This window comes from Streptomyces aurantiogriseus (assembly GCF_014649375.1).
Lineage (GTDB): Bacteria > Actinomycetota > Actinomycetes > Streptomycetales > Streptomycetaceae > Streptomyces > Streptomyces aurantiogriseus.
This window is the reverse complement of the sequence record NZ_BMSX01000002.1, coordinates 168,586-224,491: the sequence shown is the minus strand read 5'-3', so window position 1 is coordinate 224,491 and position 55,906 is coordinate 168,586. Positions and strand designations below refer to the sequence as shown.

Annotated in this window: 54 protein-coding genes and 1 pseudogene (2 of these 55 running past the window's edge); 21 read left to right on the top strand and 34 right to left on the bottom strand. The window is 72.4% G+C overall.

Annotation, left to right across the window (positions count from 1 at the left end; all coding sequences use genetic code 11):
* The 3 genes from IE263_RS04515 to IE263_RS04505 form a co-directional block, all read left to right on the top strand.
* A protein-coding gene (locus IE263_RS04515) for a glycoside hydrolase family 48 protein (RefSeq protein WP_189932424.1) crosses the window boundary here: on the top strand, positions 1-2,089 show its 3' portion. Its footprint begins 827 nt before the window's first position; 2,089 of the gene's 2,916 nt are visible here — the last part of the coding sequence; the start codon falls outside the window, past its left edge; its stop codon occupies positions 2,087-2,089.
* A 150-nt stretch (positions 2,090-2,239) separates the two neighbouring features.
* Complete coding sequence (locus IE263_RS04510) at positions 2,240-4,888, top strand: cellulose binding domain-containing protein (RefSeq protein WP_189932422.1); 2,649 nt, start codon at positions 2,240-2,242, stop codon at positions 4,886-4,888.
* Between the two features lie 198 nt (positions 4,889-5,086).
* Positions 5,087-5,362 carry a hypothetical protein gene (locus tag IE263_RS04505; protein ID WP_189932420.1) on the top strand — a complete coding sequence of 92 codons (276 nt, stop codon included), beginning with the start codon at positions 5,087-5,089 and terminating at the stop codon, positions 5,360-5,362.
* A 198-nt stretch (positions 5,363-5,560) separates the two neighbouring features.
* Here IE263_RS04505 and IE263_RS04500 read toward each other — a convergent pair whose 3' ends face one another.
* Positions 5,561-7,468 carry a rhamnogalacturonan lyase gene (locus IE263_RS04500; RefSeq protein ID WP_189932418.1) on the bottom strand — a complete coding sequence of 636 codons (1,908 nt, stop codon included), beginning with the start codon at positions 7,466-7,468 and terminating at the stop codon, positions 5,561-5,563.
* Between the two features lie 40 nt (positions 7,469-7,508).
* Complete coding sequence (locus IE263_RS04495; protein WP_189932416.1) at positions 7,509-8,567, bottom strand: helix-turn-helix transcriptional regulator; 1,059 nt, start codon at positions 8,565-8,567, stop codon at positions 7,509-7,511.
* Between the two features lie 39 nt (positions 8,568-8,606).
* On the opposite strand from IE263_RS04495, the gene IE263_RS04490 reads away from it, so the two are divergent.
* Positions 8,607-9,086 (top strand): hypothetical protein, encoded by a 480-nt coding sequence (locus tag IE263_RS04490; RefSeq protein ID WP_189932413.1) that lies wholly within the window; start codon positions 8,607-8,609, stop codon positions 9,084-9,086.
* Positions 9,083-9,589 carry a hypothetical protein gene (locus IE263_RS04485; protein ID WP_189932411.1) on the top strand — a complete coding sequence of 169 codons (507 nt, stop codon included), beginning with the start codon at positions 9,083-9,085 and terminating at the stop codon, positions 9,587-9,589. Before IE263_RS04490 ends, IE263_RS04485 begins: the two co-directional genes overlap by 4 nt.
* Here IE263_RS04485 and IE263_RS04480 read toward each other — a convergent pair.
* Positions 9,531-10,301, bottom strand: a complete 771-nt coding sequence (locus IE263_RS04480) for a class I SAM-dependent methyltransferase (protein ID WP_189932409.1) — start codon at positions 10,299-10,301, stop codon at positions 9,531-9,533. The genes IE263_RS04485 and IE263_RS04480 overlap by 59 nt on opposite strands.
* Positions 10,302-10,340: 39 nt before the next feature.
* Positions 10,341-10,646 carry a 4a-hydroxytetrahydrobiopterin dehydratase gene (locus tag IE263_RS04475; protein ID WP_189932407.1) on the bottom strand — a complete coding sequence of 102 codons (306 nt, stop codon included), beginning with the start codon at positions 10,644-10,646 and terminating at the stop codon, positions 10,341-10,343.
* 249 nt (positions 10,647-10,895) lie between these two features.
* Here IE263_RS04475 and IE263_RS04470 point away from each other — a divergent pair, with 249 nt between their 5' ends.
* On the top strand, positions 10,896-11,726 hold the full coding sequence (locus tag IE263_RS04470; protein ID WP_189932406.1) for a helix-turn-helix domain-containing protein: 831 nt from the start codon (positions 10,896-10,898) through the stop codon (positions 11,724-11,726).
* A gap of 28 nt (positions 11,727-11,754) precedes the next feature.
* Here IE263_RS04470 and IE263_RS04465 read toward each other — a convergent pair whose 3' ends face one another.
* Positions 11,755-12,180, bottom strand: coding sequence for a hypothetical protein (locus IE263_RS04465; protein WP_189932405.1), 426 nt, complete (start codon positions 12,178-12,180; stop codon positions 11,755-11,757).
* Positions 12,181-12,447: 267 nt separating this feature from the next.
* On the opposite strand from IE263_RS04465, the gene IE263_RS04460 reads away from it, so the two are divergent.
* Together IE263_RS04460 and IE263_RS04455 are read left to right on the top strand one after the other, a co-directional pair.
* On the top strand, positions 12,448-13,311 hold the full coding sequence (locus IE263_RS04460) for a Sco1979 family transcriptional regulator (RefSeq protein ID WP_189932404.1): 864 nt from the start codon (positions 12,448-12,450) through the stop codon (positions 13,309-13,311).
* Between the two features lie 59 nt (positions 13,312-13,370).
* Entirely contained in the window at positions 13,371-14,189 is an 819-nt protein-coding gene (locus IE263_RS04455; protein WP_189932403.1) for an SAM-dependent methyltransferase, read from the top strand.
* A 145-nt stretch (positions 14,190-14,334) separates the two neighbouring features.
* Here the strand turns inward: IE263_RS04455 and dnaK are convergent, their stop codons facing one another.
* The 7 genes from dnaK to IE263_RS04420 form a co-directional block, all read right to left on the bottom strand.
* On the bottom strand, positions 14,335-16,224 hold the full coding sequence (dnaK, locus tag IE263_RS04450; RefSeq protein WP_189932402.1) for a molecular chaperone DnaK: 1,890 nt from the start codon (positions 16,222-16,224) through the stop codon (positions 14,335-14,337).
* A gap of 121 nt (positions 16,225-16,345) precedes the next feature.
* The gene (locus IE263_RS04445) at positions 16,346-17,104 is read right to left on the bottom strand and encodes a glycerophosphodiester phosphodiesterase family protein (protein ID WP_189932401.1); all 759 of its coding nucleotides are present in this window, start codon (positions 17,102-17,104) and stop codon (positions 16,346-16,348) included.
* Between the two features lie 163 nt (positions 17,105-17,267).
* Positions 17,268-17,693 (bottom strand): OsmC family protein, encoded by a 426-nt coding sequence (locus IE263_RS04440; protein ID WP_189932399.1) that lies wholly within the window; start codon positions 17,691-17,693, stop codon positions 17,268-17,270.
* A gap of 182 nt (positions 17,694-17,875) precedes the next feature.
* The gene (locus IE263_RS04435) at positions 17,876-19,612 is read right to left on the bottom strand and encodes a vWA domain-containing protein (RefSeq protein ID WP_189933156.1); all 1,737 of its coding nucleotides are present in this window, start codon (positions 19,610-19,612) and stop codon (positions 17,876-17,878) included.
* A 59-nt stretch (positions 19,613-19,671) separates the two neighbouring features.
* A complete protein-coding gene (locus tag IE263_RS04430) occupies positions 19,672-20,733 on the bottom strand; it encodes an ATP-binding protein (RefSeq protein WP_189932397.1) in 1,062 nt (353 codons plus the stop codon).
* Positions 20,734-20,829: 96 nt separating this feature from the next.
* Positions 20,830-22,944, bottom strand: a complete 2,115-nt coding sequence (locus tag IE263_RS04425) for a phage holin family protein (RefSeq protein WP_189932394.1) — start codon at positions 22,942-22,944, stop codon at positions 20,830-20,832.
* A 245-nt stretch (positions 22,945-23,189) separates the two neighbouring features.
* Positions 23,190-23,591: a hypothetical protein gene (locus IE263_RS04420; protein ID WP_189932392.1), complete on the bottom strand. Its 402-nt coding sequence runs from the start codon at positions 23,589-23,591 to the stop codon at positions 23,190-23,192.
* 84 nt (positions 23,592-23,675) lie between these two features.
* Here IE263_RS04420 and IE263_RS04415 point away from each other — a divergent pair, with 84 nt between their 5' ends.
* The gene (locus tag IE263_RS04415; protein ID WP_189932389.1) at positions 23,676-24,449 is read left to right on the top strand and encodes an MBL fold metallo-hydrolase; all 774 of its coding nucleotides are present in this window, start codon (positions 23,676-23,678) and stop codon (positions 24,447-24,449) included.
* The gene (locus IE263_RS04410; protein WP_189932387.1) at positions 24,446-25,075 is read left to right on the top strand and encodes a DedA family protein; all 630 of its coding nucleotides are present in this window, start codon (positions 24,446-24,448) and stop codon (positions 25,073-25,075) included. Before IE263_RS04415 ends, IE263_RS04410 begins: the two co-directional genes overlap by 4 nt.
* A gap of 267 nt (positions 25,076-25,342) precedes the next feature.
* Here the strand turns inward: IE263_RS04410 and IE263_RS04405 are convergent, their stop codons facing one another.
* From IE263_RS04405 to IE263_RS04390, 4 genes are all read right to left on the bottom strand, one after another.
* Positions 25,343-26,407 carry an MBL fold metallo-hydrolase gene (locus tag IE263_RS04405; RefSeq protein ID WP_189932385.1) on the bottom strand — a complete coding sequence of 355 codons (1,065 nt, stop codon included), beginning with the start codon at positions 26,405-26,407 and terminating at the stop codon, positions 25,343-25,345.
* Positions 26,404-27,651 carry an aminotransferase class I/II-fold pyridoxal phosphate-dependent enzyme gene (locus IE263_RS04400; RefSeq protein WP_189932383.1) on the bottom strand — a complete coding sequence of 416 codons (1,248 nt, stop codon included), beginning with the start codon at positions 27,649-27,651 and terminating at the stop codon, positions 26,404-26,406. The genes IE263_RS04405 and IE263_RS04400 overlap by 4 nt, the downstream gene beginning before the upstream one ends.
* 229 nt (positions 27,652-27,880) lie before the next feature.
* A complete protein-coding gene (locus IE263_RS04395) occupies positions 27,881-29,026 on the bottom strand; it encodes a hypothetical protein (protein WP_189933234.1) in 1,146 nt (381 codons plus the stop codon).
* Positions 29,027-29,203: 177 nt separating this feature from the next.
* Positions 29,204-29,998, bottom strand: a complete 795-nt coding sequence (locus IE263_RS04390) for an RNA polymerase sigma factor SigF (protein ID WP_189932381.1) — start codon at positions 29,996-29,998, stop codon at positions 29,204-29,206.
* Between the two features lie 266 nt (positions 29,999-30,264).
* Between IE263_RS04390 and IE263_RS04385 the strand changes: the two genes are divergently transcribed.
* The 5 genes from IE263_RS04385 to IE263_RS04365 all read left to right on the top strand — a co-directional run bounded on the left by IE263_RS04385 (position 30,265) and on the right by IE263_RS04365 (position 35,867).
* The gene (locus IE263_RS04385; RefSeq protein ID WP_189932379.1) at positions 30,265-32,064 is read left to right on the top strand and encodes a thiamine pyrophosphate-requiring protein; all 1,800 of its coding nucleotides are present in this window, start codon (positions 30,265-30,267) and stop codon (positions 32,062-32,064) included.
* Positions 32,065-32,162: 98 nt separating this feature from the next.
* A complete protein-coding gene (locus tag IE263_RS04380; protein WP_189932377.1) occupies positions 32,163-32,540 on the top strand; it encodes a DUF2795 domain-containing protein in 378 nt (125 codons plus the stop codon).
* 8 nt (positions 32,541-32,548) lie between these two features.
* Positions 32,549-33,205: a diguanylate cyclase gene (locus IE263_RS04375; protein ID WP_189933154.1), complete on the top strand. Its 657-nt coding sequence runs from the start codon at positions 32,549-32,551 to the stop codon at positions 33,203-33,205.
* Positions 33,206-33,222: 17 nt separating this feature from the next.
* Positions 33,223-33,765 carry a type 1 glutamine amidotransferase domain-containing protein gene (locus IE263_RS04370; RefSeq protein ID WP_189932360.1) on the top strand — a complete coding sequence of 181 codons (543 nt, stop codon included), beginning with the start codon at positions 33,223-33,225 and terminating at the stop codon, positions 33,763-33,765.
* Positions 33,765-35,867 (top strand): catalase, encoded by a 2,103-nt coding sequence (locus IE263_RS04365; RefSeq protein ID WP_189932358.1) that lies wholly within the window; start codon positions 33,765-33,767, stop codon positions 35,865-35,867. The genes IE263_RS04370 and IE263_RS04365 overlap by 1 nt, the downstream gene beginning before the upstream one ends.
* A 62-nt stretch (positions 35,868-35,929) precedes the next feature.
* Here the strand turns inward: IE263_RS04365 and IE263_RS04360 are convergent, their stop codons facing one another.
* Positions 35,930-36,268 (bottom strand): DUF6158 family protein, encoded by a 339-nt coding sequence (locus tag IE263_RS04360; RefSeq protein WP_189932356.1) that lies wholly within the window; start codon positions 36,266-36,268, stop codon positions 35,930-35,932.
* A gap of 55 nt (positions 36,269-36,323) precedes the next feature.
* On the opposite strand from IE263_RS04360, the gene IE263_RS04355 reads away from it, so the two are divergent.
* Positions 36,324-37,427: a baeRF2 domain-containing protein gene (locus tag IE263_RS04355; RefSeq protein ID WP_189932354.1), complete on the top strand. Its 1,104-nt coding sequence runs from the start codon at positions 36,324-36,326 to the stop codon at positions 37,425-37,427.
* Positions 37,428-37,492: 65 nt separating this feature from the next.
* On the opposite strand, the gene IE263_RS04350 is transcribed toward IE263_RS04355, so the two are convergent.
* Positions 37,493-39,112 (bottom strand): ABC-F family ATP-binding cassette domain-containing protein, encoded by a 1,620-nt coding sequence (locus IE263_RS04350; protein ID WP_189932352.1) that lies wholly within the window; start codon positions 39,110-39,112, stop codon positions 37,493-37,495.
* 333 nt (positions 39,113-39,445) lie between these two features.
* The gene (locus IE263_RS04345; protein WP_189932350.1) at positions 39,446-40,102 is read right to left on the bottom strand and encodes a histidine phosphatase family protein; all 657 of its coding nucleotides are present in this window, start codon (positions 40,100-40,102) and stop codon (positions 39,446-39,448) included.
* A 66-nt stretch (positions 40,103-40,168) separates the two neighbouring features.
* Here IE263_RS04345 and IE263_RS04340 point away from each other — a divergent pair, with 66 nt between their 5' ends.
* From IE263_RS04340 to IE263_RS04330, 3 genes are all read left to right on the top strand, one after another.
* Complete coding sequence (locus IE263_RS04340; protein WP_189932348.1) at positions 40,169-41,656, top strand: bifunctional phosphatase PAP2/diacylglycerol kinase family protein; 1,488 nt, start codon at positions 40,169-40,171, stop codon at positions 41,654-41,656.
* 142 nt (positions 41,657-41,798) lie between these two features.
* Entirely contained in the window at positions 41,799-42,620 is an 822-nt protein-coding gene (locus tag IE263_RS04335) for a class I SAM-dependent methyltransferase (protein WP_189932346.1), read from the top strand.
* Positions 42,621-42,663: 43 nt separating this feature from the next.
* Positions 42,664-42,834: a hydrophobic protein gene (locus tag IE263_RS04330; protein WP_189932343.1), complete on the top strand. Its 171-nt coding sequence runs from the start codon at positions 42,664-42,666 to the stop codon at positions 42,832-42,834.
* A 72-nt stretch (positions 42,835-42,906) separates the two neighbouring features.
* On the opposite strand, the gene IE263_RS04325 is transcribed toward IE263_RS04330, so the two are convergent.
* The 13 genes from IE263_RS04325 to IE263_RS04265 form a co-directional block, all read right to left on the bottom strand.
* Positions 42,907-43,191 (bottom strand): gas vesicle protein K, encoded by a 285-nt coding sequence (locus tag IE263_RS04325; protein WP_189932341.1) that lies wholly within the window; start codon positions 43,189-43,191, stop codon positions 42,907-42,909.
* Positions 43,188-43,376: a gas vesicle protein gene (locus IE263_RS04320; RefSeq protein WP_189932338.1), complete on the bottom strand. Its 189-nt coding sequence runs from the start codon at positions 43,374-43,376 to the stop codon at positions 43,188-43,190. The genes IE263_RS04325 and IE263_RS04320 overlap by 4 nt, the downstream gene beginning before the upstream one ends.
* Entirely contained in the window at positions 43,373-44,182 is an 810-nt protein-coding gene (locus tag IE263_RS04315; RefSeq protein ID WP_189932336.1) for a GvpL/GvpF family gas vesicle protein, read from the bottom strand. The genes IE263_RS04320 and IE263_RS04315 overlap by 4 nt, the downstream gene beginning before the upstream one ends.
* On the bottom strand, positions 44,179-44,520 hold the full coding sequence (locus IE263_RS04310; RefSeq protein ID WP_189932334.1) for a gas vesicle protein: 342 nt from the start codon (positions 44,518-44,520) through the stop codon (positions 44,179-44,181). The genes IE263_RS04315 and IE263_RS04310 overlap by 4 nt, the downstream gene beginning before the upstream one ends.
* A complete protein-coding gene (locus IE263_RS04305; RefSeq protein WP_189932333.1) occupies positions 44,517-45,629 on the bottom strand; it encodes an SRPBCC family protein in 1,113 nt (370 codons plus the stop codon). The genes IE263_RS04310 and IE263_RS04305 overlap by 4 nt, the downstream gene beginning before the upstream one ends.
* Positions 45,626-46,315: a DNA primase gene (locus IE263_RS04300; protein ID WP_189932332.1), complete on the bottom strand. Its 690-nt coding sequence runs from the start codon at positions 46,313-46,315 to the stop codon at positions 45,626-45,628. Before IE263_RS04300 ends, IE263_RS04305 begins: the two co-directional genes overlap by 4 nt.
* Entirely contained in the window at positions 46,312-46,572 is a 261-nt protein-coding gene (locus IE263_RS04295; protein ID WP_189932331.1) for a gas vesicle protein GvpG, read from the bottom strand. The genes IE263_RS04300 and IE263_RS04295 overlap by 4 nt, the downstream gene beginning before the upstream one ends.
* Before the next feature lie 26 nt (positions 46,573-46,598).
* On the bottom strand, positions 46,599-47,351 hold the full coding sequence (locus IE263_RS04290) for a GvpL/GvpF family gas vesicle protein (protein ID WP_189932330.1): 753 nt from the start codon (positions 47,349-47,351) through the stop codon (positions 46,599-46,601).
* Positions 47,348-47,773 (bottom strand): gas vesicle structural protein GvpA, encoded by a 426-nt coding sequence (locus IE263_RS04285; RefSeq protein WP_189932329.1) that lies wholly within the window; start codon positions 47,771-47,773, stop codon positions 47,348-47,350. Before IE263_RS04285 ends, IE263_RS04290 begins: the two co-directional genes overlap by 4 nt.
* A 58-nt stretch (positions 47,774-47,831) precedes the next feature.
* Positions 47,832-48,239: a gas vesicle protein GvpO gene (locus IE263_RS04280; protein WP_189932328.1), complete on the bottom strand. Its 408-nt coding sequence runs from the start codon at positions 48,237-48,239 to the stop codon at positions 47,832-47,834.
* A 101-nt stretch (positions 48,240-48,340) separates the two neighbouring features.
* Positions 48,341-49,270 carry a non-homologous end-joining DNA ligase gene (ligD, locus tag IE263_RS04275; RefSeq protein ID WP_189932326.1) on the bottom strand — a complete coding sequence of 310 codons (930 nt, stop codon included), beginning with the start codon at positions 49,268-49,270 and terminating at the stop codon, positions 48,341-48,343.
* Positions 49,267-51,123 (bottom strand): transketolase, encoded by a 1,857-nt coding sequence (locus tag IE263_RS04270; RefSeq protein ID WP_189932325.1) that lies wholly within the window; start codon positions 51,121-51,123, stop codon positions 49,267-49,269. The genes ligD and IE263_RS04270 overlap by 4 nt, the downstream gene beginning before the upstream one ends.
* Before the next feature lie 4 nt (positions 51,124-51,127).
* Entirely contained in the window at positions 51,128-52,876 is a 1,749-nt protein-coding gene (locus IE263_RS04265; RefSeq protein WP_189932324.1) for an FAD-dependent oxidoreductase, read from the bottom strand.
* Between the two features lie 320 nt (positions 52,877-53,196).
* On the opposite strand from IE263_RS04265, the gene IE263_RS04260 reads away from it, so the two are divergent.
* Positions 53,197-54,150 carry an LLM class F420-dependent oxidoreductase gene (locus tag IE263_RS04260; protein WP_189932323.1) on the top strand — a complete coding sequence of 318 codons (954 nt, stop codon included), beginning with the start codon at positions 53,197-53,199 and terminating at the stop codon, positions 54,148-54,150.
* Between the two features lie 74 nt (positions 54,151-54,224).
* Positions 54,225-54,349: pseudogene (locus tag IE263_RS50310) on the top strand (enolase C-terminal domain-like protein); the annotation flags it as partial.
* A 190-nt stretch (positions 54,350-54,539) separates the two neighbouring features.
* Here IE263_RS50310 and IE263_RS04250 read toward each other — a convergent pair.
* Positions 54,540-55,589 (bottom strand): SDR family oxidoreductase, encoded by a 1,050-nt coding sequence (locus tag IE263_RS04250; protein ID WP_268256001.1) that lies wholly within the window; start codon positions 55,587-55,589, stop codon positions 54,540-54,542.
* A gap of 6 nt (positions 55,590-55,595) precedes the next feature.
* On the bottom strand, positions 55,596-55,906 hold the 3' portion of the coding sequence (locus tag IE263_RS04245) for a phage holin family protein (protein ID WP_189932321.1). The gene runs 166 nt beyond the window's last position; only the last 311 of its 477 coding nucleotides appear in the window; its start codon lies off the right edge, out of view; it ends in the stop codon at positions 55,596-55,598.

Sequence of the window (55,906 nt, the reverse complement as noted above, 5' to 3'; positions counted from 1 at the left end):
CCGGACGAGCGGGAACACGGGCCTGACGGTGACCGGTGGCGCGAGCCTCACGTTCACGCCGTCGAACTGGAACACCGCCCAGAAGGTGACCATCACGGGCAACGCCACGGGCACGGGCGCGGCGACCTTCGAGTCGGCGGCCACCGGCCACGCGAAGGCCTCGGTCACGGTCACCCAGATCGCCGCGTCGAAGGAGTACGACGCCCGCTTCCTGGAGCTCTACGGCAAGATCACCAACCCGGCGAACGGCTACTTCTCCCCCGAGGGCATCCCCTACCACTCGGTGGAGACGCTGATCGTCGAGGCCCCGGACCACGGCCACGAGACCACGTCGGAGGCCTACAGCTACCTTCTCTGGCTGCAGGCGATGTACGGCAAGGTCACGGGCGACTGGACCAGGTTCAACGGCGCCTGGGAGATCATGGAGAAGTACATGATCCCGACCCACGCCGACCAGCCGACGAACTCCTTCTACAACGCGTCGAAGCCGGCGACGTACGCGCCCGAGCTGGACACGCCGAACGAGTACCCGGCGAAGCTGGACACCGGGGTGTCGGTGGGCTCGGATCCGATCGCCGGTGAACTGAAGACCGCATACGGTACGGACGATGTCTACGGTATGCACTGGCTGCAGGACGTCGACAACGTCTACGGCTACGGCAACTCGCCCGGCAAGTGCGAGGCCGGCCCGTCGGACACCGGCCCGTCGTACATCAACACCTTCCAGCGCGGTGCGCAGGAGTCGGTGTGGGAGACGGTGCCGCAGCCGACCTGCGACGCCTTCAAGTACGGCGGCAGGAACGGGTACCTGGACCTGTTCACGGGTGACGCCTCCTACGCCAAGCAGTGGAAGTACACCAACGCCCCGGACGCCGACGCGCGGGCCGTGCAGGCCGCGTACTGGGCGGACATCTGGGCCAAGCAGCAGGGCAAGGGCTCGGACATCACCGCGACCGTGGGCAAGGCCGCGAAGATGGGCGACTACCTGCGGTATGCGATGTACGACAAGTACTTCAAGAAGATCGGCAACTGTGCCGGGCCGTCCTCCTGCCCGGCCGGCACCGGCAAGGACGCCTCGCACTACCTGCTCTCCTGGTACTACGCCTGGGGTGGTGCCACCGACACCTCGGCCGGCTGGGCCTGGCGCATCGGCTCCAGCCACGCCCACGGCGGCTACCAGAACCCGCTGGCCGCGTACGCGCTCAGCGCCTACGCCCCGCTGAAGCCGAAGTCGACGACCGGACAGGCCGACTGGGCCAAGTCACTCGAACGGCAACTGGAGTTCTACCGCTGGCTGCAGTCCAGCGAGGGCGCCATCGCGGGCGGTGCGACCAACAGCTGGGCGGGCCGGTACGCGACACCGCCGGCCGGGAAGTCGACGTTCTACGGCATGTACTACGACCAGCAGCCCGTCTACCACGACCCGCCGTCCAACCAGTGGTTCGGCTTCCAGGCGTGGTCGATGGAGCGGGTGGCCGAGTACTACCAGCAGACGGGGAACGCGGCCGCGAAGGCTGTCCTCGACAAGTGGGTCGACTGGGCGCTGTCCGAGACCACGATCAACCCGGACGGCACCTTCCGGTTCCCCTCGACGCTCCAGTGGTCGGGCCAGCCCGACACCTGGAACCCGTCAAGTCCCGGCGCCAACACGGGACTTCACGTCACCGTCGCCGACTACACCAACGACGTCGGTGTGGCGGCCGCGTACGCCAAGACCCTGACGTACTACGCGGACCGCTCCGGTGACACCGCCGCCGCGACGACGGCCAAGGCGCTCCTCGACGGCATGTGGACCCACCACCAGGACGCCCTGGGCATCGCCGTCCCGGAGACCCGCGCCGACTACAACCGTTTCGACGACGCGATCTACGTCCCGAGCGGCTGGACCGGCACCATGCCGAACGGCGACGCGATCAACTCCTCGTCGACGTTCGACTCGATCCGCTCCTTCTACGAGGACGACCCGGCCTGGTCGAAGATCGAGGCCTACCTCGCGGGCGGGGCCGCGCCGTCCTTCACGTACCACCGGTTCTGGGCCCAGGCGGACATCGCCCTGGCCATGGGCTCGTACGCGGAGCTCCTCGAATAAGTCCCCGCTGACTCCGCGTACCGCGCCGGGCGGTCCCCACCCGCACAGGGGACCGCCCGGTCGTCGCACGCCTCGCCGCTCTCTCCCCCCGCTCCCCCGGCATCTCCCCGCACATTCCTTCACATGGCTTCGCGAGGAAGGACCCCCACCGTGCGAAGAACACGCATCCTCACGGCCGTCCTGGCGCTCGCCGCCGGCCTGCTCGCGGGCACCCCGCCCGCGCTGGCGGCCGACAGCGGCCCGAAAGCGGCCCTGGCGGCAGAGTCGTACACCTGGAAGAACGCCCGGATCGACGGCGGCGGCTTCGTCCCCGGCATCGTCTTCAACCGCAAGGAGAAGAACCTCGCCTACGCGCGCACCGACATCGGCGGCGCGTACCGCTGGGTGGAGTCGTCGAAGACGTGGACCCCGCTGCTGGACTCGGTGGGCTGGGCGAACTGGGGGCACACGGGCGTGGTGAGCCTGGCCTCCGACCCGGTCGACCCGAACAAGGTGTACGCGGCCGCCGGCACCTACACCAACAGCTGGGATCCGGGGAACGGGGCCGTGCTGCGCTCCTCGGACCGGGGTGCGAGCTGGCAGAAGACCGATCTGCCCTTCAAGTTGGGCGGCAACATGCCCGGCCGGGGCATGGGCGAGCGGCTCGCGGTGGACCCGCACCGCAACAGCGTGCTGTACCTGGGCGCCCCCAGTGGCAAGGGCCTGTGGCGGTCGACGGACTCGGGCGTCACCTGGTCGCAGGTGACGAACTTCCCCAACGTCGGCAACTACGTCGCGGACCCGAGCGACACCTCCGGCTACAACAGCGACAACCAGGGCATCGTCTGGGTCACCTTCGACGAGTCCACGGGCACGTCGGGCAGCGCGACACGGACGATCTACGTCGGGGTCGCGGACAAGGACAACGCGGTGTACCGGTCGACGGACGCGGGCGCGACCTGGACGCGGCTGGCCGGGCAGCCGACGGGATACCTGGCGCACAAGGGTGTACTGGACACCGTCAACGGCCATCTGTACATCGCATACAGCGACAAGGGCGGCCCGTACGACGGCGGCAAGGGCCGGCTGTGGCGGTACGCGACGGCGACCGGGACCTGGACGGACATCAGCCCGGTGGCGGAGGCCGACACGTACTACGGCTTCAGCGGGCTGACGGTCGACCGGCAGAAGCCGGGCACCGTCATGGCCACCGCATACAGTTCCTGGTGGCCCGACACCCAGATCTTCCGTTCCACGGACAGCGGCGGCACCTGGACCAAGGCGTGGGACTACACGTCCTACCCCAACCGTGCGAACCGCTACACGATGGATGTCTCGTCCTCGCCGTGGCTGACCTGGGGCGCGAACCCGACGCCGCCCGAGCAGACGCCGAAGCTGGGGTGGATGACGGAGGCGCTGGAGATCGACCCGTTCAACTCCAACCGGATGATGTACGGGACGGGCGCGACGATCTACGGCACGGAGAATCTCACGAACTGGGACAGCAACACCCGGTTCACGATCAGGCCGATGGTGCAGGGCCTGGAGGAGACGGCGGTCAACGACCTCGCCTCTCCCCCGTCCGGCGCCCCGCTGCTGAGCGCCCTCGGTGACGTCGGCGGCTTCCGGCACACCGACCTGACCAAGGTCCCGTCGATGATGTTCACCTCGCCGAACTTCACGACGACGACCAGCCTGGACCACGCCGAGACCAACCCGAACACGGTGGTCCGGGTCGGCAACCTGGACTCGGGCCCGCATGTGGCGTTCTCGACGGACAACGGCGCCAACTGGTTCGCCGGGACCGATCCTTCGGGCGTGAGCGGCGGCGGGACGGTGGCCGCGGCCGCGGACGGCAGCCGTTTCGTGTGGAGTCCGGCCGGCACCGGCGTGCACCACACGACCGGCTTCGGCTCGTCCTGGTCGGCGTCGAGCGGGATCCCGGCGGGCGCGATCGTCGAATCCGACCGGGTCGACCCGAAGACCTTCTACGGCTTCAAGTCCGGGAAGTTCTACGTCAGTTCGGATGGCGGCGCCACCTTCACCGCGTCCGCCGCGACCGGTCTGCCCAGCGGTGACAGCGTGCGTTTCAAGGCGCTGCCGGGCGCGAAGGGCGACGTCTGGCTGGCGGGCGGCGCGAGCGACGGGGCGTACGGGCTGTGGCACTCGACGGACGGCGGCGTGACCTTCACCAAGCTGTCGAACGTCGAGCAGGCCGACACGATCGGCTTCGGCAAGGCGGCCGCGGGCGCCTCGTACCAGACGCTCTACACCAGCGCGAAGATCGCCGGCGTGCGCGGCATCTTCCGTTCCACGGACAAGGGAGCGACGTGGACCCGGATCAACGACGACGCCCACCAGTGGGGTTGGACGGGCGCGGCGATCACCGGTGACCCGAGGGTGTACGGGCGGGTGTACGTGGCGACGAACGGTCGCGGGGTCATCTACGGCGACAGCTCCGGCACCGGCGGCGGTACGGATCCGACCCCGACGCCGACCGGCGGCTGCACGGTGACCTACAAGATCACCAACCAGTGGTCGGGCGGCTTCCAGGCGGACGTGCAGCTCACCAACACCGGCACGAGTACCTGGAGCGGCTGGTCGCTCGGCTGGTCCTTCGCGGACGGGCAGAAGGTCACGCAGGTGTGGAACGCCGAAGCCTCGCAGTCGGGGTCGTCGGTCACGGCGAAGAACGTGAACTGGAACGGAAACGTGGCCGCGGGCTCGTCGGTCGGCTTCGGGTTCACGGGGAGCTGGTCGGGCTCGAACGGGAAACCGACGGCCTTCAAGCTCGGTGACCAGTCCTGCGCGGTGACCTGACACGCCGGGCGGGACGGACGGGAGGGCGCGGGGCCACAGGCACGCGCCCTCCTCGCCTGCCGGCCCTTCGGCATGCCCTCACGGAAGGCGCGGGAGCGCCGAACGTACGACGGTAAATCATTCCTGATTTCACGCTATCGCATGAATGCTCCCGATATGGGCACTTAAGTCCGAGTACGCCACAGACGGGAGCACACCATGGTCATCAAGAAACTTCACGACATGGGCATACGCAGCGAGCACGCCTACATGGCCGCCCTCGGCAGCATCGGCGCGTCCGTCGCCACCTGGATGGGCAGCCTCAAGGCCGAGCCCGGCGCCGGACTCGCCCGCGCCGACCGGTGGGGGATCTTCGTCGGCGAATGGGCGCCCACCTTCTTCGGCCTGGGCCTCGCGCTCTCCCACTACGAACAGCAAGAGGGCACCCTCACGGCCAGCGTCCGCGAACTCCGCGAGAAGAAGGCGGCCGGCTGACAGTGCGCGCCCGCCCGGGGACAGGGCGGGCGCATCCGCATGGGTGAGCAGCCACCGCGCGGGGCCGTGACGGCCTGCGCAGGAGTGCACGCTGCTACGACCTGAGCACGGGTGGTGGCGCAGTCGCCGAGAGAGCGGCCGTCCGCTGTTCGCTGACGGCCGCCCGACGTCGGCGTGCAGATGACCGTTGGCCGCGGCTTACGGGGTGTAGACGGTCGGCCTGGGTGCCGTCGCCATCCCGTTGCCGAGGAAGAAGCTCGGGTGCGGCGGTTGGTTGTATGCAGTATTTTGCCAGGCGAGTGCCGTGCGGTACTGGGTGTCGTGCAGCAGGGTCGTGATCTTCGTGCCGGTTTCGATCGGCGTGGAGTAGATGCGCAGGGCCGTGTTGTTCGAGGTCGGCCAGACGACCTCCTCGCGCCAGTCGCCGAGGATGTCCCCGGAGAGGGACGGGGTGGACTTGGTGCCGTTGTTGGAGTGGACACCGGAGGCCGTCAGCAGGCGGGTGTCGCCGGAGGTTCCGTACTTGTCGATGCGGGTGCCGTCGAGGAGTTCGCGGACGGTGTCGCCGTCCCACCAGTTCACGAAGTTGATGCTGGACGGCTCCCGGCCGAGGGAGGCGCCGGTCGCCGAGCGCAGGGTGGTGTCGGAGGCCGACCACGCCTCGGCGCCCGCGCTGCCGGCGTAGATGTCGGCGGCGACGCCCCGGCCGTTGTCGGCGCCGGACGCGGTCTGCCAGAGGATCTGGCCGGTGCGTGCGTCGGCCAGCCATGAGCCGGGCTTGCTGGTGTCCTCGGAGACCTTGAAGTACTCCAGGCCGGCCCGGGACGGGTTGAGGTCCCCGACGTGGCCCGCGTCGCCGTGGCCGAGCTTGGTCGTCCACAGGCCGCCGCCGTTGTCGTCGACGGTCATCGCGCCGTACACGATCTCGTCCTTGCCGTCGGCGTCGACGTCGGCGATCGACAGGCTGTGGTTGCCCTGACCGTCGTATCCCTTGCCGGAGTTGGTGGAGGAGTTCGTGTCGAAGGTCCAGCGGCGGGTGAAGGCACCGCCCCGCCAGTCCCAGGCCGCGATCACCGTGCGGGTGTAGTAGCCGCGGGCCATGATGAGCGACGGGCGGGAGCCGTCCAGGTACGCCGTGCCCGCGAGGAAGCGGTCGACGCGGTTGCCGTAGGAGTCGCCCCAGGACGACACCGTGCCGCGGGCCGGGACGTAGTCGACCGTCCCCATCGCCTTGCCGGTCTGGCCGTTGAACATGGTCAGGAACTCGGGGCCGGACAGGACGTAGCCGCTGGAGTTGCGGTAGTCCGCGGAGGAGCTGCCGATGACCGCGCCGGTGCCGTCCTTCGTGCCGTCGGCCGTCTTCATGGCGACCTCGGCCTTGCCGTCACCGTCGTAGTCGTACACCTGGAACTGTGTGTAGTGCGCGCCGGAACGGATGTTGCGGCCCAGGTCGATGCGCCACATCCGGGTGCCGTCGAGCTTGACGGCGTCGATGATCGTGTTGCCGGTGTAGCCGGACTGGGAGTTGTCCTTGGCGTTGGTGGGATACCACTTCAGGACGAACTCCAGGGCGCCGTCGCCGTCGAGGTCGCCGACGGAGGCGTCGTTCGCCTCGTAGGTGTACGCCACGCCGTCGGGGGTGGTGCCGCCGGCCGGCGGGGTGATCGGAACGTCCTTGTATCCGGTGCGGAGTTGGACCGCGTGGACGGAGTCGGCCTGCTCCACGCCGCCCACGATCGCGCGGACCGTGTAGTCGGCCTGGGCGGGGGCGCCGGAATGGAAGAAGTTGGTGGAGCCGGTGATCGGGGTCGGGTTGACCTTAGTCCCGGCCCGGTAGACGTTGAAGGACACGTCGTTCGGATCGGTGCCGAGCCAGCGCCAGCTGACCAGGTTGCCGCTGTCGGTGTGCACGCTGACCACACCCCGGTCGAGCTTCTCGACCTGACGGGCGGTGGCCGCCTCGGCGGTGTCCGTGGACAGCGTGGTGAGGCCGGCGCCGACCAGCGCGGTCACGGCGGTCGCCGCAGCGAGGACGGCGGTCCTGCGGCGTCTGCGGTGCGTGGGCGGGTGCGGGTGCGGTTCCGTGGGCGGGTGCGGGTGCTGCACGAGGCGTACCTCCCGTGAAGGACGGACGGGTTCCGCTCTGTCAGTTGCCGCCGGGAGGTGAGGAGTTGCCGGGGTGCGGGGCGTTGTCGGAATGCGGGGAGTCGCCAGGACGCGGGGGTTCGGCGGAAGGGGGGCGGTCGGCGGAACGGTGGCGGCCGGCGGGGGCGCGGCGGTACCGCTCCGCCAGTTCGGCCACGGTTCGCGCGATCCGTGCCCGCAGCTCCGGCGGCCCGAGCACCTCGACGTCCGCTCCGAGCCGCAGGAACTCGCCGTGGGCGTGCTCGACCGACTCGATGGGGACCGTGGCGGTGGTCCAGCCGTCCTCGTCCGTGCCGCCGTCCCACGGCGTCGCCCTGGAGAGCGTCACGCCCGGGGCCAGCCGTACCACCGCCTCCGCCGTGTACAGCCGCGCGTGGAAGTCACGCTGGTACGCCGTCCAGTACGCGGCGAGGTCGAAGTCGTCCGGGCGGGTGAACTCCTCGCCCGAGGTGGCGAGTTGGAGGATCTGGTCGACGCGGAACGTACGGGGCCCCGGGCCGGCGACGACGTACCAGCGACCGGCTTTGAGGACCAGGCCGTAGGGCTCGAGGCGGCGTTCGACGTCGGTGGGCGTACGCCAGCGACGGTATACAATATCCAGTACACGGTTGTTCCATACCGCATCGGCGACCGCCGGCAGATACGGCGCCTCCTCCGCCTCCGCGTACCAGCCCGGCGCGTCCAGATGGAAGCGTCCGCTGATCCGGTCGGCGTGCGCCCGCAGCTCGGCCGGCAGAGCCGCCCGCACCTTCAGCTGGGCGGCGGCCAGCACCGAGCCGAGCCCGAGCTGGGCGGCGGGGCCGGGAACCCCCGCCAGGAAGAGGGCCTCGGCCTCGTCGGCGGTGAGGCCGGTCAGCCGGGTGCGGTAGCCGTCCAGGAGCCGGTAGCCACCGGCGTGACCGGCGTCGCCGTACAGGGGGACGCCCGCCGCGCTCAGCGCCTCGACGTCCCGGTAGACCGTCCGCACCGACACCTCCAGCTCCTCGGCGAGCTGGGCGGCGGTCATCCGGCCCCGGGTCTGGAGCAGCAGCAGGATCGAGACCAGTCGACTGGACTTCACTGCCACAGGATGTCAGCGAAGCGGCCCTAACGTCCCGCCATGAGCTTCACCGAGAAACTCCTGACCGTGCCGCCGCCGATCGAGGTGGCGGGTCGGCACATCAAGCGCTACCACGTCACCGCCGACCCCGCGGGCATCGCGCCCGAGGTGGAGAAGGCGGCGTACGCGATCCTGCCGGAGCTGCTGCCGGAGCCGGACGGGACGCCACCGGCCACGTTCGTCGTGCTGCACCGGGGCGACGACGACGGCGCCTACCTGAACGCGTACAGCTGGGTCTGGGACAACGTCCTGCACTTCCGGGGCGCGGCGGCGGGCCAGCCGGTGCTGGGCTGCCCGGACCGCGACCCGACGCACTTCGTCACCCCGGACAGGCCGTGGATCGGCTGCGTCTGGGAGCTGCCGCCGATCCTGCACGAGCGGGACGCCTGGGTGCGCCACCTTCTGGCCCCCCAAGTCCCCGATCTTGCCGCCTACTTGACTGACTCGCTGCCCGAAGGAACCACAGGAGACCGCGCATGAGCACCCCGCACGACTTCGACTTCTTCCACGGCGACTGGCACGGCGTCCACCGCCGCCGCGCCGACTTCCTCGACCCGGACAGCCCCTGGGGTGCCGAGTTCACGAGCACGAGCCGCTGTTGGCCGCTGTTCGACGGCGCCGCGAACGTCGACGAGGTCGACATGCCGCACCTCGGCTCGAAGGGACTGACGCTGCGGCTGTTCGACCCGTCGACGCGACAGTGGTCGCTGCACTGGTCGTCCAGCACGAGCGGCCGGCTGTTCCCCCCGGTGGTCGGCCACTTCGTGGGCGACCGCGGCGAGTTCTACGGCGACGACAGCTACGACGCAAAGGACGTGCGTGTCCGCTTCGTGTGGTCGGGAGTCTCGGACGCCTCGGCCCACTGGGAGCAGGCCTTCTCGGTGGACGGTGGGACCACCTGGGTGACCAACTGGATCATGGACTTCACGCGTCCGGCGGCGGCCGGTGCCGCGCGGCCGGTTTCCGGAACGCCCGGAGTGTGAACCAGGGGTCCGGCCGGGGCCGGTCCTGATCCGGCAGCCGCGCCAGCCGCGCCGCGAACCGCTCCGCGAGCGGCTCTCCGGGCGGCAGCGTGACGAACCAGCCCCGCCGCAGGTCGGCGACCGTGCGGCGCGGGCTGCGGCCCTGCCCCCGGCCGGGGAAGCGGGCGCCCCCGGCCGGGACGAGGCCGCATGCGACGGCGTACGACTCGACGAGCGCCGCCTGGTCGCGGGCCGCCCGCGGTGGCCGGGAGGCCAGCACGGCGTCGATGTCGCTGCCCACGTTGTGCGCGGCGGCCTTGTCGACCGTGGTGACGTAGACGCCGCCGGGCCGCAGCACCCGCGCGCACTCGGTCACGATCGCTCGCACGTCCGCGTCGGTCTCCGCGAGATGCAGCAGCCACACGCTGCTCACGGCGTCGAACTCGCCGTCGCGGAAGGGGAGTCGACGGCTGTCGGCCCGCACGACCGCGCCGGGCAGGCGTACGGCGGCCTGGCGGACCATCGCGGAGGCGAGGTCGACGCCGGTCACCCCGAGGCCGTCGCGTCCGGCCGCGAGCCTTCGTGTGACGATGCCGGTGCCGCAGGCGACGTCGAGCAGGCTGCGCGCCTCGCCCGGTACCAGGCCCAGGACGGCCTCCGCCGCGGCCGCCGCCCGGGGTTCGCCGCCGCGCGAGGCGTCGTACCGTTCGGCTTCCTTGTCGTAGTCGAGCACGCGTCCCCCCGTTCTCGTCCGTCCCGTCCGCCGTGCGGGTCAGTTCGCCCCGTGTCCGGGGGCCAGGTCCTCCACCCGGCGGGCGAGCTCGAAGTCGAGCTCGGTGACCGCGCCGCCCGCGCTGTGGGTGTGCACGGCGAGGGACACCGTGTGGTAGCCGAGGGTGAGCTCGGAGTGGTGGTTCAGCTCTTCCTGGACCTGGGCGACATGGATGACCAGGGCGGTCGCGGCGAAGTGGGAGGCGAGCCGGTAGGACCGGGTGAGGCGGCCGGCGTCGAGGGACCAGCCCGGCAGCTCGGCCAGCCGGTCCTCGATCTCCTTCTGCGACAGCGGTTCGACGGCCATGTCCTGGCTCCCTTCCTGGATGTCGCGTACCTGTCCAGGCTGCCACAGGAGAGGCGCGGCGGCCCTGGTCGGAAGGGTGCCCGGCAGCCCGTAACGGGAACCCTCGCAGGCTTCGGCGTGCGCCTCCTCGGGGGCCTCGGGCCCCGTTCCGGCCGACCGGCCGGAACTCCACCGGGTGGCCGAGGCCGGCGCCGAGCGCCCCGTCCAGCGGCACTGTCGTCCGCCCCTGTCTCGACTACGGTCGTACGCATGACCACTGTCGCGACTGGCACGACCGGCTCCACCGCCCCTCCCGCCGGCCGGGGCGTCGGACCCCTGCTGCGCGCCTGGCGGGAGCGGCGCCGGGTCAGTCAGCTGGAGCTGGCGTTGCGCGCGGACTCCTCGGCCCGGCACATCAGCTTCATCGAGACGGGCCGCTCCCGGCCCAGTGAGGAGATGGTGCTGCGGCTGGCCGAGCACCTCGACGTGCCCGTGCGTGAGCGCAACGCCCTGCTGGTGGCGGCCGGTTACGCCCCGCACTACCGCGAGACCCCGCTGGACGATCCGGCGCTGGACGCGCTGCGCGCGGGCATGGAACGCCTGATCCAGGGCTACGAGCCGTATCCGGCGCTGGTCGTGGACGCGATGTACAACGTGCTGGCGGCGAACCGCGGGATCGCCATGCTGCTGGACGGTATCCCCGAGTCGCTGCTCGCGCCGCCGCTGAACGCGATGCGGCTGACGCTGCACCCGCAGGGCCTCGCACCGCGCATCCGCAACCTTCCCGAGTGGCGCGGGCACCTGCTCGCCCAGATGGAACGGCAGATCGCCCTGTACCGTTCCACGCCGCTGCGAGCGCTGTACGAAGAGGTCGCCGCTTATCCGGTGCCGCAGACCGCGCCCGAGGGCGAACCGGCGGAGCCGGTGCCGTACTTCGCGCTGCCGATGCAGATCGAGCACGGGGGGCGGACGCTGTCGTTCATCTCGTCGATCTCCACGTTCAACACGCCGATGGACGTGACGGTCGCCGAGCTGGCCATCGAGACACTGCTCCCGGCCGACCCGGCGACGGTCAAGTACCTTCACTCCCTGACGGACTGATGGCCAGTCAGATTTGATTGATGCCCAGTCAGACCTGACGTGCCTTCAGGGCCAGATGCTGGAGTGCTGCGAAGCCGGCCACCGTCAGGGCCTGGAGCACGGTCCACACGGCGCCCGCCGTGGTGGGCGACAGCCACACCGCGAGGGCGACGAAACTCAGCGCAGACCAGGCGAGGTTGATCTCGACGACCGCCTTCACGGGCAGCGTGGCCGGGCGGGCGCGGGAGGCGAGGAGCCCGACGGCGGCCGCGTACACCGTCAGAACCAGGCCGAGCTCGAGCAGCAACGTGGCGTCGACGCCGAGGAGGCGGCCGAGCGGCCCGGACGCGGCGAGGTAGGCGATGCCGTTCGCGCCGGTCACCACGGCGTCGAGGGCGAGGAAGCGGCGCAGCGCGGTGTGCGGCTCGGCGGTGCGGGCGAGAGCGGTGAGCGCGGTGGGCTGGGTTGCGGACATGACGAATCACCCTCCGTCGAGGTCGGAATACGGCCTGGTGGGGCGGGTTCCGGACCGGAGTGCGCCGCCCCGGAACCCGTTGTCTCCACGATCCCGTCCGCGCCGGTCACCGTCGATTACCCACGAGGTAATGCAGGGGAGGCGGCCCGGCCGTCCGAGGGGCCGCTCGGCTCCCGCGTGGTGATCCGCTCACCGTCGTCACTGTCCGAGCACGGCCGGGACATGACACACTGACCCGCGTGCTTCGACACGTAGGGGAGACGTGGCGTGAGTGAGCGGCGGCCCGCGCCCACGGTGGGCCAGGTGGTACTCGGCAGGCGGCTGCAGGAACTGCGTGAGGCGGCCGGCCTCGGCCGCGAGGAGGCGGCGCGCGCACTGCGCGTGGCCCCGGCGACCGTACGGCGGATGGAGACGGCCGAGGTCTCACTGAAGATCCCGTACGTGCAGGTGCTGCTGGAGACGTACGGCGTGCCCGAGGAGGAGGCGGACGCGTTCGTCACGCTCGCCGAGGAGGCGAACCGGCCGGGCTGGTGGCAGCGGTTCCACGACGTGCTGCCGGAGTGGTTCAGCCTGTACGTGAGCCTGGAGGGCGCGGCCCGGCTGATCCGCTCCTACGAACCGCACTTCGTGCCGGGCCTGTTGCAGACCGAGGCGTACGCGCGGTCCGTGCTGGAGGCCGGGACGGTCGGGCAGACCAGCCCGGAGGCGCTCGAGCGGCATGTGTCGCTGCGCATGGCCCGGCAGCGGCTGCTGGACGGGCCGAACCCGCCCCATCTGTGGGTGGTGATGGACGAGACGGTGCTGCGCCGCCCGGTGAGTGTCGACGCCGCCGTGATGTACGAACAGGTCGACAGGCTCCTGGAGTTCGCCGAGCGGGACCGGATCACCCTGCAGGTGGCCGAGTTCACGGACGGCCCGCACCCGGGAACGTACGCGCCGTTCTCGCTGTTCCGTTTCGCCGAGCCCGAGCTGCCCGACATGGTCGTCACCGAGTATCTGTCCGGCGCCCTGTACCTGGACTCGCGCAAGGAGGTCTCCGCGCATCTGGAGGTCCTCGACCACATGACGGCGCACGCCGCGTCGGCGCAGCGCACCAAGAAGCTCCTGCGGGACCTCCGCGAGGGCTTCTGAGCACGGCACGTCACTGCACGCTTCCGCCACCACCGCACGTCCGAGGAGAGAGACCCCGCATGACCGGATCCGAGTCCGAGGCACCCGTCCGCATCGACACCAGCAGGCCGCACCCGGCCCGGGTGTACGACTGGTGGCTGGGCGGCAAGGACAACTACCCCGTGGACGAGGAGCTGGCCCGCAGGATCCTCGCCGTGGACGGCACGGTGCTGCGCGGGGCGCGCGCCAACCGCCGGTTCATGCAGCGGGCCGTGCGCACGGTCGCCGAGGCCGGGACACGCCAGTTCCTGGACATCGGCACCGGCATCCCCACCGAGCCCAACCTGCACCAGGTCGCGCAGGCCGTCGCCCCGGAGTCGAGGGTCGTGTACGCGGACAACGACCCGATCGTGCTCCGGCACGCGGAGGCGCTGCTGCACGGCTCGGCCGAGGGCTCCACGCGCTACGTGCACGCCGACGTCCGCGACCTCGAGACCCTGCTGGACCGGGCGGCCGACTCGCTCGACCTCGGCCGGCCGGTCGCCCTGTCGCTGGTGGCGCTCACCCACTACCTGGGCGACGACCCGGACGGCGACGACGTGTACGGGCTGCTGAAGCGGTACGTCGCCGCGCTCGCGCCGGGCAGCCACCTGATCCTGTCCCAGGTCACCCCCGATCTGAACCCCGAGGCCATCGAGAAGGCGGCGAACCACTTCCGGCAGAGCGGCACCCCCTTCCACCCCCGCTCGCTGGCGGAGTTCTCCCGCTTCTTCGAGGGCCTGGAGCTGCTGGGACCGGGAGTGATCCCGGTCTCCGGCTGGCGTCCGGACCCCGAGGACGTGGCCCTCCAGGCGGACGGCATCGTGCCGGTGTACGCGGGGGTCGCCCGCAAGCCCTGACCTCGGGCTCGCCGGCGAGGAGCTGTGTGCCGTATGCGGCTCGCCGACTACGGCACACAGTATGCAACGGCCGGGAAGGCTGTATTCACAATGCTGCCGACCGCGCACCGCCGACTGCATACACCAGCGCCCCAGCCCCGCCCACCTAGGCCCCCTTCGCCTGGTCGCGGTCCTCGTCGTCGACGATCTCCGCGTCGACGACCGTCTCGTCGTCCTGTTGCTGCGCCGAGCCGCCTGCCGAGCCGCCACCCGCCGTCGCGCCGCCCGTCGGCGGTGTCTCCTGCTGCGCCTGGGCATACATCGCCTGCCCCATCCGCTGGCTGACGGTGGCGAGTTTGTCGACGCCGGCGCGCAGGTCGCCGGTGTCGGCGTTCTGCTCCAGCAGCGTCTTCAGTTCCGCGACCGCCGACTCGACCTCGCCCTTGGTGTCGGCCGGCACCCGCTCCTCGTTCTCCCGGAGGAACTTCTCGGTCTGGTAGACGAGTTGCTCGGCCTGGTTGCGGGTCTCGGCGGCCTCCCGGCGTTTGCGGTCCTCCTCCGCGTACTGCTCGGCGTCCCGCATCATGCGGTCGATGTCCTCCTTGGGGAGGGCCGAGCCGCCCGTCACGGTCATCTTCTGTTCGCGGCCGGTCGCCAGGTCCTTGGCGGAGACGTGCATGATGCCGTTGGCGTCGATGTCGAAGGCCACCTCGATCTGCGGGACCCCGCGCGGGGCCGGCGGCAGCCCCGTGAGGTCGAAGACGCCGAGCTTCTTGTTGTACGCGGCGATCTCGCGTTCGCCCTGGTAGACCTGGATGCCGACCGAGGGCTGGTTGTCGGCGGCGGTGGTGAAGATCTCCGAACGGCGGGTCGGGATCGTGGTGTTGCGCTCGATCAGCTTCGTCATGATGCCGCCCTTGGTCTCGATGCCCAGGGACAGCGGGGTGACGTCGAGGAGCAGGACGTCCTTGACGTCGCCGCGGATCACGCCCGCCTGGAGGGCGGCGCCCACGGCCACGACCTCGTCGGGGTTCACGCCCTTGTGCGGGTCCTTGCCGGTCAGCTCCCGCACCAGCTCCGTCACCGCGGGCATCCGGGTCGAGCCGCCGACGAGGATGACGTGGTCGATCGCGGCCAGCTTGATGTTCGCGTCCTTGACGGCCTGGTGGAAGGGCGTCTTGCAGCGGTCGAGCAGGTCGGCGGTGAGCTCCTGGAACTGGGCTCGCGTCAGTTTCTCGTCGAGGTGGAGGGGGCCCTCGGCGGAGGCGGTGATGTAGGGGAGGTTGATCGTCGTCTCGGAGGAGCTGGACAGTTCGATCTTCGCTTTCTCGGCGCCCTCGCGCAGCCGCTGCAGCGCCATCCTGTCGTTGCCCAGGTCGATGCCGTACTGGCCCTTGAACTTCTTCACGAGGTGCTCGACGATCCGCTGGTCCCAGTCGTCGCCGCCGAGGTGGGTGTCGCCGTTGGTGGCCTTGACCTCGATGACGCCGTCACCGATCTCGAGGAGCGACACGTCGAAGGTGCCGCCGCCGAGGTCGAAGACGAGGACCGTCTGCTCCTCGCCGCGGTCCAGGCCGTAGGCGAGGGCGGCGGCGGTCGGCTCGTTGATGATCCGCAGCACCTTCAGGCCGGCGATCTCCCCGGCCTCCTTGGTGGCCTGCCGCTGGGCGTCGTCGAAGTAGGCGGGCACGGTGATCACCGCGTCGGTGACGTCCTCGCCGAGGTAGGACTCGGCGTCCCGCTTCAGCTTCTGCAGGACCCGGGCGGACAGCTCCTGGGCGCGGAAGCGGGTGCCGTCCACGTCGCCCTGGTCCGGGAAGCGCCAGTGCGCGTCGCCCATGTGGCGCTTGACCGAGCGGGCGGTGCGGTCGACGTTGGTCACGGCCTGCCGCTTGGCGACCTCGCCGACGAGCACCTCGCCGTTCTTGGCGAAGGCCACGACCGACGGGGTCGTCCTGGCTCCCTCCGCGTTCGCGATCACGGTGGGCTCGCCGCCCTCCAGCACCGCCACCACCGAGTTCGTGGTCCCGAGATCGATTCCGACCGGACGTCCCATCGCTGTCCCCTTCCACCGAGGAGCCCCCGCGCTTCCAGGCTTCCAGCACAAAACTTGAGCGGGCTCCTGTCAATGGGGCCCGGGCGCCGCACCGGGCAGCCGGCGGACGGTCCGCCGCCGGTCAAGTAGACAGGTGCCCCACCGGCGGCTTTCGATGCGGTTCCCCCCGCAGTTCCACCGCCCGCCGCGGCCGGTCCGTGATCAGGACGTCCACCCGCCGGTCGGCCAGGAAGGTGCGCAGTCCGGCGTCGTCGTTCACGGTCCACACCAGGGTGAACAGACCGTGCCGGGCCGCCCCGCCGAGCACGGTGGCGCGCGCCAGCCGGTGGTGCGCGGCCACGCCGTGCGCTCCGCAGGCCCGCAGGCGCCGCAGCGGGAACAGCTCGCTCACCCGGGTCCCCACCAGCCGGCCCGGCGCGATCTCCGCGCGGTCCCGGCCCAGCGACAGCGCGGTGCGCACGCCGGGGAAGGACCGGGTGATCGCGGCGACGGAACGGTCCTCCAGGGTGGTGGCGACGAACCCGTCCCGGCCGAGCAGCGCCACCGCCATGTCGATCAGCTCGCGTTCGTACCCGGTCTCCTTGAGGTCCAGGTGCCCGACCAGCCTCCCGGCCGCCAGGGCCATGACCTCCTCGACGACGGGCACGGCGTGTCCGGTGCGTGCGCACAGCTCGGCGTAGGTGATCCGGGCCAGCGGCGGACCCGTACGGCAGGCGCGGGCGTCGTGGTGGACGACGAACACGCCGTCGGCGGTCCGCCGGACGTCGAACTCGACGTACTCCGCGCCGGAGGCGAGCGCGTCCTCGTACGCCTCCCGGCTGGCGGCGCCGCAGCGCTCGGAGCCGCCGCGGTGGGCGGAGACGGCGGGGCGCGACCCCATGGGCCTCACCTCCCCGTCCCGTGACCAGCGGTTTACGGCACCGCCGTCGTCCTTCCGTCTCCCGGCCGCAGCCCGTTATACCCGGCCCGGCCGAACCGAACCGAACGGGGGTGCGAGCCGCCCATGACGGACGCCCCGCACCCCCGGCAGGTCTCGCTGCGGCTCAGGCGAGCTTCGCGGACAGCGTGATCGGTACGGCCTTCAGGGCCTGGCTGACCGGGCAGTTGGTCTTGGCCTCCTCGGCGGCGGCGACGAACTGGTCGTTGTCCAGGCCCGGCACCGTGCCCTCCACGGTCAGGTGGATGCCCGTGATGCCCTCACCCGGCTGGAAGGTGACGTCGGCGGAGGTGACGAGCTTGGTGGGCGGGGTGCCGGCACCGGTCAGGCCGTGCGACAGCGCCATGGAGAAGCAGCTGGAGTGGGCGCCGGCGATCAGCTCCTCCGGGCTGGTCTTGCCGTTCGCCTGCTCGGCGCGCGACGGCCACGACACCGGCTGCTGGCCGATGCCGGAGGAGTCGAAGGTGACGACGCCGTTGCCCTCGAGAAGGTTGCCTTCCCAGACGGTGTGTGCGGAGCGCGTGGTGGCCACGACGATTCCTTTCCAAGACTGGCTGTTTCGGCGGGGGCGGTCCCGTTGCCGGGTGCCTGGGCCCCATCCGATCACACCCGGGCCCGCGTCACCCAGCGGACGGGGCGGCACCGGACCGGTTTCCGGGCTCGCCCCCCGATCCGGCGGGGCGCGCCACCGGGCCGGCCGCCCCGCCCGGCGGCTCACCGCACCCGGAACACCGGCCCCCGCGGCGTGAACGGCAGCCGGCGGCCCTGCGGGATCAGGTAGGCGTGCTCGCGTCGTACGCGCAGGACGTCGCACCAGCCGTCCGTGATGACGAGGACGGGTGCGCCGGGCGGGAAGTCGTCGGCGCGGTGCAGGAGGTCGATGCCGGGCTGCAGGACCGTGCCGCCGCGGCCGTGCACGCGCACCCGGCCGGCGATCTCGGTGACCGGGAGGTAGCCCGCGTCGTGCGGGGCGGTGTCGCAGAAGACGACCCGGGCGGCCGGTACGTCACGGGCCTCGGCGTAGGAGGCGATCGCGCCGAGCGCCTTGCCGAGCAGCACGCGGTCCATGGAACCGGAGGTGTCCAGGACGACGCCGAAGGTGCAGCGGGCGATCTCCTCGGGCGGGAAGTAACGGCCCGCGCGCGGGATGTCGGGGGTGGACGCCTGGCGGCGCGACGGGCGGGCGTACGAGCGCACCGGCTCGGGGCGGGGGACGAACTCGTCGAACCAGCGGGCCAGTCGGGCGTCCCAGGGCAGCGGCGGGTGGCTGAGGGCGCGGATCTCCTCGACGAGGCCGCCGGGCAGGTAGCCGCGTTCCTGCCGCTGGTGCAGGTCCAGGCCCTGGGCGAGGCCGCGCCGGTAGAAGCCGTCGAGGTCGACGTAGTCGCCGGGCGGGCCGAGCGGGGCGCCGAGCACGTCGCCGACGCCCTTGCCGCGCAGGGTGGACAGGCGGCGCATCCGGCGCAGGTCGCCGGCGATGCGGTCGTAGACCTCCTCGGCGGACAGGCCGGCCAGCTCCCGGTCGTACAGCAGGCCTTCGGGCATGGTGCCGACCTGCATCTCGCGCAGCCAGCCGTTGATGACGTAGTCGCAGGCGACGTTGAACAGGTAGGGGTCGCGGGGGCCGCAGCGGTCGCCGTGGCGCAGGGCGGCGTGCAGCATCTCGTGGGCGAGGACGAACCGCCATTCCTCGTCGTCGAGTTGGTACAGCGGGTTGACGTAGATCTCGCCGGCCTCGGCGTTGACGGCGGCGATCTGGATGCCGTGGGCGCGGGCGAGTTCGGCGTCCGCGACGAGCTTGATGCCGGCCGCGATACCGCCCAGCAGCGGGTAGGAGGAGACGAACCAGCTCAGCGCCTCCTCCCAGGGGCGGCGGCCGGGCGTCTCGCCGTCGAGGGAGTCACGGCGGCCGCCCGCGACGTCCATCGCCGCCGACACGGTGCGGGTCAGGGCGGTGGCGAACGCCAGCTGCCAGTCCGGGACCTGCGCGAGGGCCCAGCCCACCCACGGCACGAGCAGCAGGTCGGGCTGCGTGCCGGCGGTCCCGCAGTGTTCGTAGGCGGCCGGGAGTCCGGTGCGCCGCCAGCGGGCGGCGAGCTGTTCCTCGTCGCCGTCGGGGTAGGACCGCGGCAGACCGTCGGGGGCGCGGCCGACGGGGAACGTGAGCAGGAAGCGGTTGACGACCGTGCAGCGTGCGGCCAGCTCGTACCGGTCGGGCTGCTCGCGCTCGCCCCTGGCCGCCGGGACGTGCCCGAAGCCGAGGTGGAGAGCGGCATGGGCGAGCGACCAGGCCCAGACGGCCGGTTCGGCGATGCGGGCCGGGTGGACGTGCAGGGTGCCGTCGGAGTCGACGCGGACGAGGCCGTCGCGGGGAGCCAGGACGCACTCCTCGTGGCGGCAGGTGTCGAAGTCGAGGGCGGCCAGCGCCGGATTGGCGCGCACCAGCCGCATCCCCTCCGCGAACGCCTCCGCGGCGACGTCCCGCTTCTTCTTGCCGCGGCCGCCGCGGCTCACCGCCGCGCCTCCACCAGCCGGGGCATGTCCCGGGCCGCCTCGACCAGGAACCAGGCGGGCAGCACGGGGTTGCCGTCGGCGTCGGAGGCGATGACGGTCTGGGCGACCTCGACGGAGATCTCGGCGAGCTGGACGAGCAGCGACTTGGCGCGGTACGCGGTCTGCCGGCCGTTCGCCGACATGTGCTCCTTGACGGCGGGCAGTTCCTTCACCAGCCGGCCGCGGAAGGACTCGGCGAGGTAGTAGAGCAGGTCGCGGTCCTCGACACGGTGCGGCCAGGGGGCGTCGCCCTTGAGGACGGCCTCGATGCCGTACCGGCTGCGGACGATCTTGACGTAGCCGCAGAAGGCGGTGGCGTGCGCGGGCGTCAGGGTGCCGTGGGTGAGGACCTTCAGGGTGTCCTCGTCGAGGTCCCGGCCGAAGGAGTGCAGGGCGTCGGAGAGCATGTGCCAGGAGCGGGGCGTGGAGAAGGGCTCCTCGGTCTTCGGCGGCTTGGACCACAGGTGGTCGGGGCGGTCGGTGAGGTGGTCCACGATCCACGGGTGGATGCCGTTGCTCTCCGCCCAGGTCAGCCAGTCCCTGGCGGAGGCCTCCAGGTGGACGTGGGTGAGGCGGTTGACGAGCGCGGAGGCGATCGGGCGGGCGAGGGCGTTGTCGGTCGCGCGGTTGCCGGCACCGATGACGATCGAGCCCTTGGGCAGCTCGTAGGTCCCGATGCGGCGGTCGAGGATCAGCGAGTAGAACGCCTTCTGCACGTCCGGGGTGGCCGCGTTCAGCTCGTCCAGGAACAGGCAGTACGGCTCGTCGCGGGCGATCGCCTCCGGCGGGCAGAACACCGAGCGTCCGTCACGGATCTGCGGCACGCCGATCAGGTCCTCCGGTGCGAGCTGGGTGCCGAGCAGGCTCACGCACTCCAGGCCCAGGGACTCGGCGAAGTCCCGCACCAGGGAGGACTTTCCGATGCCGGGGGCGCCCCAGAGGAAGACCGGCCGGACGGTGGCCAGGTTGAGCAGCAGTTCGGGAATGCGGGCGGGCGTGACGGTGACGGCTGCCTGCAAAGCAGCAACTCCTCAGGGGTGTTCGAGAAAGGCGCGCGAGTGCGCGCGATCGGTACGGACAGTGTGGGCGTACGGATCCGCGGGCGCAGCCGATTTTCAGGCGGCCCGCTCCTCCTGCGCCGTCTCCAGCGGCACCTGGGCCCCCTCCGACTCGCGCAGCCAGCGGCGCAGGACGCGGTGGACGTGCTCGGCGCCGATCAGGTCCTCGCCGTCCTCGACGGGCGCGGACAGGGCGAGCGGGGACAGCAGGAACGGCGCGCCCTGGGCGCCGCCGAGGCCGCCGTGGGAGCCGATCTGTTCCTCGAAGGCGAGGACCTCGCCGTCGGCGGGGTCGTGGAAGGAGTTGACCATGATGTCGGCGGTGTGCGGGAAGGAGTGGGTGCGGCGGACGGCCTCGGCGGCTCCGGGGCCGAACCCGGTGAGCGGGCCCGGTTCCTCGTCGAGCCGGTCCACGGGGATCTCCGCGCCGTACGCGCCGAGCACGACCCCGCCGTGCTCCTCGCTGCGCACGAGGAGGAAGCCGATGCCGGGGTGGTTGGCGAGGGTGGACAGCAGGGCGGGGTGCCGGGCGTCGATCTCCTCCTTGCTCATCCGGTGCGGCACGTCCGGGAAGGAGACCAGGCCGAGATTGCCCGAGGCCAGCACGATCGGCTCGGAGTCGCGGGACGGGCGGTACCGCTCGTCGCCCTCCTCGACGGGCCGGCGCAGCGCCGCCCGGACGGCCGCCCGGGCCTCGGCGCCGCTGTGGGTGCGCTCGGCCCGGCGCGGCACCGGCAGCCCGCAGCCGGCCCGCACCAGGTCACCGAGGGTGAGCCCGTAGCGGGCGCGGAAGGTCTCGCCGGGGCTCTGGCCGTGGTCGGACAGGACGACGATCCGGTACGGCCGGGGAGCGTGTTCGGCGACGTTCTCGATGAGCGCGAGCGCCCGGTCGAGACGGGCGAGGACCTGCTCGGCGTCACGGCTGAGCGGGCCGGAGTGGTGGGCGACCTCGTCGTAGGCGACCAGGTCGGCGTAGACGGAGGTGCGGCCGGCGAGCATGTCGCCCATCACGGCGGCGACGACGACGTCCCGTTCGACGACGGTGGCGAAGGCGCGGACGAAGGGGTAGAGACCGCCGCGGGCGACGCGCGGACGCTCCTTGCGCAGCCGGGCGCGGGTGGACTGGCCGATCTCGCGGGCGGCCTCCGCGACGAACGACAGGGCGGTGCGGACGGCGTTGGCCGGGTCGGAGAAGTACGCGAAGTAGCCGGCCCGGGAGCGGGTGGCGCGGTCGCGTCGCCGGGTGGCTATGGACAGGACGAGGGCCTGTTCGTCGGCGCCGCCGCCGAAGAGGTTGCCGCGGCTGGCGCCGTCGGCGGAGAGCAGTCCGCCGTCCCCGGTGCGCTCGACGGCGCGGCGCTGGAGTTCTGCGGCGCTGGTGGGACGGTTGCAGACCATCACCTCCCGGCTGTCCTTCTCGTACCAGCGGAAGGCGGGGACGTCGTGGTTGCTGCCGTGCAGGATGCCGAGCTGGCTGGCGCCGGTCTGGCTGGACCAGTCGGTGCTCCACGGGGTGAGGCGGTGGGTGGGGCGGGAGTGCTGCGGGCCGGGGTCCGGGCCCTGGTCCAGGTCCGCGTCCGGGCCCTCGCCGAGCCAGCGGGCGATCGTCGGCATGAGGCCCTTGCCGACGGCCGTGCCGAGGACGTCGTGGCCGACTCCGTCGAGCTGGACGAAGACGGTGCCGGGAGTGGGCGGGCAGGCCGGTCCGCCTCTGCGGCGGCGGTCGGAGAGGCGGTACAGGCGGCGCCGGTAGGCGTCGTCGTCGCGCACGGCGAGGGCACCGCCCGTCGCGGAGGCGACGGCGGACATCACGGCGGCGACGATGACGGCGGTCTCGGGGGCCGCCTCGCTCTCGCCGGAGGGGTTCAGCCGCAGGGCGAGCAGGAGGAGCGAGCCGTTGAGGAAGAACACCAGCAGGCCCAGGACGAGCGCCGGTACGAGCAGCAGCAGACGGACGAGGAGCGGCCAGACCAGGGCCGACAGCACACCGAAGACGCCGGCGCCGACGGCCGCGGTGATGCCGATGGTGGTGGCGCTGTCGCCGCTGGGCGACTGGAGCCGGAAGTCCGGCAGGATCCCCGCGAGCACGAGCATCGTGAGCGTGGACACGGCCCACACCGCGACGCTCCGCCCGGCCTGACTGACGGCCCGCCGCCAACGCCCTGCACGCACTCCCCGTACACCTCACGATCCGGCCCCGACGCCTGGGGGGCCGCCCTCCACCCTGTCACACCGCACTTACGGTCACCTCGGGGTCATCCCCGGTCCGACCCTGAGGTCATGCGCCGCCGTGTCGGGGGCATCCGCCGTCGCGTCGGGGTCGTCCGTTGCCGCGTCGGATACTGCTGCCGTCCCGTCGGAGGCCGTCCGCCGCCGGGAGCCGGCCGACGCCGGGAACCGGCCGACGCCGTCGGGGGTCATCTGCCGTCGTACCCGGCCGTCGGCATCGACAGCCGGCGGTGCACCCGGGCCTTCATCTGCGCGTCGTAGGCGGGTTCGGCGCAGCCGACCGTCTCCACCCGCACCCCGCGCCGGGCGCACTCCGCGGCGAACTCCTCGACGGACGACAGCGCGCTCTCCAGGACGCGCCGGCTGGGCGCGACGAACAGGTCGACTCCGGGGCGGACGCCGTCCCACAGCACGCCGTGGTCGGCGCGCAGCCCGCGCACCAGCAGCTCCCGGCTGACGACATAGCCCCGTTCCGCGGCCCACCGCGCGCACATCGCGTGCTGGCTGCGGGAGTCCACCAGAAAGGGATCGGCGTCCAGCTCCTCGAGCGGCGTCAGACTCGCGATCGCCGTGACCCGCACCGGTCCCATGGAGTCCCCCCTCACCTCCGCGTTTCGCCGCCGACCCTACTCCTGCCCGTAGGCTTCGGGGAGTCGCGCGAAGGAGGCAAAGAGGTGCCGGTGGAGATCACCTGGTGGGGTCACGCCACCTGCACGGTCGAGGATTCGGACACCCGTGTGCTCACCGATCCCCTGTTCGCCCGCAGGCTCGCGCATCTGCGGCGACGGCGCGGTGCGCTGCCCCCGCCCGGCGCCTGGCGCGCGGACGTGGCGCTCGTCTCGCACCTGCACGCCGACCATCTCCATGTGCCCTCACTGGCGCGCCTCGCGCCGGGCACGCGCCTCCTGGTGCCCCGGGGCGCGCCGCGCGCCGTCCCGGGCCTGCGGCGCCTGGCGCACCTGCGGCCGATCGAGATGGCACCCGGTGACGAGGTGTCCGTGGCCGGCCTGCGCATACGGGCCGTGCCCGCGTGGCACGACGGGCGGCGGCTGCCGCTCGGCCCGCACCGCTCCCCCGCGCTGGGGTACGTCGTCGAGGGCGAGGCGCGGACCTACTTCGCCGGGGACACGGGCCTGTTCGAGGCGATGGCCGAGGAGGTCGGGCCGGTCGACGTGGCGCTGCTGCCGGTGGGCGGCTGGGGGCCGTACCTCGGGGAGGGGCACCTGGACGCGGGGCGTGCGGCGGAGGCGCTCGCCCGGCTCGCGCCGCGCAGCGCGGTGCCGGTGCACTACGGCACGTACTGGCCGATCGGGATGGACGCCGTGCGCCCCCATGAATTCCACGCGCCGGGCGACGAGTTCGTGCGCCTCGCCGCCGAGCGGGCGCCCGGGGTGGCGGTGCACCGGCTCGGGCACGGGGAGAGCGTGCGCCTGGAGGTCGCGCGGTGACGCCACTGTCCACCGCGGTCACGACGGTCGTGCCGACGGAGTCCACCCAGCAGGCGATCGGCTATCCGTCGCTGTTCCTGCTGGTGCTGATCGGGGCGCTGGTGCCGATCGTGCCGACCGGGGCGCTGGTGAGTTCGGCGGCGGTGGTCGCCTTCCACCAGACGGCGCCGTTCTCGCTGGCGCTGGTGTTCGTGACGGCGTCGCTGGCGGCGTTCCTCGGGGACGTGGCGCTGTACTGGCTGGGCCGGCGAGGGATGAAGTCGAAGAACGGCTCGCGCTGGCTGGAGGCGATCCGCTCCCGGGCGCCGGAGGAGCGGCTCGCACAGGCGCAGGAGAAGCTCGCCGGCCACGGTACGACGGTGCTGGTGGTGTCCCGGCTGGTGCCGGCGGGCCGCATCCCGGTGATGCTGGCCTGCCTCATGGCGAAGTGGCCACTGCGCCGCTTCGTCCGGGGCAACCTGCCGGCCTGTCTGGCCTGGGCCGTGACCTACCAGCTGATCGGGATCCTCGGCGGCTCGCTGTTCCCCGAGCCGTGGGAGGGCGTGGTCGCCGCGGTCGCACTGACCGTGCTGATCAGCGCGGCCCCGAGCGTGTGGCGCCGGCTTCGGGGGACCCGGGCCGCCTAGCGGGTGCCTGACCGGTGGGCGGGAGGCCCGGACCGGCGGGTCGGCGGAAGGAGGACCCGAACCGCGTGGCCCCTGGGCGGGAGGCCCCGACTGCCCGGCCGGCGGACGGAACATCCGGACCGCGTGACCCCTGGGCTCGAGGCCCGGACCGGCGGGTCGACGGAAGGAGGACCCGAACCGCGTGACCCCTGGGCGGGAGGCCCCGACTGCCCGGTCGGCGGACGGAACATCCGGACCACCTGGTCCGCGTGCGCAGGTCGGCGTTGGCTAGTCGAGGATCCGTGAGCCTCCCACCGGCAGGTCCCACAGGTCCTCTCGGGCCCGTCCCGCCTTCTCCCAGGCGGCCCGCACGCGGGTGAGCGGTTCGAGAACGGGCTCGGCGGAGAGGACGAACGTCCCCCAGTGCATGGGCGCCATCCGGCGAGCGCCCAGATCCTGCGCCGCCCGCACGGCCTCCTCCGGGTCGCAGTGCACGTCCCTGAGCCACCAGCGCGGGTCGTAGGCGCCGATGGGGAGGAGGGCGAGGTCGATGCCCGGGTGGCGCTGTCCGATGCGGGAGAACCAGTGGCCGTAGCCGGTGTCGCCCGCGAAGTACACGCGCTGTCCGTCCGGGGCGGTGAGGACCCAACCGCCCCACAGGGAGCGGCAGGTGTCGGTCAGGGTGCGCTTGGACCAGTGGTGGGCGGGGACGAAGTCGAAGCGGACGCCGGACAGTTCGGCCGCCTCCCACCAGTCCAGCTCGGTGACCCGGGTGAAGCGGCGGCGCTGGAACCAGCGGCCGAGCCCGGCCGGCACGAACACGGGCGTGTCGCGCGGGAGTCGGCGCAGGGTGGGCGCGTCCAGATGGTCGTAGTGGTTGTGGCTGATGACGACCGCGTCGACGGTCGGCAGCGCGTCCCAGGGGACGCCGACGGGGGTGATGCGGGCCGGGGTGCCGAGGATACGGCGGGACCAGACCGGGTCGGTGAGGACGGTCAGGCCGCCGACGCGCAGCACCCAACTGGCGTGTCCCGCCCAGGTGACGGCGACGGTGCGGGCGTCGACGCGGGGCAGCGGGCCCGATGCGACGGGCACGCGCGGGATGTCGGCGAGGCCCTCCTTGCCGGGCCGTACGGAGCCCTCGCGGGCGAAGCGGGCGACGGACTTGAGGCCGGGCAGCGGGGCCGTCAACCGGTCGTGGAAGGTACGGGGCCACACGCGCCGCTCCCCCAGCGGGCGAGGCTCGGCGAGCGGCGGGACGGGGGACGACAGGGGGGACACGGCCGCCGGAGCGTCCGCCTCCCGTAGGGGCGCACCGGCGGTGGTGGTGGTCGACTCGGACTGCTGCGTCATCGAGGAGGCTCCCATCGCTGAGCGTCGTCACGGAGATCGTCGAAGACCGACCTCAGACGGATCAACGCGCGTTGCACGTGTGGCAGTTCCAACGGGGTGGGTGATGTGAGACATTCCGTGCGCTGGGTGTCCGTGCCGCCCAGCAGCGCGCCGGTGGACAGCCGCACGCGCAGCGCGCCGAGGTCGTCGCCGAAGCGGTGGCCGCCCGGCGCGGGCATGCCGAGCCGGGCGGTGAGGAGGTCCTCCAGGTCCTGCGCGTCGCCGACGTCCTGCGCGGACAGCGCCTCGCGCAGCGGGCCGAGGTCGACGTAGAGGTGCCGGCCCGCCTGCGGGGGCAGGGCGAGGGCTCCCCCGGCCTCGACGGCGGCGTGCGCGGCGGCGGCCACGCGCGCGTGCAGGCGTACGACGGCACGCACGCGCGTGGTGACGTGCTCGGGCTCGGTCAGGGCGTGGGCGGCGGCCGCGGCGACCGGTGCGGCGACGCGGGCGTCGAGGGCGGTGAGGACGTCGAGCACGCGCGCGTGGAGGCCGTCCCCCTCGGCTCCGGCGGGGAGGCGCGCGACGGCGGCCGGCCAACCCGTCGGCAGCAGGGCGCCCGCGAGGTCGCTGACGACCGTCACGTGGTCGGGGAGCATCTCGGCGGGGCTGACCAGCACGGTGTCGTGCGGGTCGTGCAGGGTGTCGCGCCAGGTCTCGTCACTGACCAGGTGCAGGCCCTCCCCGGCGGCGGCCTCGACAGCCTCGTGCAGCACCTCCGGCGGGGCGACGGTGGCGGTGGGGTCGTCGGCGACGGACAGCACCAGCAGCCGCGGGGCACCGCCCTCGGCGCGGACCCGGCGCACGGTCTCCAGCAGGGCGTACGGGTCCGGGACGCCGCCGCACTCGGCGGGCGTCGCCACATGGAAGACGGGTCTTCCCAGCAGGCGTGCGTACGGCGCCCACCAGGCCGCGCAGGGCCTCGGCACCAGCACGTCACCGCCGAGGGCGGCGGTCAGCGCGAGCAGCAGGGCGGGGGCACCGGGGCCGGCCACGATCCGCTCCGGCCCGGCCGGCGTGCCGCGCCGCTCCCAGTAGCCGCAGGCGGCGTGCAGCAGGGCACGCCCGCCGCCGACGGGTTCGCTGTCGCCACGGGTGGCGGCCGCGGCGAGGACCGACGCGAGGCCGGGCAGGACGGGCAGTCCGTCCGCGGGGAGCGGCGGCCCGTAGCGGACGGGCCCGTGCCCTTCCGGTTCCGTCCGCCGCATGGGGTCCTCCGCGCAGTCCGTCCCTGGTGCCCTGTGCTGTCGCCGGCCGGTGGGTGCCCCGCCCGGCGACGCCGGGGCTGCCTGCTCCCCCGCGTGCCGGATGGTGCGTGACGTCTCGTACGGGCCGGGTGTGCTCTCGGGCTCTGAGTACCCCGCGTGCCCTCCTCCCATGGCCGCGCGCCGGGGTTGCGCCGGTCACAGCGCGGGGCGGACCGGCGCGCGGGCGGGGTCAGACGTCCCTCGCCACGCCGTCCCGGCGCAACCGGTGCGCGGCGGCGGCGAACGCGCCGGCGATCAGCAGTCCGCCGGCGACGAGGGCGGGCACCGAGTCGGTGAAGGCCCCACCGGCACCGGCCTGGACGCCGTGCTGGACGGGGGCGGTGATGCAGGAGGGGTCGTCGTGACCACGGGGGCACGGCTTGGCCGCGGCGCACGACTCCTCGTGGCCCTCGGTGCACTGCTTGTCCGAGGCACAGGACTCCTCGTGGCCCTCCGTGCACTGCTTGTCCGAGGCACAGGACTCCTCGTGGCCCTCCGTGCACTGCTTGTCCGAGGCACAGGACTCCTCGTGGCCCTCCGTGCACGTCTTGCCGCCGTCGCAGCTCTCGCCGTGGGACGGGGTGCACGTCGGAGCGTCGCCCCGGGCGACGTCGAAGGCCGCGCTCCACGGCGTGGCCTGCCCGCCGGGCGGCGCCGGGCAGGTCCCCTCGACGGTCCAGGGGGAGTCCGTACCGGCCGCCGCCTCGGGCGCGCCCAGGTCACTGGCGGCGTCCTCGGCTACCTCCCCCGCGGCGCCCGTACCGGCCGCTGCCTCCGGCCCGTCGGGTTCCCCAGCGGGGTCCGTACCGGCCGTTCCCTCCAGCGCGTCGGGTTCCCCGGCAGGGTCCGTACCGGCCTTTCCCTCCGACACGTCGGGTTCCCCAGCGGCGCCCGTACCAGCCGTTTTCTCCGGCGCGTCGAGGTCACCGGCGGTGTCCCCGGCTACCTCCCCGGCGGCGCCCGTACCGGCCGTCGGCTCCGGCACGTCGGGTTCCCCGACAGCGCCCGTACCGGCCGCCGGCTCCCGCCCGGCGAGGTCACCGGCGGGGACGACACTGGCGGTGCCCCGGTAGGCGGGTCCCGACAGCTCGTCGTTGCCGGGCTCCAGACTCAACTGGACGGTCCCTCCGGCGAAGGCCTGCGAGGTGGCCTGCATGGTCTTGGGGGCGGGGCCGCCGAGAGGGTCGCAGGAGACGGAGACGGTGACGCTGCCGCCCGGGGCGGCGGTGGCCGGCCCGACCTCCGCCGTCGGGTCCGCGGACGCGGCCGGGGCGGCACCGGCCAGCACGGCACCGACCAGAGCGGCGACGGACAGGACACGGACGGTGCGGCACATGGAACGGCTCCTTCGGCCGACGACTGCGGGGCACGCTGTCCGTGCCCCACAGCCATGACAGCCCGCGTCGGCCGGTACCGCGCGCGACCGCGGTCCATTGGCGGGACGGAAGCCCCCAACCGGGTGACTTCTCGGGAGGGCCGGGGGAAAGCGCTCTCAACCGCAGCCGTAGCCGCCCTACGCCGCGTCCTTCAACACCTGTTCCCGCAGCCGGTCGCAGCACCGATTGATCAGCCGGGACACATGCATCTGCGAAATCCCCAACTGCTCGGCGATCCGACTCTGCGTCATGTCCCCGAAGAACCGCATGTAGAGAATCGCCCGCTCCCGCTCGGGCAGCGCGGCGAGCCGCGGCTTCACGGCCTCCCGGTCGACCACCGTGTCGAGCGCGGGGTCGACCACCCCCAGCGCGTCGCTCAACGAGTACCCGTCCTCGCTCCCCGGCATCTCCGCGTCCAGGGACAGCGCGGTGAAACTCTCCAGCGCCTCCAGCCCTTCCCGCACCTCGGCCTCGCTCAGCTGCGCGTGCTCGGCGATCTCGGTGACGGTCGGGCGGCGCCCGGAGACGGTCTGGGACAGGTCCTGGCAGGCGAACCGCACCCGGTTGCGCAGGTCCTGCACCCGGCGCGGCACATGCAGGGTCCACATGTGGTCACGGAAGTGCCGCTTGATCTCCCCGGTGACGGTCGGGACGGCGTAGCTCTCGAACGCGTTGCCGCGCTCGGGGTCGTAGCGGTCGACGGCCTTGACCAGGCCGAGGGCCGCGACCTGACGGAGGTCCTCGAAGCTCTCGCCGCGGCTGCGGAAGCGGCCGGCGAGGCGGTCGGCCATGGGCAGCCAGGCCTCGACGATCTGTGCGCGGAGCGCGTCGCGCTGAGGGCCCGGCGGCAGTGCGGCGAGCCTGCGGAAGTCCTCGGCGGTGTCGGGCGCGTCGTCGTGCGGGTGGTGCTTCGCGGTCGCTCGGTTTCGCATGGTGCGTAGCAACTCCCTTGGAAGTGCTCTGTGTTGGCCGGTCAACGTGGGAGCGCGCGGCAGCAGCCGGACGGACCTGCCGGGGCCGCGGCATGCGGTGTCCCACGGACGTGCCTCCGGTCCGAAGCACTGTGACTGCGCCTGCCCCCGGCCCCTGCCCGCAAACACCGGCCCAGGTTTTCCGGCCGCCCCCGGGGTGACTCGGCAGGGGTCACGACACGCGTCCCCATTCCTTCGTTCTCCCGACGTCCGGGGAGGTCCCTTCCATGAGCACCAAGGTCTCCGACCATGTACTGCAGCGGCTGCGCGAATGGGATGTCGAGCAGGTCTTCGGCTATCCCGGCGACGGCATCAACGGCCTGCTCGCCGCGTGGGGGCGGGCCGACGACCAGCCGCGGTTCGTGCAGTCCCGGCACGAGGAGATGTCGGCGTTCCAGGCGGTCGGCTACGCCAAGTTCAGCGGCCGTCTCGGGGTGTGCGCGGCGACGTCCGGACCGGGTGCGATCCACCTCCTGAACGGCCTGTACGACGCCAAGCTGGACCATGTGCCGGTGCTGGCGATCGTCGGCCAGACGCACCGCACCGCGATGGGCGGCTCCTACCAGCAGGAGGTGGACCTGCACACGCTGTTCAAGGACGTCGCCTCGGAGTTCGTGGAGACGGTGACGGTCCCCGAGCAGCTGCCGAACGTCCTCGACCGGGCGATCCGCACCGCGTACGCCCGCCGCTGCCCCACCGCGATCATCATCCCCGGGGACGTGCAGGAGCTGGACTACTCGCCGCCGACGCACGAGTTCAAGATGGTGCCCTCCAGCCTCGACCAGAGCGCGTGGACGACCGTCCCGTCCGAGGAGTCGCTGCGGCGGGCCGCGGAGATCCTCGACTCGGGTGACAAGGTGGCGATCCTGGTCGGCCAGGGTGCGGCCGGGGCGCGCGCGGAGGTGGAGCGGATCGCCGAGCTGCTCGGCGCGGGCGTGGCCAAGGCACTGCTCGGCAAGGATGTCCTCAGCGACGAACTCCCCTACGTCACCGGCTCGATCGGCCTGCTGGGCACCCGTCCGTCGTACGAGCTGATGCGGGACTGCGACACCCTGCTGACGATCGGTTCCTCCTTTCCGTACACGCAGTTCCTGCCGGAGTTCGGCAAGGCGCGGGGTGTGCAGATCGACATCGATCCGCACATGGTCGGGATGCGCTACCCGTTCGAGGTGAATCTCGTCGGCGACGCGAAGGAGACGCTGCGGCGGCTGATCCCGATGCTGACGTCGGAGGAGACACGCGGCCGCGAGTGGTTCGAGACGGTGTGCGACAACGTACGGCACTGGCGGGAGGTGATGGAGCGGCGGGCGGAGCTGTCCGCCGACCCGATCAACCCGGAGTACGTGGCCCGGGCCCTGGACCCGCTGCTGCCGGCCGACGTGATCCTCACCTCCGACTCGGGGTCGGTGGCCAACTGGTACGCGCGCCATCTGACGCTGAAGCCCGGGATGCGCGGCTCGCTGTCCGGCACGCTGGCGACGATGGGCTGCGGGGTGCCGTACGCGATCGGCGCGAAGTTCGCCCACCCGGACCGGCCGGTGATCGCGCTGGTCGGGGACGGGGCGATGCAGATGAACGGCCTCGCGGAGCTGATCACGGCGGCGAAGTACAAGGACCGCTGGCCGGATCCGAGGCTGGTCGTCGCCGTGTGGAACAACCACGACCTCAACCAGGTGACGTGGGAGATGCGGGCCATGGAGGGCGCCCCGTCCTTCCTGCCCTCGCAGCAGCTGCCGGACGTGCAGTACGCGGCGTTCGCCCGCTCCCTGGGGCTGACCGGGGTACGCGTGGAGAAGCCGGAGGACGTCGAGGCGGGCTGGCGTACGGCGCTGGAGGCGGACGGGCCCGCGGTGGTGGAGTTCCTCACCGACCCGGCGGTACCGCCGATCCCGCCGCACGCGACCTGGGAGCAGATGGAGGCGACGGCCGCGTCGATCCTCAGGGGCGACGCGGACCGGGGGTCCGTCATCAAGCAGGGGTTCAAGGCGAAGATGCAGGAGTTCCTGCCGGGCCGGGAGAAGAAGTAGCCCCCTGGCCGGTGCGGGACATCGGCGGGATGTATGCCGTGTCGGCTCCCGCCCCACGGGTACGCGGTGGGCCGGCCCCCGAAGATCTGGAGGGAGACATGCAGCGAGGCAGTGACCGGCTGAGTGTCCACCGGGACGACGAGATGAAGCACGAACTGCAGGGTCTGCTCAGGTCCGGGCACCCCACGCGGTCCGAGGAGTGGCACGACCCCGAGCCGTCCGCCGAGGACGACCCGGAGGTCTGGGGTGGTCCGGTGGTGCCCGGGAACGCCCGGGCGTCGCTCGCGACGGTACGGCTGGAGCTGGCCCGGATCCTGGGCCGCAGTTCCTTCCCCGCCGGCCCGGAGGAGCTCGCCCGGACCCTGCGCCGCAAGAACGCGCCGGACGCCCTCGTGGAGGCGGTGCGGCAGCTGCCGCACCGGGAGCGTTACGCCACCGTGCAGCAGCTGGCCGAGACGCTGGTCAGGGGCGGCTGATGCGGCTGATGGGCCAGGACCGGGCCACCCGGGCCGCCGCGACCGGCACCAGCGTCGACGTCGGCGAGGCGACGACCCGCTATCTGCTGTACGGGCTGCTGCCCGGCTGGTTCGTGCCCGGGATCGCCGACTGGGCCATGCACCGGCGCACCCGGATCGAGGACACCGCCGGCACCAAGGAGTCCTTGATCCACTCGCTGATGATGGCGGAAGTCGGCCTCCCGATCGCGCTCACCCTGCGGTACGAGGTGAACCCGCTGCTGCTGTCCGTGCAGCTGGCGGGTGCCGCGGTGCACGAGGCGACCGCGCTGTGGGACGTGCGGACGGCCGTCAGGAGCGAGCGTGAGGTCAAGCCGGTCGAGCAGCACATCCACAGCTTCCTGGAGTCGCTGCCGTTCGGAGCGCTCGCGTCGCTGATGTGCCTGCACGCCGACCAGGTGAAGTCCCTGGTGAAGGGCGGGCGCGGCGCCCCGGACGCATGGCGGCTGGTCCCGCGCCGCCGCCCGCTCTCGCGCGCCTACCTCGCGGGCATCGCCGCCGCGATCGGCACGTGTGTGCTCCTGCCCTACGGCGAGGAGCTGCTGCGCTGCCGGCGCGCGGCCAAGGCAAGGAAGAAAGAGCGTGCCGGGGGCGACGCGGCCCACTGGCGGGCGAACGGCCACTGAGAGGACGTTGAACGATCATGCGTATCGCTTTTCTGACGGCACCCGAGGGCGTGGAGCAGGTCGAGCTGACCGATCCCTGGCAGGCTGCGGTGGACGCCGGCCACGAGCCCGTCCTCGTCTCGACGAAGTCCGGTGAGATCCAGGCCTTCAACCACCTCAGCAAGGCCGACACGTTCATGGTGGACGACGTCGTCGGCGAGGTGCCGGCCGAGTCCTTCGGCGGGCTGGTCCTGCCGGGCGGCGTCGCCAACCCCGACTTCCTGCGGATGGACGAGAAGGCCGTGGCCTTCGTCAAGGACTTCTTCGAGCAGGGCCGCCCGGTCGCCGCGATCTGCCACGCCCCGTGGACGCTCGTCGAGGCGGACGTCGTACGGGGCCGCGAGCTGACCTCGTGGCCGAGCCTGCGGACGGACATCCGCAACGCGGGCGGCACCTGGGTCGACGAGCAGGTCAAGGTCTGCGACCACGGGCCCAACAAGCTGGTGACCAGCCGTAAGCCGGGCGATCTGAAGGCGTTCTGCGAGGCGTTCCTGGACGTGTTCGCGAAGGAGGCGAGCTGATGGGCTCCCCGGCCGACCGCAAGCAGGAGCAGCGCGAGGCCTTCCGCGCCGTGGACCCGGCCTCGGGGCCGTTGACCACCGACCAGGGTGTGGAGGTCGACCACACCGACGACTCGCTCGCCGCGGGTGAGCGCGGTCCGACGCTGATGGAGGACTTCCACTTCCGGGAGAAGCTCACCCGCTTCGATCACGAGCGCATCCCCGAGCGGGTGGTGCACGCGCGGGGCGCGGGCGCGTACGGCTACTTCGAACCGTACGAGTCCTGCGCGGAGTTCACCCGGGCTGCCTTCCTGCGGGATCCGTCGGTGCGCACGCCGGTGTTCGTGCGGTTCTCCACCGTGCAGGGCCCGAAGGGGTCGGCGGACACCGTGCGGGACGTGCGCGGCTTCGCCACCAAGTTCTACACGTCGGAGGGGAACTACGACCTGGTCGGGAACAACTTCCCGGTCTTCTTCATCCAGGACGGCATCAAGTTCCCCGACTTCGTGCACGCGGTGAAGCCGGAGCCGCACAACGACATCCCGACCGGCGCCTCCGCGCACGACACCCTGTGGGACTTCGTGTCGCTGCAGCCCGAGACGCTGCACGCGATCATGTGGCTGATGTCGGACCGGGCGATCCCGCGCAGCTACCGGATGATGCAGGGCTTCGGCGTGCACACGTTCCGGTTCGTGAACGCCGAGGGCCGCGGCACGTTCGTGAAGTTCCACTGGAAGCCGAAACTGGGCGTGCACTCGCTGGTGTGGGACGAGGCGCAGGAGTGCCAGGGCCGCGATCCGGACTTCAACCGGCGCGACCTGTGGAACGCGATCGAGGCGGGCGAGTACCCGGAGTGGGAGCTGGGCGTCCAGCTCGTGCCGGAGGAGGACGAGTTCTCCTTCGACTTCGATCTGCTCGACGCCACGAAGATCATCCCGGAGGAGCAGGTGCCGGTGCGGCCGATCGGCAGGATGGTGCTGGACCGCAACCCGGAGAACTTCTTCGCCGAGACCGAGCAGGTCGCCTTCCACACGGCGAACGTGGTGCCGGGCATCGACTTCACCAACGACCCGCTGCTGCAGGCCCGCAACTTCTCCTATCTGGACACCCAGTTGATCCGGCTGGGCGGCCCCAACTTCTCGCAGCTGCCCGTCAACCGGCCGGTGGCGCCGGTGCGCACCAACCAGCGCGACGGCTACCACCAGAGCACGATCCACCGGGGGACGAACTACTTCCCGAACTCTCTCGGCGGTGGCTGCCCGGCGCACGCGGGCGTCGACTCCACGGCGTTCACCCACTACACGGAACGCGTCGACGGCGCCAAGATCCGCCGACGCAGCCCGAGTTTCCAGGACCACTACAGCCAGCCGGCGCTGTTCTGGAACAGCATGTCCGACTGGGAGAAGCAGCACATCGTGCAGGCGTTCCGGTTCGAGCTCGGCAAGGTCGACGCGCGGACGGTGCGGGCCCGTACGGTGGAGCACCTGGCCAAGGTGGACGGCGAGTTGGCGGTCGAGGTGGCGCGCGGCATCGGCGTGCCGGAGCCGGAGGCCACGGAGACGGCGTCCAAGCTGTCCTCCCCCGCCCTCAGCCTGGAGTCGCTGCGCGGGAACGGGTCGATCCGCACCCGGCAGATCGCGGTGCTCGTCACCGACGGTGTGGACGCCGAGCAGGTGGCCTCGGTGCGGGAGGCGCTGGCCGCCGAGGGGGCGATCGTGGAGGCGCTGGCGGCCACGGACGGCACGGTGAAGGGGGCCGACGGTGAACTGTATGCAGTCGACCGCGCACTGCCGACCGTCGCCTCTGTCCTGTACGACGCCGTCCTGCTGCCCGGCGGCCCCACCGGCACCCCGCCGATCACGCTCGACCCGGACGCCATGCGCTTCGTCCGGGACGCCTACCGGCACGGCAAGCCCGTCGGGGCGGTGGGTTCCGGGGTGGGGGTGGTGTCGGCGCTGGAGCCGGAGGGCGTGCGGCTGTCGACCGAGTACCACCGGGTGGTGGCCGACCGGGGCGTGGTGACGGACACCTCGCCGGGCTCGGCGAGCAGGGAGTTCGTGGAGGCCTTCGTCGCCGCGATCGCGGCACACCGGCACTGGGACCGGCCGCCGGTGCGTCACTGATCCAGGGCGCTCCCGGCCGGTACGGCCGATTCCGGAAGGTCCCTCGAGCGGCCCCGGTGGGCTCAGGCCCTGCCGGGGCCCTCCGTCGTGCCGCGGCCCCACTTGCCGACCGGAGTGCCGGCCGAGGTCTTGCCGCCCCCGGCGTCCGCGGCGTCACGGTCCCGGGCGCCCTCGCGGGTGCGGCCCGGGGCGACGGAGCGACGCGGGTTGCGCCGCAGGTACTCGCCCTCCAGCTGGGCCATGCGGTCGTTGTGGGCGCGCAGCGCGTCGTTCGAGCCGTACAGCAGCGTGTCGTGGCGCGTGCGGTGGATCGTCTCCAGCTCCTTCATGAGCTGCTGGTCGTCCAGCCGGTCCGGGTCGACTCCGGTCATGGTCGTACCCCACTGTTCGTGTTCGTCCATGGGGTTCGGGTACCCGCCTGGAGCACACACCCCACGCGGCATCCGGGAGGGAGCCATGGATCTCGCTTTTCTGCATCCACTGTACGAACATTCCGGCCCCTGGGCCTCCGTCTACGTCGACACCTCCCGGCACACGGAGAGCACCCCCCACGAGCGGCACCTCACGGCCACCGCCATGGCGCGGGAGCTGGCGGAGCAAGGGGCGGACGAGGCCACCTGCCGGGCGGTGGAGAGGGCGATCGAGGAACTGGCCCACTCCTCGGAGCCGCACGGGCGGGCCCTGTTCGCCCGTGGCGGCGAGGTGGTCCTCGACCCGCCGCTGGCCCGGCCCCCGCAGGGCGACACCGCCGAGTGGGCGCCGCTGCCGCGGGTCACCCCGCTGCTGGAGCTGGCCGACCAGGACCCGGTGTGCGTGGTGGCGTACATCGACCGCAGGGGCGCGGACTTCGAGCTGCGCACGGGGCTGGGCCGTGAGGACGCGGGGAAGGTCGCCGGTCGGCAGTATCCCGTCCACCGCACGTCGACGGTCGACTGGTCCGAGCGGCACTTCCAGCTGAAGGTCGAGAACACCTGGGAGCACAACGCGGCGGAGATCGCCGACGCGCTCACCGTCTGCCAGGAGGAGACACGCGCCGACCTGCTGATCCTCGTCGGTGACGACCGGGAGCGGCGGGCCGTGCACGAGCGGTTGCCGCAGCGGCTGCACGACCGCGTGGTCGAGGCATCGCACGGCACGGGCAGCCGGCTGCTGGACGAGGACGTGGAGACGGCCCGTGCCGAGCACGCCCGCCGGCAGGCCGAGACCGAGCTGGAGCGCTTCCTGGCCGCCCGCGCACCGGACGCCGAGGGCCGCGCCGGGGCCGTGGAGGGCGTGCCCGCGCTGGTCGAGGCGGCCCGTGAGCACCGCATCGACGAACTGCTGATCCGCGCCGACGGCCCGGACACCCACCGCGAGGTGTGGATCGGCGAGGACCCGGACCAGCTGGCGGTGCGCCGTACGGAGCTGAAGACGCTCGGCGAGCAGCACTCGTGGCCGGCCCGCGCGGACGACGCGCTGATCCGGTCGGCGGTCGCCACGGACGCGCCCGTGCTCGTCGTACCCGCGGCCGGGGAGGAGGCGCCGGTGGGCGGCCTGGGCGCGCTGCTGCGCTGGAAGTAAGCCCCCCGGGGCCCGACCCGCCCTTCCGGCCACCGGGCTACCCGGCTACCCGGCTACCAGGACGGCTACCGGTCCCGCTCCACGCGCCGCTCGTCCCACACCGGTTCCGGGGTCTCCCGGACCCGGCCGTCGCTGCCGAAGACCAGGAAGCGGTCGAAGGAGCGGGCGAACCAGCGGTCGTGGGTGACCGCGAGGACCGTGCCGTCGAAGGCCTCCAGGCCCTCCTGGAGGGCCTCGGCGGACTCCAGGTCGAGGTTGTCGGTCGGCTCGTCGAGCAGCAGGGCCGTGGCGCCCTCCAGTTCCAGCAGCAGGATCTGGAAGCGGGCCTGCTGGCCGCCGGAGAGCCGGTCGAAGGTCTGCTCGGCCTGCTGGGTCAGCTCGTAGCGGCGCAGCCGGGACATGGCCGCGCCCCGGTCCTGGGAGTGTTCCTTCCACAGGATGTCCAGGAGCGTGCGGCCCTGGAGCTCCGGGTGGGCGTGGGTCTGGGCGAAGTGCCCCGGCAGCACGCGCGCCCCGAGCTTCCACGCACCGGTGTGCGCCACGTCCTCGCCGGCGAGGAGCCGCAGGAAGTGCGACTTGCCCGAGCCGTTGGAGCCGAGGACGGCGACGCGTTCGCCGTAGAAGACCTCCAGGTCGAAGGGCTTCATCAGGCCGGTCAGCTCGAGTCCCTCGCAGGTGACGGCCCTGACTCCCGTGCGACCGCCCTTGAGGCGCATCTTGATGTCCTGCTCGCGCGGCGGCTCGGGCGGCGGGCCCGCCTCCTCGAACTTGCGCAGCCGGGTCTGTGCGGCGTGGTAGCGGGAGGCCATCTCATGGCTGACGGACGCGGCCTGACGGAGGTTCAGCACCAGCTTCTTCAGCTGGGCGTGCTTCTCGTCCCACCGCTTGCGCAACTCCTCGAAGCGGGCGAAGCGTTCCCGTCGGGCCTCGTGGAAGGTGGCGAAGCCCCCGCCGTGCACCCAGGCGTCGGCACCGGCCGGGCCGGGCTCGACGGAGACGATCTTCTCGGCGGCGCGGGAGAGGAGTTCACGGTCGTGGGAGACGAAGAGGACCGTCTTGCGGGTCTCCTTCAGCCGCTCCTCCAGCCACCGCTTTCCGGGCACGTCCAGGTAGTTGTCGGGCTCGTCGAGCAGCAGCACCTCGTCGGTGCCGCGCAGCAGCGCCTCGAGGACGAGCCGCTTCTGCTCACCGCCGGACAGCGTACGCACCAGCCGGAACTGCGCCTTGTCGTACGGCACTCCCAGCGCGGCCGTCGTGCACATGTCCCACAGCGTCTCGGCCTCGTACCCGCGCGCCTCGGCCCAGTCGGCGAGGGCCTGCGCGTACTGGAGCTGGGCGGCCTCGTCGTCGACGGCCATGATCGCGTGCTCGGCCCGGTCGACGGCCTGCGCGGCCTCGCGGATGCGGGGCGGGGCGACGGAGACGAGGAGGTCGCGCACGGTCGTCTCGTCCCGGACGGAACCCACGAACTGGCGCATCACACCGAGCCCGCCGCTGACGGTGACGGTGCCGCCGTGCGGCTTCAGCTCACCGGAGATCAGCCGCAGCAGGGTCGTCTTCCCGGCCCCGTTGGGCCCGACGAGGGCCACGGCGGCCCCCTCGCCCACCCGGAAGGACACGTCGCCGAGCAACGCCCTCCCGTCGGGGAGGTAGTACTCGAGGTGCGCGGCTTCCAGATGTCCCATGAGGAGGCATTCTGCGGGCCGCCCCCGGAACGCGGCAAACCGATATTCACGCAGGCCGAGATCGCCGTCGGCCGCGGGACAGCGACAGCCCGGGAGCGTCACCGATGCCTCCGGCGGCGGGCGGCCGTCGGGGCACGCACGCGAAGAGCCGCCCCGGCCGGGAGGGCCTGCCGGTCCCGTGGTCGCCGGACCGCCCGCCCTGCCGACGGCCGACGAGCCGCAGACCCTGCGTCCACCGGCACAGCGACCGCATCGGACCGTGCCCCCGGCCCGGACGGCCGCGCTCCGGCCGGCCTCGGCCCGCCGCGGCCCGTCGGCCACAGCGGCCCCTGGTCACTCGGGTCCGTCCAGGGGTTCGCCTGCCGGGCCGGGCTCGCCGGAGGGGGTCACGGTCGTGCCTGCCCAGGTCAGGGCCTTCCAGCCGTCGGTCGGGGAGCCTTCCAGGATGACCGTGCCGGTGTTGGCGAGGCGGTGGGTGGCGGCGAAGGGGACGTCGACGTTGTGGGCACGGGCGGCGGACCAGGTGCGGATGGCGGCGCCGTGGCTGATCAGGGCGACGGTGCCGGCGCCGCTCGCGGCGGCCTCGGCGACCACGGCGTCGTAGCGGGCGAGGAACTCGGTGCCGTTCTCGCCGCCGGGTATGCGCAGCCGGGTGTCGCCGGCCGCCCAGGCGAAGGCGGTGCGCATGTAGCGCTCGCCGTCCGCCGAGTGGCCGGGGAGGAGTTCCAGGTCGCCGGCGGAGATCTCGCGGATACCGTCACGGACGCGTACGTCGAGGCCGCGGGCGGCGGCCAGCGGGGCGGCCGTGAGCTGGGTGCGGACGAGGGTGGAGGCGTACAGGGCCTCGATGTCCTCGTCGGCGAGGGCCCTGGGGAGCGCGGCGGCCTGCCGCTCGCCGAGTTCGGTGAGGCCGGGGCCGGGAACGGCGGTGTCCAGCAGGTAGTCCACGTTGGTGGGGGTCTCCCCGTGGCGGACGAGGATCAGACGCATCCGGTCACCCTCCCGTGTCGGTGCCGCCTCGCGCGGGAAACGGCCCCTGCAGGGTACCCGCAGCCCATGAACCCAGACGTCGATCTCACCGCCCCGCAGCCCGGCCGCCACCCCCTGCGCGACCGGCTGCTCGCCCTCGACTGCCGGCTGTTCGAGTTCGCCGCCGAACGCGACTGGCCCGCCGCGGAGCCGGTCCTGCCGCGGCTGAGCCGCAGCGCCAACCACGGCGTGCTGTGGTTCGCGGCGGCGGCCGCGATGGCGGCGAGCCGCACGCCCCGGGCCCGTCGGGCCGCCGCCCGCGGGCTCGCCTCGCTGAGCCTGGCCTCCCTGACGATCAACACCCTCGGCAAGCGCTCGGTGCGCCGCCCGCGGCCCGTGCTGGATCCGGTGCCGCTGGTCCGGCAGCTCAAGCGGCAGCCGATCACCACGTCCTTCCCGTCCGGTCACTCCGCGTCGGCGGCGGCCTTCGCGACCGGCGTCGCACTGGAGTCGCCGGCGTGGGGTGCGGCGGTGGCGCCGGTCGCGTTCTCGGTGGCGATGTCCCGCGTCTACACGGGCGTCCACTTCCCGAGCGACGTCCTCGCGGGCGCTGCCCTGGGCGCGGGTGCCGCGTTCGCCGTACGGGGTCTGGTGCCCACCCGGGGCCCGGCCGTCCCGCCGGCCCGGCCCCGTGCGCAGGCGCCCGCGCTGCCCGAGGGGGAGGGTCTGGTGGTCGTGGCCAACACCGCCGCCGGGACCGCCGACCGGGTCCGTGCGCTGCACGACACCCTGCCGCGCGCGGAGGTCGTCGCGTGCGAACCGGCGGATGTGCCGGCCGAGTTGGAGAAGGCGGCGGCCCGTGCCCGGGTGCTCGGGGTGTGCGGCGGCGACGGCACGGTGAACACGGCCGCCGAGGTCGCCCTGCGCCACGGGCTGCCGCTGGCCGTCGTCCCCGGCGGCACCCTCAACCACTTCGCGTACGACCTGGGCGTGGAGGACGTGCGGACGCTGGCCCGGGCCGTACGGGACGGTGAGGCGGTGCGCGTGGATGCGGGCCGGTTCGTCTGCGGGGCGCGGCAGGGCGTCTTCCTCAACACCTGCAGCCTGGGCGTCTATCCGGAGCTGGTGCGCGAGCGGGACCGCTGGTCGCAGCGGATCGGCGACTGGCCCGCCGGCGTTCTCGCGGCTCTGCGGGTGCTGCGCGCGGGCCGGCATCCGCTGGAGGCCGAAGTCGGGGGCAGCGCCCGCCCGTTGTGGCTGCTGTTCGCCGGCAACGGCACCTACCACCGGCTGGGCCTCGCCCCGGGCCGTCGCGTCGACCTGGCCGACGGCCGGCTCGACGTACGGGTCGTGCACGGCGGCCGCAGGCCCGCGCTGCGCCTGCTCGCCGCGGCCTTCGCGGGCCCCCTGACCCGGTCCCCCGTCCACGCCGCCGTCCAGGTCGGCCGAGTGCACCTCAGGAACGTCGCCCCGGGCACGCTCCTCGCCCACGACGGCGAAGTCACCGAGGTCCAGGGCGAGGTGACGCTGGAGAAGCTGCCCGAGGCGCTGACGGTGTACCGGCCCCGGCCCTGATACGCGCCGCTCATATCTGACGGTGCATCAGTCCATATCGCAGAACAAACTGTCTCAGCATTCGATTGGCCGCGTACGGTGACGAGTATCGCCCCGGGCTTCGCGGAGCCCGGGGGCCGGTCCGTCGAGAAGGGGCAGAGCCATGCCGAACGCACGAGAGACCGCCGTCTACACGCACGGGCACCACGAGTCGGTGCTGCGCTCGCACACCTGGCGGACCGCCGCCAACTCCGCGGCTTATCTGCTGGGTTCACTCAAGCCCCACATGAAGATCCTGGACGTCGGCTGCGGGCCGGGCACCATCACCGCCGACCTGGCGGCCCTGGTCCCCGAGGGACACGTCACCGCCGTCGACCACGCGCCGGGCATCCTGGACCAGGCGCGGGCCACCGCCGCCGGGCGCGGCCTGACCAATGTCGACTTCGCGGTCGCCGACGTCCACGCCCTCGACTTCCCGGACGACACGTTCTGCGTGGTCCACGCCCATCAGGTCCTCCAGCACGTCGGGGACCCGGTGCAGGCGCTGCGGGAGATGCGGCGGGTCACCCGGCCGGGCGGGTTCGTCGCCGTACGGGACTCCGACTACGCGGCGATGACCTGGTATCCGGAGTCGCCCGGCCTGGACGGCTGGCTGGACCTGTACCGCCGCGTGGCCCGCGCCAACGGCGGCGAGCCGGACGCCGGGCGCCGGCTGAAGTCCTGGGCGCTGACCGCCGGCTTCACCGACATCACGGCCACATCGGCCACCTGGACCTTCAGCACCCCCGAGGAGCGGGCGTGGTGGAGCGGCCTGTGGGCCGACCGCACCCTCGCCTCCGCCTACGCCGGGCGCGCCACCGAGGGCGGGCACGCGACGGAGACCGAGTTGCGGGCCGTGTCGGAGGCCTGGCGGGAATGGGGAAAGCAGGAGGACGGATGGTTCAGCGTTCTGCACGGAGAGATTCTGTGCCGAAAGGACGCCTGATTCACGGAATCCGGGAAACCCGGACAGCAGGAGGTTTCACACTATGGTTCCCATCCTGCTGGTGCTGCTGCTGGTACTGATTCTTTTCGGTGCCGGATTCGCAGTGAAGGTGCTTTGGTGGATCGCGATCGCGGTTCTCGTTCTCTGGCTGCTGGGATTCCTGATGCGCGGAACGACCGCGGCGGGAGGCAGGGGCCGTTGGTACAGGTGGTGAATTAACCCCGGGAATTCAAGCAGAATTCATTCAACCGGCAACGGAAGAGTCATTCCCGGGGTCGTTCCCGGGTCATTCCCGGGGAAGCAGCGGTCCGAGCGGCCCGAGGTCCAGATTGAGGTCCTCGGGCCGCAGTCCGTAGCGCTCGCGCAGTTCGGTCATGCGGTCGTCGAGCAGCATCAGGGTGAGCCCGATCCGCTCCTCCTGCTCCTCGCTCAGGTCGCCCTGGTCGAAACGGCGCAGCGCCTGCCGTTCCATCAGCTGGCGCAGCAGCTCCACGACGGTGAGGACGAGTTTGACCAGGTCGCGCTCGACGGTGTCGGGCTCGAGGTCGAGACGGTTGCGTGGCGTCGTCACACCAGATCCCCCCAGGGCGCGGGCACGTTCTTGTTCACGGAACTGATCAGGGCGTTCAGGTCGATGCGGACGAGGTCGACGTCGGCGATCCGCAGCGTGATGTCGCCGGTGATGACGACCCCGCCGGCGAGCAGCCGGTCGAGCAGGTCCACGAGAGCGACCTCACGGCGCTCCACGACGGTCATGAGCCCTCCTCCTCCGACTGCGCGAACTCTAGGTCCACAAAGGAATAGGCCGCCCATGGACCGGTGAGTTCGACCCGCATTCCGGGTTCCTCACCCTTCGTCCGGTCCACTATTTCCACGAATTCCTCGGATTCCTTGCGCGGCACCAGATAGGCGGCGTTCAGCACGTTCTGTCCCGCGGCCCGGGAAAGGGCGGCGTTCTGCGGCGGGTGGAGGCGGGCGGCGTCCGCGTGCGCGGAGAGAAGAGAGTGCAGCCGGCCCGCGAATCGCTCCGCGCGGAGCCAGCTGTCCTCGTGCGCCTTGGCGCGCCTACGGCGCTGCACCAGATAGTCCCGGCCGGAAGCGGGTTTCGCCGGCGGCCCGGATTCCGCGGTGCCGGCGGTTGCGGTGCCGGCGGTTTCCGGGGTCTCGGCCTCGACATAGACCTTCACCCCCCACTCGACGCGCCCCTCCAGCCGGTCCAGGGTGCGCCGGAAGTCCTCCTCGCGGGCCTCGATCATCACGCGGACGCCGCTGTCGTCCCGGAAGACGGTCGCGAGCCGGAGCGGCAGCGGTGTGGTGACCGCCGTGAGCGCGTCGATGACCTGCTGGTGGCCGCGGGCGGTCGCGGCGAGCCAGTCCAGGTCCTCCAGGTGCGCCCGCAGCGGCTCCTCGGCGAAGTCCCGCTGCGGCACGTCACTGACGACGGCGACCAGGCCGTGATGGTGCAGCAGCTTGGCGGGCGCGCCGCCCACGCCCGTCAGCTCGGCCTGGAGCGGCGCGCCGAAGGGCCGGCAGATGGCGTACACGTACCGCAGTCCTGTCATGGGGACTCCTCCCGGGTACGGGCGCGGCCCGGTTCCAGTTCCTCCAGCCGCGCCAGCCGTTCACGCAACTCGGCGTTCTCCCGCGCGAGGGCGTCGCGGCGGGCGCGGGTGGACAGCTCCGGGTCGTCCTCCCACCAGTCGATGCCCATCTCCTTGGCCTTGTCGACCGAGGCGACGATGAGGCGGAGCTTGATCGTGAGCAGTTCGATGTCGAGCAGGTTGATCCGGATGTCGCCGGCGATGACGATCCCCTTGTCGAGGACGCGTTCCAGGATGTCGGCGAGATTGGACCCACCGCCCTGGCCGTACGGCTCCGGCATCCGGCTCGGCATGGTCATCGACGGCTCCCGTCGTCGTCCGCGGCCTCGTCCTCGTCGTACTCGTCCTCGTCCTCGTCCTCGTCCTCTTCCTCGGCCTCGGCCTCGGGTTGCTCTTCCTCTTCCTCGGCCTCAGGTTCCTCCTCGTCGGCCTCAGGTTCCTCCTCGTCGGCCTCGGCCTCGGGCTCCTCCTCGTCGTACTCCGACTCGGGCTCCTCGCCCTCTTCCTCTTCCTCGCCCTCTTTCTCCTCCGCGAGCGCGTCCTCGTGGGAGCGGACGACCTCGCCGTCGCGGATCTCGCCGCGCCAGCTGTCCTCCGCCTCGCCCTTGAGGGTGATGAAGCGGGCGAAGTGCTTCAGGTCGAGGCGGGCCCGTCGGCCCTGGGCGCGCCAGATGTTGCCGGTCTTCTCGAACAGGCCCACGGGGTAGTACTCGATGACCAGCAGGACGCGGGTGAGGTTGTCCGCGAGCCGGTGGAAGGAGACGACGCCCTTGGTGGTGCCCTTGGCGCCCTCCGACGTCCAGGAGATCCGGTCGTCCGCTATCTGCTCGGTCGTCTTCGCCTTCCAGCTGCGGTTGGACCAGAAGACCTTCAACTGCCAGTCGCTGGTGGTGTCGTCGGCGCGGCTCGCGCTCTTGACGCCCTTGGCGAAGGTGCTGAAGTCCTGGTACTGCGTCCACTGGTCGTAAGCGGTGCGCAGCGGCACGCCGACATCGATCTGCTCCATGATGACGGTGGGTTTGCTGCCCGACCCGCGCTTGCGTTTGCCCTTGCCGCCCAGGCTCTTCAGCGCGCCCATCACATTGTCCTTGACGCGAGTGGCGCCGAGCTCCAGCGCGGTACGCAGCGGGCCCTTGCCGGCGGCCAGTTTGCGGCCGCCGTCGAGGGCCAGCTTGGCGAAGCCGGGGCTCTTGCCCTCGGCGATGTCGTTGAGTCTGACGGTGGTCTCGCCGAGCTTGCGGCCGGCGCCGACCAGCAGGCGCTGGGCCTGCGCGGCGAGGTACTCCTGCACCTCCGCCTTCAGCCGGTCGGCTGCCTCGCTCTGCGCGACCCCGGCGAGCGGGCTGCCTCCGTTGGCCTTGCCGGCCGCGGAGGCCGCCGACGTCGCCCGTCCGAGGGTCTCGGTCATCGCTCACCGCCTCCCTTCGCTCCACCGGCCCCGGAGGCGGTCTGGGTGGCCGTCTTCCTGGCCGATGCGGTCTTCTTCGTCGCTGTCCTGCGCGCCGGGGCCGTTCGGGCGGACGTCTTCTGCCCGGAGACCTTCCTCGCGGTCTTCGCCGGCGTCTTCCGGGCCGCGGCCTTCTTCCGCTGCGGCTCCTCGCCCTCGTCACCCCGGTCCTCGTCCTGCGCCTCCTGCTCGTCCTGCGCCTCCTCGTCCTTCGGCTCCTCCTGCTCTTCCTGCGCCTCCTCGTCCTTCGGCTCCTCCTGCTCTTCCTGCTCGGCCTCCGGCTCCTCGTCCGCCTTCTCGGCCTCCTCGGCGTCGGTCCTGCCGGGGACGACGCCCGCGAGCTGGTCGCGGACCTGTGCGGTACGGCCGTGCAGCCGGTCGGCGAGCGAGTCGATCCGCCGCTCGACCACGGCCCCGGAGGCCGCCTTGCCGACCCCGCGCAGGTCCTCGCGGAGCTGGTCGCCGATCTCCTTGAACTGCGGGTTGTCCGCCAGCTGCCGCGACACCAGGTCCGCCAGCCCGCGCGGGGTCAGGTTCATCTTCTTGCCGGCCACCAGCGAGCCGACGGCGATCGCCGCCTTCAGCTTCTTGGTACGTCCGAGGACGTACCCGGCCCCTACCGCGAGGCCCAGTGCTATTCGGTTCATCGTTCCGTCCCGTCTGTTCCCGCGCTGCGGCGTGTGGCGATCTCCAGCCGGTCGAGGAGCTCGTCCTCCAACCGGTCGAACTCCTCCTCGGTGATCTCGCCGGCCTCCAACTGTTCCTCGAGCCGGGAGAGTTCGGCCCGGACCGTGGCGGGGTCGTAGTAGATGCGTTCCGCTTCGCTGAGCACCTGTCCGATCACCCATGCGCTGCCGCGCACCGGGGCGAACGGCAGCAGCAGCACCTCTGAGATCAGACCCATCTCCCTGCTCCTTCAGCTTCCGTGCTTCACTCCCCGGCCGTGCCCGCGGGCTGCGCCGGGCCGGGCTCGACGAAGCTGTACGGCGGCAGCGGCCCGTTGAGCCGCAGGTCGAGGTGTGGATTCTCCTTGCGCAGGTCGTCCATCGCGCTCGCGAACTCGGCGGCCCGATCCCGTGCCACCAGGAACGACACGTTGGCCAGCCAGCCCGTGGACTCGGGGCCCACGCTGACGGCGGCGGCCAGCGGCTCCAGCGCCTGCTGCACCTGGGCCGCGTCCTGGGCCTCACGGGCCTTGACCGCGGCGGCCACCATCTCGCCGAGCTGCAGCCGCTGCTCGTAGGTGCCGCCGCCCGCCTGCCGGTTGGCCTCGGCGAGGGCCCGCAGTTCGGGGCTCTCCGCCATCACCTGGTGCAGCACGGCCTCCTCGACATGAGTGGCCTTGACGTTGTACTCGACCTTGCCGTCGAGGGCCCGCAGCCGCTCCTGGTAGTGCTCGGCGCGCTCGGCGAGCACCCCGGTGACGGCCTTGTCGTCGGGGGCGACGCTGCCGAACCGCATGGGCAGCACACAGCCGTCGGCACCCACCTCGGCGAGGACGTTCTGGTGGGCCAGCAGTTCCTTGCGCTTGGGGCGCAGGTTCTCGGGCGCGTCGCTGACGACCGCCGCCAGCTCGCCCTCGGTCAGCACGCGCACCGGCAGCGGCGGCTCGCCGACGCCGGCCAGCTCCTCGGGAAGGTCGGCGTGCGAACGCGCGGTGATGCCGTAGACGTACGTGCTCACTCCTGTTCCTCCTTCCTGCGCGTGGACGTGGACTTGCGGGGACGCGGCCTGGACTCGGTCTCACCCTCCTCGCGGGCCTGCTTGAAGGCGCCTGAGATGGTCTCGGCGGCCCCGGACAGCGCGCCCTTGGACTTGCCGCGCGCGCCGGACTCGGTGATCTCGCCGACCAGGTCGGGCAGCCCCGGCGCCTTGCGCGGGCCTGCCTCCAGGTCGAGGCGGTTGCACGCCTCGGCGAAGCGCAGGTAGGTGTCGACGCTGGCCACGACGACCCGTACGTCGATCTTCAGGATCTCGATGCCCACCAGGGACACCCGGACGAACGCGTCGATCACGAGCCCCCTGTCCAGGACGAGCTCCAGTACGTCGTAGAGGCCGCTGCTGCCGCCCCCGCCGCCGGTCTGTTGTGCCGGGACAACGGTCATACCGACCGTGCCTCCTTGTCTTGGTAGTGGTGTTCGGGTGGGGGTGCGGGAAGGCGGCCTAACGGCCGCCGGGCCTGTGTGCGTCGGCCCTCCCGCGTTCGTAACGGCGAACGCGCCGGTAGCCGGTGAGCTGTCCCTGCGGGTCGAGATCGACCTGGTAGCTCGCCATCAGGCTCATCGTGTCGGGGACGCGGGCGAGCTCCATGACCTCGATCTCCAGCGACCAGCCGTCCTCCGTCTGCTCGAAGGACGACACGCTCTCGGCGGCCATGCCGGTCAGCTCCGCGAGCTGACTGCGCGCCTGCCGCAGGACCTCCATGGGGGTCGGCCGGTCGTCCGCCACGTTGTCACTCCTGTCGTTCGAGGAGTCGTCGTCTCTGGAAGCGTCTCTGGAACCGTTTCCGGAATCGCTCTTCGGCGAATTCCGTGAAGTCTGCGCATGCGATGTGTTCTTTGTGTTCGACATGGCCACCTCTTCCGGGTGGCCGGAAGGTCCTTGGCCAAACCTTCACGAGGGCATGGGTCTGGCCCGCCGGGCGGACGGGCTGCATACCGGCGGTATGTGGATCAGCCACGCAGGGCGTCGAGGCGGCGGCGGGCCGGCCCCAGGGCGCGGCCGCGGCCGGTCACCCCGGACCACGGGTGGGTGCGGGCCTGTTCGACGGCGTCGTCGACGGTCCAGCGGCGGGGGCCGAGCTCGGGGTCGTCGAGCTGCTCCCAGGTGACGGGCATGGCGACGGGCGCGCCGGGCCGGGCGCGCACGGTGAAGGGGGCGACGGCGGTCTGGGCGTAGGCGTTGCGCTGGACGTCGAGGTAGAGGCGGTCGCCGCGGTCCTTCTTGCGGGCGGCCGTGGTGAGCCGGGCGGGGTGTTCGGTGGCGAGCAGTTCGGCGGCGTCCCGGGCGAAGGCGCGCACCTCGTCGAAGTCGTGCTGCCCGTCGAGGCGGACGACGACGTGCAGTCCGCGGGAGCCGGTCGTCATCAGTGCCGAGGGCAGCCGGATCTCGTCGAGCAGCTCGCCCAGCCACCGGGCCGCCTCGCGGACGGCCCCGAAGTCGTCGCCGGGAGGATCGAGGTCGAAGATCATCACGTCGGGGTGGTCGACGGCATCGACCTTGGACAGCCAGCGGTGCAGGGTGAGACAGGCCTGGTCGGCGAGGTAGGCGAGGGTGGCGGCGTCGTCGCACACGGTGTGGCACACGGTGCCGTCCTCCTTCGGCACCTCTGCCCGGGTGATCCACTCCGGGTGGTGCTCGGGCGTGTTCTTCTGCATGAACCGGGGCCCGTCGAGCCCGTCCGGATGCCGCTCCAGCATCAGGGGCCGGCCGCGCAGATGCGGGAGCATGAACTCGGCCACCGACCGGTAGTAGTCGACGAGATCGCCTTTCGTGTACTCCTTGCCCTCGCCACCCCTGGGAAAGAGCACCTTCTCCGGCCGGTGGACCTCCACACTGCGGCGTCCGGCCCGCACCGTGCGGACGTCCCCGTCCGCGCTCACGGCACGACCGCCGTCTCCACCAGCAGCCGGGCGGAGGCGGCGACCGACTCGGCGTCGATCCCGGCCGCGTGCAGCTGCTCGTCCGGGCTCGCCGAGCCCGGCATCGTCCGCACGGCCAGGCGAACCAGGCGGGGCACGGGCCGCCCGTCGACGAAGGCGTCCAGGACGGCGTCGCCGAGGCCGCCCTCCTCGTGGTGGTCCTCCACGGTCACCAGACAGCCGGTCTCCTCGGCGGCCCGCCGCAGCGTGGCCCGGTCGACCGGCTTGACGGAGTACAGGTCGACGACCCGGACCGCGATCCCTTCGCCGTCGAGGGCCTCGGCGGCCTTCAGCGCCTCGTGCACGGTGACACCGGCCGCGACGAGCGTCAGCCGGTCCCGGCCGGAGGAGCGCAGCACCTTGCTGCCGCCCACCGGGAACTCCTCGTCGGGCCCGTAGATCACCGGGCCGGCGCCGCGCGAGGTGCGCAGGTACCGGATGCCGTCGAGGCCCGCCATGGCGGCGACCAGACGTGCGGTCTGGTTGGCGTCGCACGGGTACAGCACGGTCGAGCCGTGCACGGCCCGGAACATCGCCAGGTCCTCCAGGCCCATCTGCGAGGGCCCGTCCTGCCCGATGGCCACGCCCGCGTGCGAACCGACCAGGTTGATCCCGGCCCCGCTGATCGAGGCCATGCGCACGAAGTCGTACGCCCGGGTCAGGAAGGCCGCGAACGTGGAGGCGTACGGCACCCAGCCGCGCGTGGCGAGGCCCACGGCGGCGGCGACGAGCTGCTGTTCGGCGATGTAGCACTCGAAGAAGCGGTCGGGGTGCTCCTTGGCGAAGAACTCGGTGCGGGTGGAGTCACCGACCTCGCCGTCGAGGGCGACGACGTCACCGCGGGCCGTACCGAGGGCGGCGAGCGCCTGCCCGAACGCGTCGCGGGTCGCGACGCCCTTCTCCGGGTCGCCCTTCTCCCAGCGGGGCAGGTCGAGACGGCCCGTGGGGACCGAGTGCAGCATGCGGGTGGCGGGCGGCTCGTGCACCTCGACGCGCAGGTCGCGGGGCCCGCCGAGCTCCTCGATCGCCTCGTCCGCGTCGGGCAGCGGCTTGCCGTGCAGACCTTCGCGGTCCTGGACGGACTCCACGCCCCTGCCCTTGAGGGTGCGGGCGAGGATCGCGGTCGGCTGGCCCTTGGTGGACCAGGCCTCCCCGTAGGCACGGTCGATGGCGTCGACGTCGTGGCCGTCGATCTCGACGGTGTGCCAGCCGAAGGCCTGGAAGCGGCGGGCGTAGGCGTCGAGGTCGTGCCCGTGCCGGGTCGGGCCGCGCTGTCCGAGCCGGTTGACGTCGACGATCGCGGTGAGGTTGTCCAGGTGCTCGTGGCCCGCGTGCTCGGCGGCCTCCCACACCGAACCCTCGGCCAGCTCGCTGTCCCCGCACAGCACCCACACCCGCGCCCCGGAGCGGTCCAGCCGCTTCCCGGCGAGCGCGATACCGACACCCACCGGCAGCCCCTGCCCGAGCGACCCGGTGGCCGTCTCGACCCACGGCAGCCGCTGCGGGGTCGGGTGGCCCTCGAGCCGGCTGCCGAGCTTGCGGAAGCTGAGCAGTTCCTCGTCGTCGATCGCGCCGGCCGCCTTGTAGGCCGCGTACAGCAGCGGGGAGGCGTGCCCCTTGGAGAGGACGAAGCGGTCGTTGCCCGGGTGGGCGGGGCGGTCGAAGTCGTAGCGGAGGTGGTTCGCCAGCAGCACGGCCATCAGGTCCGCCGCGGACATCGAGGACGTCGGGTGCCCGGAACCCGCGGCGGCGGAGGCGCGGACGCTGTCCACGCGCAACTGCTGTCCGAGGTCGGTGAGTTCGGCGGTGTCCATGGGGTCAGTGGTCTCCTTCCGGAGAGGTGGAGTCGTTCCTGCCGGGCTCGGGGCCGGGCTGGTTCCTGCCGGGCACGGAACCGGGCTGGTTCCTGCCGGGCACGGAACCGGGCTGGTTCTTGGCGGGCTCGGAACCGGGCCGGCTCTTCGCGGGCTCGCTCTTCACGGGGTCGGGCGTCGGCGAAGTGATCGTCCGGGAGGTGTCCTCACCACCGCCCCCGCCCACGGCGCTCTCGACAGCGGACCCATCGGCCGTATCCGCGGAGCCCTGGTCCCGCCGACGCCTCGCGGGTTCCCTCTTCACCGGGTCGGGCGTCGGCGACGTGATCGTCCGGGACGTGTCCTCACCACCACCCCCGCCCACGGCGCTCTGGCCGTCCTCGTCCCCGATGTCGTCGGCGACGGCCGCCCCGGGCCCGGAAGCCGCCGTCTCCCGCTGCCGCTCACGGCCGTTCGGCACCCGCGCCAGCTCCGGCGACGCCGTGTCCAGCGGCACCGACCACGAGCGGACGAGCCCCAACTGGACGGCCTGACGCGGCAGTACGGCGTCCAGCAGCCAGTCGGCGGCGACGCGGACACGGTTGCCGGGCATGGCGGCGAGGTGGTAACCGCGGGTGACGGCACCGGCCGGCAGCCCGGACAGGGGGACGCCGAGCGGGTTGGCGGCGGCCTTGACCCCGCCGAGGTCGACGACGAAGCCCATGTCCTTGTGCCGGTAGGGCCGCAGCTCGCCGCCGGTCAGCGAGGCGGCGATGTTGTGCCCGGCGACCTTGCCCTGCCGCCAGGCGTGCTGCGCGGTCATCGGCGTGTACTGCCCGGGCTTCTCCAGGTCGGGCACGGCGGCCGCGTCCCCGCATGCGAACACCTCGGGCCGGCCCGGGACCTGCAGCGTGGGCTCGACGAGGAGCCGGCCGCGTTCCATGGGCAGTCCGAGGGATTCGGCGAGCGGATCGGGCCGTACGCCCACGCACCACACGAGGGTGCGGGTGTCGACGAACTCGCCGTCGGTCAGCAGGACTCCGTCGCCGGTGGCCTCCTTCACGGAGGTCCCCATACGTACGTCGACGCCGCGCTCGCGCAACACCTGGTCGGCGGTGCGCGACAGCCGCTGGTCCAGTTCGGGCAGGACGCGGGGCGCGATGTCGAGGAGCAGCCAGCGCGGCCGCATGCCCTTGCGCAGGGGGTGCGAGCGCACCAGCGCATCGGTGAACAGCTGCCCCTGCGCGGCGACTTCGGTGCCGGTGTAGCCGGCGCCGACCACCACGAACGTACAGCGCGCGGCGCATTCCCCGGCGTTGTCGGCGGTGGCGGCCAGCTCCACCTGGCGGGTGACGTGGTCGCGCAGGTAGAGCGCCTCGGGCAGCCCCCGGAAACCGTGCGCGTGCTCGGCGACGCCGGGGATGGGCAACAGCTTGTTGACGCTGCCGGCGGCGAGCACGAGCCGGTCGTAGCCGAGCGTGCCCGGCCGGTCCTCGGGGTCGGTGTAGTGGACGGTGCGTCCGTCGAGGTCGATGCGACCGGCCTCGCCGAGCACCAGCCGTACCCCCGGCAGCGTGCCGGAGAGGGAGACGGTGACCCGGCGTGGTTCGAGGATGCCGGCGGCCACCTGGGGCAGCAGGGGCAGGTACAGGAAGTAGTCGGTCGGATTCAGCAGGGTGATGTCGGCCCGGCCCCGGGCCGCCCGCGCCAGGGTGCGGGCCGTCCGGTACCCGGCGAAACCGGCTCCGACGATCACGATGCGGGGTCGACTCACGGTTCGCCTCCCGGCGGTCTGCGACGTACGGGAATCTGCCGTACGAGGGTTTCCGCGTCCCCCCGGCCGGGGCGGCCAAACGTGGGGCGGGGCGCGCCTCGGGGGGTGCAGGGGACGCAGTCCCCGCTGGGGAGTGGGTGCAGGGAGGGACAGTCCCCGGCAGGGGGCACGGCGGGCGCAGCCCCCGGATGAGGGGCCACCCCTCGACCCACCGAGACGGACGGGCGGGCAAAGACCGCGCAGCCCCGCAGGGCCCGGTTTCCCGGCTCCGCCCCGGGTACTCGGAGCCGCGACCAACCCCACCCGCGGAGGTACCCCCCATGCCCGAGTACGGCTACTTCCTGTCCTGCGAGGAGTTCGGCCCCGCGGACCTGATCGAGCAGGCGCGGATGGCCGAGCAGGCCGGATTCCGGGCGCTGTGGATCTCCGACCACTACCACCCGTGGAACGACGCACAGGGCCAGAGCCCGTTCGTCTGGTCGGTGATCGGTGCGCTGTCGGAGGCGGTGTCGCTGCCCATCGAGACGGCGGTGACCTGCCCGACCGTCCGGTTGCACCCGGCGGTGGTGGCGCAGGCCGCCGCCACGTCCGCGGTGATGACGAACGGCCGCTTCCGTCTCGGCGTCGGCTCGGGTGAGGCCCTCAACGAACACATCCTCGGCGACGTGTGGCCGCCCGCGAACGTGCGCCTGGAAATGCTGGAGGAGGCGATCCAGGTCATGCGCCGGCTGTTCACCGGCGAGGAGGTCAGCCACTACGGCACCCACTACAAGGTGGAGAACGCCCGCCTCTACACCGTCCCCGACGAGCCGGTCCCGATCGACATCTCCGGCTTCGGCCCGAAGGCGACAGCGCTCGCGTCCCGCGTCGGCGACGGCTACATCACGATGATGCCGGAGGAGCCGATGGTGGAGCAGTTCCGCAAGGGCGGTGGCGGCACCAAGCTGGTCAGCGGCGGCACGAAGGTCTGTTATGGCCCCGACCGCGACGAGGCGGTCCGTACCGTCCGCCGGCTCTGGTCGAACCAGCTGCTGCCCGGCGAGATGGGCCAGATCCTGCCCACGCCGAGCCACTTCGAGCAGCTTCAGCCGCTGGTCACCGAGGAGATGGTGAGCGAGAACACGGTGTGCGGGGACGACGTCGACCAGCACGTCTCCGCGTTGAAGGCGTTCGCCGACGCGGGCTTCGACCGGATCTACGTCAACCAGATCGGCCCCGACCAGCGCGGCTTCTTCGACTTCTACCGCACGAAGGTGCTGCCGCAGCTGCCGTGAGGCGCCCGTCGCACCATGACAACACCTCTGACGACGCGGGCCGGACGTACGGCCCGGCACCGGTCGGCGCGCCCTCGGACGACCTGACCCTGACGGGGCTGCGGCTGGTCCGGGACGCGCTGGTGTGCGACGTGACGGCGGGCGAGTACGGCTACGACCTGCCGTACCCGCCCGCATGGTCACCACCGGCGCCGCGGACCAGCGCCGGAGCACGGCCTGACCCTGCGCACGGCCTGACCCTGCGCACGGAGAAGGCTGCGGAGTACCCGGTGAGGAGGTAGCTCCGCCTGTCAGCCGGTCGGATACCCCAACGCTTCAGCGGTCTCAGCCGACCGTCCGTGGGCACCATGGGCGGGCGTCCGTGGGCACCATGCGTGGGGTACCACCCCTCAGCCGTGACCCCGCCGCCGCAGTCCCGCCGTCACCGCCGCGCCGACCCCTGCTGCGGCCAGCAGCCCGGCCCCCACCCGTCCCCGGTTGCGCGAGACCCACTCCTGCGGATCCCCGTCCATGGCCTCCCCGTCGAACCGCCCGTGCGCCCCGAAGTCGTGCCCGTGGGGCCCGTCGGCGGGGCTCCACAGATTGCCCGGACCGCCGTTCCCGCCGGCGGCAGAGGCCTCCTGCTGCGCGTCGAAGCCGCTGCGGGCCAGGTAGCGGTCGAGGAAGGCCGGCGCCACGGCGTTGGCGACCAGCGTCGCCGCCGTCGAACCGCCCACCCAGTACTCCCGCCGCCGCCCGTGCCCGGCGGCGTGCACGATCGCCCGCGCGGCCACCTCGGGCTGGTAGACGGGGGCCACGGGCCGGGCCCGCCCCGGCATCCGGTTCAACACCCATTCGAACTGGGGCGTGTTGACGGCCGGCAGCTGCACCATCGTCGTCCGCACCCGGCTGCCCGAGTGCAGCAGCTCGCAGCGCAGCGACTCGTTGAACCCCTGGATCGCGTGCTTGGCGCCGCAGTACGCCGACTGCAACGGCACCCCGCGGTAGGCGAGCGCCGAGCCGACCTGCACGATCGTCCCGCGATTGCGCGGCAGCATGTGCCGCAGGGCCGCGCGCGTGCCGAACACATAGCCCAGATAGGTCACTTCGGTCACCCGGCGGAACTCGTCGGGGGTGATGTCCGTGAAGGGCGCGAAGACGCCGGCGAAGGCGTTGTTGACCCAGACGTCGATGCGGCCGAAGGCGTCGGCGACCTTCTGTGCCGCGTCCTCGACCGCCTGGGCGTCGGCCATGTCGACGCTCACGACGAGCGCCTCACCGCCGGCGCGCTGCACGTCGTCCGCCGCCGCGGCGAGGCCCTCGCGTCCCCGGGCCAGGAGGGCGACCCGGTCGCCGCGCGCGGCGAAGGCACGGGCCGCGGCCCGGCCGACGCCCCCGCTGGCCCCGGTCACCACGACGGTCCGGCCCTTTCCGGCCTGCGGTCCCCAAGGCGCCCGCACCACGCATCACGCCCGGTGGTGCGGCGACTCGGGGTCGATGTCGTCCGGCCGCGGCGCCTGTGCGTCGGGCGCGGTGGGCGGCATCGGCGGATAGGGCATGCCGAGGCCGCCGGTCGGGCCGACGGGCGGCGTACCGCCGGCGACGCGCCCGTGCGCGGCGGCGTAGCCGGCCTCGTGGTCTGCGGGGTGCCGGTGCGGCCGTGCGGCGCCGCGCAGCACGTACGCGAGCACGCCGAGGATCACCGCGGTGATCAGCGCGGCGGCCCAGTCCGGCAGTCCGATGCCGAGCGCCAGCCCCACGGCGAGCGCGACGGCGG

Excerpts from the sequence above, each read along its gene's own strand:
- IE263_RS04505 (WP_189932420.1), top strand. The coding sequence starts at position 5,087 with ATGGTCATCAAGAAACTTCACGACATGGGCATACGCAGCGAGCACGCC.
- IE263_RS04490 (WP_189932413.1), top strand. The coding sequence starts at position 8,607 with ATGAGCTTCACCGAGAAACTCCTGACCGTGCCGCCGCCGATCGAGGTG.
- IE263_RS04485 (WP_189932411.1), top strand. The coding sequence starts at position 9,083 with ATGAGCACCCCGCACGACTTCGACTTCTTCCACGGCGACTGGCACGGC.
- IE263_RS04475 (WP_189932407.1), bottom strand. The coding sequence starts at position 10,646 with ATGGCCGTCGAACCGCTGTCGCAGAAGGAGATCGAGGACCGGCTGGCC.
- IE263_RS04470 (WP_189932406.1), top strand. The coding sequence starts at position 10,896 with ATGACCACTGTCGCGACTGGCACGACCGGCTCCACCGCCCCTCCCGCC.
- IE263_RS04465 (WP_189932405.1), bottom strand. The coding sequence starts at position 12,180 with ATGTCCGCAACCCAGCCCACCGCGCTCACCGCTCTCGCCCGCACCGCC.
- IE263_RS04455 (WP_189932403.1), top strand. The coding sequence starts at position 13,371 with ATGACCGGATCCGAGTCCGAGGCACCCGTCCGCATCGACACCAGCAGG.
- dnaK (WP_189932402.1), bottom strand. The coding sequence starts at position 16,224 with ATGGGACGTCCGGTCGGAATCGATCTCGGGACCACGAACTCGGTGGTG.
- IE263_RS04445 (WP_189932401.1), bottom strand. The coding sequence starts at position 17,104 with ATGGGGTCGCGCCCCGCCGTCTCCGCCCACCGCGGCGGCTCCGAGCGC.
- IE263_RS04435 (WP_189933156.1), bottom strand. The coding sequence starts at position 19,612 with ATGCGGCTGGTGCGCGCCAATCCGGCGCTGGCCGCCCTCGACTTCGAC.
- IE263_RS04420 (WP_189932392.1), bottom strand. The coding sequence starts at position 23,591 with ATGGGACCGGTGCGGGTCACGGCGATCGCGAGTCTGACGCCGCTCGAG.
- IE263_RS04405 (WP_189932385.1), bottom strand. The coding sequence starts at position 26,407 with ATGACGCAGCAGTCCGAGTCGACCACCACCACCGCCGGTGCGCCCCTA.
- IE263_RS04400 (WP_189932383.1), bottom strand. The coding sequence starts at position 27,651 with ATGCGGCGGACGGAACCGGAAGGGCACGGGCCCGTCCGCTACGGGCCG.
- IE263_RS04395 (WP_189933234.1), bottom strand. The coding sequence starts at position 29,026 with ATGTGCCGCACCGTCCGTGTCCTGTCCGTCGCCGCTCTGGTCGGTGCC.
- IE263_RS04390 (WP_189932381.1), bottom strand. The coding sequence starts at position 29,998 with ATGCGAAACCGAGCGACCGCGAAGCACCACCCGCACGACGACGCGCCC.
- IE263_RS04385 (WP_189932379.1), top strand. The coding sequence starts at position 30,265 with ATGAGCACCAAGGTCTCCGACCATGTACTGCAGCGGCTGCGCGAATGG.
- IE263_RS04380 (WP_189932377.1), top strand. The coding sequence starts at position 32,163 with ATGCAGCGAGGCAGTGACCGGCTGAGTGTCCACCGGGACGACGAGATG.
- IE263_RS04375 (WP_189933154.1), top strand. The coding sequence starts at position 32,549 with ATGGGCCAGGACCGGGCCACCCGGGCCGCCGCGACCGGCACCAGCGTC.
- IE263_RS04370 (WP_189932360.1), top strand. The coding sequence starts at position 33,223 with ATGCGTATCGCTTTTCTGACGGCACCCGAGGGCGTGGAGCAGGTCGAG.
- IE263_RS04365 (WP_189932358.1), top strand. The coding sequence starts at position 33,765 with ATGGGCTCCCCGGCCGACCGCAAGCAGGAGCAGCGCGAGGCCTTCCGC.
- IE263_RS04360 (WP_189932356.1), bottom strand. The coding sequence starts at position 36,268 with ATGGACGAACACGAACAGTGGGGTACGACCATGACCGGAGTCGACCCG.
- IE263_RS04355 (WP_189932354.1), top strand. The coding sequence starts at position 36,324 with ATGGATCTCGCTTTTCTGCATCCACTGTACGAACATTCCGGCCCCTGG.
- IE263_RS04350 (WP_189932352.1), bottom strand. The coding sequence starts at position 39,112 with ATGGGACATCTGGAAGCCGCGCACCTCGAGTACTACCTCCCCGACGGG.
- IE263_RS04345 (WP_189932350.1), bottom strand. The coding sequence starts at position 40,102 with ATGCGTCTGATCCTCGTCCGCCACGGGGAGACCCCCACCAACGTGGAC.
- IE263_RS04340 (WP_189932348.1), top strand. The coding sequence starts at position 40,169 with ATGAACCCAGACGTCGATCTCACCGCCCCGCAGCCCGGCCGCCACCCC.
- IE263_RS04335 (WP_189932346.1), top strand. The coding sequence starts at position 41,799 with ATGCCGAACGCACGAGAGACCGCCGTCTACACGCACGGGCACCACGAG.
- IE263_RS04330 (WP_189932343.1), top strand. The coding sequence starts at position 42,664 with ATGGTTCCCATCCTGCTGGTGCTGCTGCTGGTACTGATTCTTTTCGGT.
- IE263_RS04320 (WP_189932338.1), bottom strand. The coding sequence starts at position 43,376 with ATGACCGTCGTGGAGCGCCGTGAGGTCGCTCTCGTGGACCTGCTCGAC.
- IE263_RS04315 (WP_189932336.1), bottom strand. The coding sequence starts at position 44,182 with ATGACAGGACTGCGGTACGTGTACGCCATCTGCCGGCCCTTCGGCGCG.
- IE263_RS04310 (WP_189932334.1), bottom strand. The coding sequence starts at position 44,520 with ATGACCATGCCGAGCCGGATGCCGGAGCCGTACGGCCAGGGCGGTGGG.
- IE263_RS04305 (WP_189932333.1), bottom strand. The coding sequence starts at position 45,629 with ATGACCGAGACCCTCGGACGGGCGACGTCGGCGGCCTCCGCGGCCGGC.
- IE263_RS04300 (WP_189932332.1), bottom strand. The coding sequence starts at position 46,315 with ATGAACCGAATAGCACTGGGCCTCGCGGTAGGGGCCGGGTACGTCCTC.
- IE263_RS04295 (WP_189932331.1), bottom strand. The coding sequence starts at position 46,572 with ATGGGTCTGATCTCAGAGGTGCTGCTGCTGCCGTTCGCCCCGGTGCGC.
- IE263_RS04285 (WP_189932329.1), bottom strand. The coding sequence starts at position 47,773 with ATGACCGTTGTCCCGGCACAACAGACCGGCGGCGGGGGCGGCAGCAGC.
- IE263_RS04280 (WP_189932328.1), bottom strand. The coding sequence starts at position 48,239 with ATGTCGAACACAAAGAACACATCGCATGCGCAGACTTCACGGAATTCG.
- IE263_RS04270 (WP_189932325.1), bottom strand. The coding sequence starts at position 51,123 with ATGGACACCGCCGAACTCACCGACCTCGGACAGCAGTTGCGCGTGGAC.
- IE263_RS04260 (WP_189932323.1), top strand. The coding sequence starts at position 53,197 with ATGCCCGAGTACGGCTACTTCCTGTCCTGCGAGGAGTTCGGCCCCGCG.